Annotated in this window: 65 protein-coding genes (2 of these 65 cut by a window edge); 5 read left to right on the top strand and 60 right to left on the bottom strand. The window is 39.1% G+C overall.

Annotated elements, in window-relative coordinates; translation table 11 throughout:
- From argF to galE, 10 genes are all read right to left on the bottom strand, one after another.
- Positions 1-670: the 5' portion of an ornithine carbamoyltransferase gene (gene argF / locus I585_RS19300; RefSeq protein ID WP_010740343.1), read on the bottom strand. Its footprint begins 344 nt before the window's first position; only the first 670 of its 1,014 coding nucleotides appear in the window; its start codon is at positions 668-670; its stop codon lies beyond the left edge, outside the window.
- A gap of 150 nt (positions 671-820) precedes the next feature.
- Positions 821-2,167: a cation:dicarboxylate symporter family transporter gene (locus I585_RS19295; protein ID WP_010740344.1), complete on the bottom strand. Its 1,347-nt coding sequence runs from the start codon at positions 2,165-2,167 to the stop codon at positions 821-823.
- Positions 2,168-2,689: 522 nt separating this feature from the next.
- The gene (locus I585_RS19290; protein WP_010740345.1) at positions 2,690-3,133 is read right to left on the bottom strand and encodes a DUF3788 family protein; all 444 of its coding nucleotides are present in this window, start codon (positions 3,131-3,133) and stop codon (positions 2,690-2,692) included.
- A 34-nt stretch (positions 3,134-3,167) separates the two neighbouring features.
- Complete coding sequence (tsaD, locus tag I585_RS19285) at positions 3,168-4,190, bottom strand: tRNA (adenosine(37)-N6)-threonylcarbamoyltransferase complex transferase subunit TsaD (RefSeq protein ID WP_010740346.1); 1,023 nt, start codon at positions 4,188-4,190, stop codon at positions 3,168-3,170.
- Positions 4,183-4,608, bottom strand: a complete 426-nt coding sequence (gene rimI, locus I585_RS19280; RefSeq protein ID WP_034709427.1) for a ribosomal protein S18-alanine N-acetyltransferase — start codon at positions 4,606-4,608, stop codon at positions 4,183-4,185. The genes tsaD and rimI (I585_RS19280) overlap by 8 nt, the downstream gene beginning before the upstream one ends.
- 1 nt (position 4,609) lies before the next feature.
- Complete coding sequence (rimI, locus tag I585_RS19275) at positions 4,610-5,158, bottom strand: ribosomal protein S18-alanine N-acetyltransferase (RefSeq protein WP_010740348.1); 549 nt, start codon at positions 5,156-5,158, stop codon at positions 4,610-4,612.
- Positions 5,142-5,849, bottom strand: coding sequence for a tRNA (adenosine(37)-N6)-threonylcarbamoyltransferase complex dimerization subunit type 1 TsaB (tsaB, locus tag I585_RS19270; protein WP_010740349.1), 708 nt, complete (start codon positions 5,847-5,849; stop codon positions 5,142-5,144). Before tsaB ends, rimI (I585_RS19275) begins: the two co-directional genes overlap by 17 nt.
- Positions 5,850-5,983: 134 nt before the next feature.
- On the bottom strand, positions 5,984-6,967 hold the full coding sequence (locus tag I585_RS19265) for a LacI family DNA-binding transcriptional regulator (protein WP_010740350.1): 984 nt from the start codon (positions 6,965-6,967) through the stop codon (positions 5,984-5,986).
- A gap of 12 nt (positions 6,968-6,979) precedes the next feature.
- On the bottom strand, positions 6,980-8,461 hold the full coding sequence (galT, locus tag I585_RS19260) for a UDP-glucose--hexose-1-phosphate uridylyltransferase (RefSeq protein WP_010740351.1): 1,482 nt from the start codon (positions 8,459-8,461) through the stop codon (positions 6,980-6,982).
- Between the two features lie 11 nt (positions 8,462-8,472).
- Positions 8,473-9,462, bottom strand: coding sequence for a UDP-glucose 4-epimerase GalE (gene galE / locus I585_RS19255; RefSeq protein WP_010740352.1), 990 nt, complete (start codon positions 9,460-9,462; stop codon positions 8,473-8,475).
- A 222-nt stretch (positions 9,463-9,684) separates the two neighbouring features.
- On the opposite strand from galE, the gene I585_RS23020 reads away from it, so the two are divergent.
- Positions 9,685-9,852 carry a DUF3042 family protein gene (locus I585_RS23020; protein ID WP_010740353.1) on the top strand — a complete coding sequence of 56 codons (168 nt, stop codon included), beginning with the start codon at positions 9,685-9,687 and terminating at the stop codon, positions 9,850-9,852.
- 29 nt (positions 9,853-9,881) lie between these two features.
- On the opposite strand, the gene I585_RS19250 is transcribed toward I585_RS23020, so the two are convergent.
- The 12 genes from I585_RS19250 to I585_RS19195 all read right to left on the bottom strand — a co-directional run bounded on the left by I585_RS19250 (position 9,882) and on the right by I585_RS19195 (position 20,130).
- Positions 9,882-11,651, bottom strand: coding sequence for an FAD/NAD(P)-binding protein (locus I585_RS19250; RefSeq protein WP_010740354.1), 1,770 nt, complete (start codon positions 11,649-11,651; stop codon positions 9,882-9,884).
- 110 nt (positions 11,652-11,761) lie between these two features.
- On the bottom strand, positions 11,762-12,574 hold the full coding sequence (gene yidA, locus I585_RS19245; protein WP_010740355.1) for a sugar-phosphatase: 813 nt from the start codon (positions 12,572-12,574) through the stop codon (positions 11,762-11,764).
- A 163-nt stretch (positions 12,575-12,737) separates the two neighbouring features.
- Positions 12,738-13,139, bottom strand: a complete 402-nt coding sequence (locus tag I585_RS19240) for a rhodanese-like domain-containing protein (protein ID WP_010740356.1) — start codon at positions 13,137-13,139, stop codon at positions 12,738-12,740.
- Between the two features lie 26 nt (positions 13,140-13,165).
- The gene (locus tag I585_RS19235; protein ID WP_010740357.1) at positions 13,166-14,122 is read right to left on the bottom strand and encodes an ROK family glucokinase; all 957 of its coding nucleotides are present in this window, start codon (positions 14,120-14,122) and stop codon (positions 13,166-13,168) included.
- A 1-nt stretch (position 14,123) separates the two neighbouring features.
- Positions 14,124-14,330 carry a YqgQ family protein gene (locus I585_RS19230; protein ID WP_010740358.1) on the bottom strand — a complete coding sequence of 69 codons (207 nt, stop codon included), beginning with the start codon at positions 14,328-14,330 and terminating at the stop codon, positions 14,124-14,126.
- Positions 14,331-14,473: 143 nt separating this feature from the next.
- Positions 14,474-15,007, bottom strand: a complete 534-nt coding sequence (locus I585_RS23780) for a DUF1697 domain-containing protein (protein WP_010740359.1) — start codon at positions 15,005-15,007, stop codon at positions 14,474-14,476.
- Between the two features lie 47 nt (positions 15,008-15,054).
- On the bottom strand, positions 15,055-15,723 hold the full coding sequence (locus tag I585_RS19220; protein WP_010740360.1) for a rhomboid family intramembrane serine protease: 669 nt from the start codon (positions 15,721-15,723) through the stop codon (positions 15,055-15,057).
- A 35-nt stretch (positions 15,724-15,758) separates the two neighbouring features.
- Complete coding sequence (locus I585_RS19215; RefSeq protein WP_010740361.1) at positions 15,759-16,295, bottom strand: 5-formyltetrahydrofolate cyclo-ligase; 537 nt, start codon at positions 16,293-16,295, stop codon at positions 15,759-15,761.
- Between the two features lie 56 nt (positions 16,296-16,351).
- Entirely contained in the window at positions 16,352-17,347 is a 996-nt protein-coding gene (locus I585_RS19210) for a GDSL-type esterase/lipase family protein (protein ID WP_010740362.1), read from the bottom strand.
- A 30-nt stretch (positions 17,348-17,377) separates the two neighbouring features.
- Positions 17,378-18,358: a FecCD family ABC transporter permease gene (locus I585_RS19205; RefSeq protein ID WP_010740363.1), complete on the bottom strand. Its 981-nt coding sequence runs from the start codon at positions 18,356-18,358 to the stop codon at positions 17,378-17,380.
- Positions 18,355-19,338, bottom strand: a complete 984-nt coding sequence (locus I585_RS19200; RefSeq protein ID WP_010740364.1) for a FecCD family ABC transporter permease — start codon at positions 19,336-19,338, stop codon at positions 18,355-18,357. The genes I585_RS19205 and I585_RS19200 overlap by 4 nt, the downstream gene beginning before the upstream one ends.
- Positions 19,339-19,341: 3 nt before the next feature.
- The gene (locus tag I585_RS19195; protein WP_010740365.1) at positions 19,342-20,130 is read right to left on the bottom strand and encodes an ABC transporter ATP-binding protein; all 789 of its coding nucleotides are present in this window, start codon (positions 20,128-20,130) and stop codon (positions 19,342-19,344) included.
- Positions 20,131-20,289: 159 nt separating this feature from the next.
- On the opposite strand from I585_RS19195, the gene I585_RS19190 reads away from it, so the two are divergent.
- Positions 20,290-21,216, top strand: a complete 927-nt coding sequence (locus I585_RS19190; RefSeq protein WP_010740366.1) for an ABC transporter substrate-binding protein — start codon at positions 20,290-20,292, stop codon at positions 21,214-21,216.
- A gap of 58 nt (positions 21,217-21,274) precedes the next feature.
- On the opposite strand, the gene I585_RS19185 is transcribed toward I585_RS19190, so the two are convergent.
- The 8 genes from I585_RS19185 to I585_RS23280 all read right to left on the bottom strand — a co-directional run bounded on the left by I585_RS19185 (position 21,275) and on the right by I585_RS23280 (position 28,700).
- Entirely contained in the window at positions 21,275-22,006 is a 732-nt protein-coding gene (locus tag I585_RS19185) for a DUF6681 family protein (protein WP_010740367.1), read from the bottom strand.
- Positions 22,003-22,413, bottom strand: coding sequence for a hypothetical protein (locus I585_RS19180; RefSeq protein WP_010740368.1), 411 nt, complete (start codon positions 22,411-22,413; stop codon positions 22,003-22,005). The genes I585_RS19185 and I585_RS19180 overlap by 4 nt, the downstream gene beginning before the upstream one ends.
- A 189-nt stretch (positions 22,414-22,602) precedes the next feature.
- Complete coding sequence (gene rpmG / locus I585_RS19175; protein WP_010740369.1) at positions 22,603-22,752, bottom strand: 50S ribosomal protein L33; 150 nt, start codon at positions 22,750-22,752, stop codon at positions 22,603-22,605.
- Between the two features lie 124 nt (positions 22,753-22,876).
- Entirely contained in the window at positions 22,877-23,350 is a 474-nt protein-coding gene (locus tag I585_RS19170) for a glutathione peroxidase (protein WP_010740370.1), read from the bottom strand.
- Positions 23,351-23,521: 171 nt separating this feature from the next.
- Positions 23,522-25,645, bottom strand: a complete 2,124-nt coding sequence (locus I585_RS19165) for a penicillin-binding transpeptidase domain-containing protein (protein ID WP_010740371.1) — start codon at positions 25,643-25,645, stop codon at positions 23,522-23,524.
- A gap of 368 nt (positions 25,646-26,013) precedes the next feature.
- Positions 26,014-27,951 carry a threonine--tRNA ligase gene (thrS, locus tag I585_RS19160; RefSeq protein WP_010740372.1) on the bottom strand — a complete coding sequence of 646 codons (1,938 nt, stop codon included), beginning with the start codon at positions 27,949-27,951 and terminating at the stop codon, positions 26,014-26,016.
- 317 nt (positions 27,952-28,268) lie between these two features.
- Positions 28,269-28,445 (bottom strand): 2-hydroxymuconate tautomerase, encoded by a 177-nt coding sequence (locus tag I585_RS19155; RefSeq protein ID WP_010740373.1) that lies wholly within the window; start codon positions 28,443-28,445, stop codon positions 28,269-28,271.
- An 81-nt stretch (positions 28,446-28,526) separates the two neighbouring features.
- On the bottom strand, positions 28,527-28,700 hold the full coding sequence (locus tag I585_RS23280; RefSeq protein WP_010740374.1) for a KOW motif-containing protein: 174 nt from the start codon (positions 28,698-28,700) through the stop codon (positions 28,527-28,529).
- A gap of 144 nt (positions 28,701-28,844) precedes the next feature.
- Here I585_RS23280 and I585_RS19150 point away from each other — a divergent pair, with 144 nt between their 5' ends.
- The 3 genes from I585_RS19150 to helD all read left to right on the top strand — a co-directional run bounded on the left by I585_RS19150 (position 28,845) and on the right by helD (position 32,612).
- Positions 28,845-29,255, top strand: coding sequence for a VOC family protein (locus I585_RS19150; RefSeq protein ID WP_010740375.1), 411 nt, complete (start codon positions 28,845-28,847; stop codon positions 29,253-29,255).
- Between the two features lie 18 nt (positions 29,256-29,273).
- Positions 29,274-30,140: a VOC family protein gene (locus I585_RS19145; protein WP_010740376.1), complete on the top strand. Its 867-nt coding sequence runs from the start codon at positions 29,274-29,276 to the stop codon at positions 30,138-30,140.
- 189 nt (positions 30,141-30,329) lie between these two features.
- The gene (helD, locus tag I585_RS19140) at positions 30,330-32,612 is read left to right on the top strand and encodes an RNA polymerase recycling motor HelD (RefSeq protein ID WP_010740377.1); all 2,283 of its coding nucleotides are present in this window, start codon (positions 30,330-30,332) and stop codon (positions 32,610-32,612) included.
- Between the two features lie 140 nt (positions 32,613-32,752).
- Here helD and I585_RS19135 read toward each other — a convergent pair whose 3' ends face one another.
- The 30 genes from I585_RS19135 to ptsP form a co-directional block, all read right to left on the bottom strand.
- The gene (locus tag I585_RS19135) at positions 32,753-33,472 is read right to left on the bottom strand and encodes a YebC/PmpR family DNA-binding transcriptional regulator (RefSeq protein WP_010740378.1); all 720 of its coding nucleotides are present in this window, start codon (positions 33,470-33,472) and stop codon (positions 32,753-32,755) included.
- Between the two features lie 72 nt (positions 33,473-33,544).
- Positions 33,545-34,684 carry a nucleotidyltransferase gene (locus I585_RS19130; RefSeq protein WP_010740379.1) on the bottom strand — a complete coding sequence of 380 codons (1,140 nt, stop codon included), beginning with the start codon at positions 34,682-34,684 and terminating at the stop codon, positions 33,545-33,547.
- A 48-nt stretch (positions 34,685-34,732) separates the two neighbouring features.
- Positions 34,733-35,461 (bottom strand): class I SAM-dependent DNA methyltransferase, encoded by a 729-nt coding sequence (locus I585_RS19125; protein ID WP_010740380.1) that lies wholly within the window; start codon positions 35,459-35,461, stop codon positions 34,733-34,735.
- Positions 35,461-35,817, bottom strand: a complete 357-nt coding sequence (rsfS, locus tag I585_RS19120; protein ID WP_279626087.1) for a ribosome silencing factor — start codon at positions 35,815-35,817, stop codon at positions 35,461-35,463. The genes I585_RS19125 and rsfS overlap by 1 nt, the downstream gene beginning before the upstream one ends.
- Before the next feature lie 120 nt (positions 35,818-35,937).
- Positions 35,938-36,534 (bottom strand): bis(5'-nucleosyl)-tetraphosphatase (symmetrical) YqeK, encoded by a 597-nt coding sequence (gene yqeK, locus I585_RS19115; RefSeq protein ID WP_010740382.1) that lies wholly within the window; start codon positions 36,532-36,534, stop codon positions 35,938-35,940.
- Positions 36,524-37,120, bottom strand: coding sequence for a nicotinate-nucleotide adenylyltransferase (locus I585_RS19110; RefSeq protein WP_232089443.1), 597 nt, complete (start codon positions 37,118-37,120; stop codon positions 36,524-36,526). Before I585_RS19110 ends, yqeK begins: the two co-directional genes overlap by 11 nt.
- A gap of 74 nt (positions 37,121-37,194) precedes the next feature.
- Positions 37,195-37,506: a ribosome assembly RNA-binding protein YhbY gene (gene yhbY, locus I585_RS19105; RefSeq protein ID WP_010740384.1), complete on the bottom strand. Its 312-nt coding sequence runs from the start codon at positions 37,504-37,506 to the stop codon at positions 37,195-37,197.
- A gap of 35 nt (positions 37,507-37,541) precedes the next feature.
- Positions 37,542-38,651, bottom strand: coding sequence for a ribosome biogenesis GTPase YqeH (gene yqeH, locus I585_RS19100; RefSeq protein WP_010740385.1), 1,110 nt, complete (start codon positions 38,649-38,651; stop codon positions 37,542-37,544).
- Complete coding sequence (locus I585_RS19095; RefSeq protein ID WP_010740386.1) at positions 38,652-39,176, bottom strand: YqeG family HAD IIIA-type phosphatase; 525 nt, start codon at positions 39,174-39,176, stop codon at positions 38,652-38,654. It lies immediately after the preceding gene.
- A 127-nt stretch (positions 39,177-39,303) separates the two neighbouring features.
- Positions 39,304-40,038 carry an amino acid ABC transporter ATP-binding protein gene (locus I585_RS19090; RefSeq protein WP_010740387.1) on the bottom strand — a complete coding sequence of 245 codons (735 nt, stop codon included), beginning with the start codon at positions 40,036-40,038 and terminating at the stop codon, positions 39,304-39,306.
- 18 nt (positions 40,039-40,056) lie between these two features.
- Complete coding sequence (locus tag I585_RS19085; protein ID WP_010740388.1) at positions 40,057-40,746, bottom strand: amino acid ABC transporter permease; 690 nt, start codon at positions 40,744-40,746, stop codon at positions 40,057-40,059.
- 12 nt (positions 40,747-40,758) lie between these two features.
- Entirely contained in the window at positions 40,759-41,598 is an 840-nt protein-coding gene (locus I585_RS19080) for a transporter substrate-binding domain-containing protein (RefSeq protein WP_010740389.1), read from the bottom strand.
- A 153-nt stretch (positions 41,599-41,751) separates the two neighbouring features.
- Positions 41,752-42,558, bottom strand: coding sequence for a transporter substrate-binding domain-containing protein (locus I585_RS19075; protein ID WP_010740390.1), 807 nt, complete (start codon positions 42,556-42,558; stop codon positions 41,752-41,754).
- Positions 42,559-42,693: 135 nt separating this feature from the next.
- On the bottom strand, positions 42,694-43,479 hold the full coding sequence (locus I585_RS19070) for an acetyl-CoA carboxylase carboxyl transferase subunit alpha (protein WP_010740391.1): 786 nt from the start codon (positions 43,477-43,479) through the stop codon (positions 42,694-42,696).
- Positions 43,479-44,345: an acetyl-CoA carboxylase, carboxyltransferase subunit beta gene (gene accD, locus I585_RS19065; RefSeq protein WP_010740392.1), complete on the bottom strand. Its 867-nt coding sequence runs from the start codon at positions 44,343-44,345 to the stop codon at positions 43,479-43,481. The genes I585_RS19070 and accD overlap by 1 nt, the downstream gene beginning before the upstream one ends.
- 11 nt (positions 44,346-44,356) lie before the next feature.
- Positions 44,357-45,721, bottom strand: a complete 1,365-nt coding sequence (locus I585_RS19060; RefSeq protein WP_010740393.1) for an acetyl-CoA carboxylase biotin carboxylase subunit — start codon at positions 45,719-45,721, stop codon at positions 44,357-44,359.
- A 6-nt stretch (positions 45,722-45,727) separates the two neighbouring features.
- Positions 45,728-46,150 (bottom strand): 3-hydroxyacyl-ACP dehydratase FabZ, encoded by a 423-nt coding sequence (gene fabZ, locus I585_RS19055; protein WP_010740394.1) that lies wholly within the window; start codon positions 46,148-46,150, stop codon positions 45,728-45,730.
- Between the two features lie 15 nt (positions 46,151-46,165).
- A complete protein-coding gene (accB, locus tag I585_RS19050) occupies positions 46,166-46,642 on the bottom strand; it encodes an acetyl-CoA carboxylase biotin carboxyl carrier protein (protein WP_010740395.1) in 477 nt (158 codons plus the stop codon).
- 3 nt (positions 46,643-46,645) lie between these two features.
- Positions 46,646-47,872, bottom strand: coding sequence for a beta-ketoacyl-ACP synthase II (fabF, locus tag I585_RS19045; RefSeq protein WP_010740396.1), 1,227 nt, complete (start codon positions 47,870-47,872; stop codon positions 46,646-46,648).
- Positions 47,873-47,889: 17 nt separating this feature from the next.
- Positions 47,890-48,621: a 3-oxoacyl-[acyl-carrier-protein] reductase gene (fabG, locus tag I585_RS19040; protein WP_010740397.1), complete on the bottom strand. Its 732-nt coding sequence runs from the start codon at positions 48,619-48,621 to the stop codon at positions 47,890-47,892.
- On the bottom strand, positions 48,605-49,549 hold the full coding sequence (fabD, locus tag I585_RS19035; RefSeq protein WP_010740398.1) for an ACP S-malonyltransferase: 945 nt from the start codon (positions 49,547-49,549) through the stop codon (positions 48,605-48,607). The genes fabG and fabD overlap by 17 nt, the downstream gene beginning before the upstream one ends.
- 64 nt (positions 49,550-49,613) lie before the next feature.
- Positions 49,614-49,841 carry an acyl carrier protein gene (locus I585_RS19030; RefSeq protein WP_010740399.1) on the bottom strand — a complete coding sequence of 76 codons (228 nt, stop codon included), beginning with the start codon at positions 49,839-49,841 and terminating at the stop codon, positions 49,614-49,616.
- A gap of 51 nt (positions 49,842-49,892) precedes the next feature.
- Positions 49,893-50,855, bottom strand: coding sequence for a beta-ketoacyl-ACP synthase III (locus I585_RS19025; RefSeq protein WP_010740400.1), 963 nt, complete (start codon positions 50,853-50,855; stop codon positions 49,893-49,895).
- Positions 50,852-51,292 carry a fatty acid biosynthesis transcriptional regulator FabT gene (gene fabT / locus I585_RS19020; protein ID WP_010740401.1) on the bottom strand — a complete coding sequence of 147 codons (441 nt, stop codon included), beginning with the start codon at positions 51,290-51,292 and terminating at the stop codon, positions 50,852-50,854. Before fabT ends, I585_RS19025 begins: the two co-directional genes overlap by 4 nt.
- Positions 51,293-51,490: 198 nt before the next feature.
- Positions 51,491-52,654: an SAM-dependent methyltransferase gene (locus I585_RS19015; RefSeq protein WP_010740402.1), complete on the bottom strand. Its 1,164-nt coding sequence runs from the start codon at positions 52,652-52,654 to the stop codon at positions 51,491-51,493.
- Between the two features lie 161 nt (positions 52,655-52,815).
- Positions 52,816-53,046, bottom strand: coding sequence for a YkuJ family protein (locus tag I585_RS19010; RefSeq protein ID WP_010740403.1), 231 nt, complete (start codon positions 53,044-53,046; stop codon positions 52,816-52,818).
- A gap of 104 nt (positions 53,047-53,150) precedes the next feature.
- Entirely contained in the window at positions 53,151-54,032 is an 882-nt protein-coding gene (locus I585_RS19005; protein ID WP_257007094.1) for an NAD(P)-dependent oxidoreductase, read from the bottom strand.
- 48 nt (positions 54,033-54,080) lie between these two features.
- On the bottom strand, positions 54,081-55,319 hold the full coding sequence (locus tag I585_RS19000; protein ID WP_010740405.1) for a glycosyltransferase family 4 protein: 1,239 nt from the start codon (positions 55,317-55,319) through the stop codon (positions 54,081-54,083).
- A gap of 15 nt (positions 55,320-55,334) precedes the next feature.
- Positions 55,335-56,378: an LTA glycolipid anchor biosynthesis glycosyltransferase, IagA/BgsA family gene (locus I585_RS18995; RefSeq protein ID WP_010740406.1), complete on the bottom strand. Its 1,044-nt coding sequence runs from the start codon at positions 56,376-56,378 to the stop codon at positions 55,335-55,337.
- Positions 56,379-56,547: 169 nt separating this feature from the next.
- Positions 56,548-57,671, bottom strand: partial view of a phosphoenolpyruvate--protein phosphotransferase gene (gene ptsP / locus I585_RS18990; protein ID WP_010740407.1) — the 3' portion only. It continues 604 nt past the right edge of the window; only the last 1,124 of its 1,728 coding nucleotides appear in the window; its start codon lies off the right edge, out of view — the gene reads right to left on this strand; the stop codon is at positions 56,548-56,550.

Below are 57,671 nucleotides of genomic sequence, written 5' to 3'. Positions count from 1 at the left end.
GTACAACACCTTGGGCAATATCATCTGTGACCAAAACTTTTGCTTTTGAATCTTCGGCATATTTTTCAGCCATAGCAATCAAATCTTGTTCTGGGAATAGTTTTTCCGGAGTCACAATCGAAATATTTACACCTAAAATCGCGCTAGTAATCAATAGAGAATTAGCTACATTATTTCGTCCGTCACCCACATAAGCCAAAGTTAATCCTTCTAATTTTCCAAAGTGTTCCTTAATTGTTAAAAAGTCGGCAAGCATTTGTGTCGGATGCCATTCATCGGTCAAGCCATTCCAAACCGGCACACCTGAGTGTTCAGATAAAGCCTCAACAGCTTTTTGCGAAAAGCCACGATACTCAATACCATCAAACATGCTGCCTAAAACCTTCGCAGTATCTTCGACAGATTCTTTTTTTCCTAGTTGAATATCGTTTTTGCCTAAATACTCAGGATGAGCACCTAGATCATAGGCTGCCGTAGTGAAGGCCGCGCGCGTACGAGTCGATGTTTTTTCAAATAATAATGCAATATTCTTTCCAGCTAAATATTTATGCGAGATATTTTGTTGTTTCAGCATTTTCAGATGCGCTGCAAAATCAATTAGGTAAAGTAATTCATCTTTAGTAAAGTCGATTTCTTTTAAAAAGCTTTTCCCTTGAAAGATATTCGTCATAATAATTCCTCCGTTTTTGAATATTAATTCGCATATAACGTTAGTAATTCATTTTTATTCATAATAACTGAATAAAGAGAAATTTTCAACCTCATTCTATAATTGTTTAGATAAAAAACTTCCTCAAAAAGTTTTGAGGAAGTAATCAAGTTATTTCACTTGTGATAATTTAATCCTGTTTAGCTTGCATGTAACCGCACTGGCTACTACGCCGCCATTTAGATTAATTGCGGTACGCCCCATATCAATTAATGGTTCCACTGCAATAAAGACTCCTACCAATCCAACTGGCAATCCTAAAGCTGATAGAGAAATGATCGTAGCGACCGTACCGCCTCCGCCAGTCCCTGCAATACCGAAAGATGTCATTGCAATAATGAATCCAGCGTAAAGTAAAAATTGCGGAGATAGAGGATTTATATTTTGTGTCATAGCAACAATGGCGATAATGATTCCTGGATACACCCCCGCACAACCATTCATTCCCATGGATGTCGCAAAAGAAGCAGCCAAACTTGACACTCCTCGCGGAATATTCAATTCGTCCTGCATTTCAATATTCATCGGCATTGATCCGGCACTCGACGCAGTAATGAATGCAAAAGAAAGAACCGGAAAGGCCTTTGCTAAATATCGAACTGGTGGCAATCCACAAATTGCTAAAATCAACAATTGAATTAAAAACATGATCAACATTCCAATATAGGAAACCGCGAAGAATTTAGCTAACTTTAAAACTGCTGTTACATCATTATTAATAATGGTTGCGGTCATAATCGTTAATACAGCATAAGGTGCATAAGAAATAAATAGACGAACTACAGACATGATAATTTCATAAGCACTATCAAGAAAATCCTTAAATAATTGAGCCTCTTTGACTTTCTTATCCTTGATTTTTAAATAGGCAATTCCTAAAAAGAATGCAAAGATGACTACTCCTAAAGTAGCGCTCGGCCTTTGACCGGTCAGATCAAAGAATGGATTCGATGGGAAAATCGCAATAATTTTTTGCGGCATCGTCAATGTTTGTTCCCCGCCAGAAACATAACTTTGCTGAATCTCATTTGCTGAATGCAACGCTGTTTGCGAAATATTAAAAGAGTCTCCGTCGATATTTGAGAAGTAACCAGTTATAATACCGACAATTCCTGCGATACCAGCGGTTACGATTAGCGTGCCAATTATCGACATTCCAACTTTCAAGACATTTGTTTTGATTTCAATCTTAGTAAACGCTAATAAAACACAAACTAGAATTAAAGGAACAGCAATCATTTGTAATAATTTTACATAAACACTACCGATAATCCCGATCCAATCAGATAGAATGACACCGTCTGATTTTGACAGCACTTGACTGAAGATCAAACCTAAAATAATTCCGATAGCCAAAGCCGTTACGACACGTTTAGAGAAAGACCATTTTTTTTGTTTTAAATAGATCAAACCATACAAACAACCTAACACGATAAGAAAAGATACTGCTAATAACACCCAATCACTCCATTTCAAATTGTTTATTAAAGATCACCGATCTTTCAATCTGAGTCTCCAAAAGATAAAGCATTCGTCAATTAAGCGATTTCATTTTTGTTCCGCAAGTGATTGATTTCACATTGACAACGATGGCTTTTTGTAAAGAACATGAATTTACTCCCTTAGAAACTCTAAGTTCCATTTTTGATCAAAGTCAATTTCGATGTAAGCTCATATTCCTTCACCTCCGTTTTGCTATCTTTCACTTGCAAAAAATAGTATAAATTTATAACGATTGTTACTCAATTAAGATAAGAGATTTTTCACGAAAATGCACAACCTTTTTTCATATATCGATATTAAAAAAATTACCTCTTTTCATTTTTGAGCTTATAAAAAGACATAAATAATTTTTAACAATCCCTTTACTAAAGGAATATTTACTCTCTTTTTGCTTTAATCTCTGAAAATGAAAGTTTGTGATTTTACTTTTTCTGCACAGAAAAAAACGGCTAAGGTTTAGCCGTTTGGATAATTATTTCATTTTTTTCTTAATTTCCGAACACGTAGAGCTATCAGATATTGGAGGTCTTCAAAAGCCTGCTCAGAGTTAGCATCGACAATAAACCAATATCCACCCATGACAGGTTTGCTTTCATTAAATGTTTTTTGCACTTGTTCAGACATCAAAGGAATACTTTCCGATAGTTCTTCTTCAAAAAGATCCGACACAACGACCATCATCCTCACAGAACCCTCTCGAAAATAAATTGTGCCAAAATTTCCACCATATCTTTTAGCCTTTAAGTGCCAACCACCGAACTTTCCTTTTTCTTTTGAGTATTCAATAGAAAATTTAGGTTGGTACTCCTCAGACAAATAATCTAATAGTCTTTCAAAATATGTATCAGCGCCAAACTTCTTCATCTGTTCTAGTGTCGGCTGATTGTCTATTGAAAATTTTTCTTGCCAATTTGTATCCATCATATCGCCTCCTTCAACATAGTATAGCAAGGGGCTAGATATGTTGAAAAGCTAAACTTGGATTCGCATTCAAACTCATTCCAGCAAAGTGGTGTTTTTGCAATTCAACATGCGCGGCAGCACCAATCATCGCCGCATTGTCTCCACATAAGCGCAATGGTGGAACAATCAGTTTTACTTCAGGCACTTCTGATTCAATTGTACTAGACATTTTTTCCCGCAATCCTTGATTAGCTGCTACCCCACCAGCTACTATCAACTGTTTAACTGGATAAGTTTTACATGCCCTAATCGTCTTTGCAACTAAAACATCAATGACACTTGCTTGAAAACTTGCTGCTAAATTATTGTGATCTAATACCTCGCCACGTTGTTCCGCATTATGAGTCAAATTGATGAACGCACTTTTTAACCCACTAAAGCTGAAATCAAAATTATCCTCTTTCATCATCGCACGAGGAAAGTTATACGTATCTGATCCTTGATGGGCCAGCTCATCAATCTCTTTTCCACTAGGATAATTTAATCCTAATACACGACCGACTTTATCATATGCTTCACCAGCTGCATCATCGCGAGTCTCACCAATTATTTCAAACGAACCGTTTTCTTTCATATAGACTAATTCCGTATGACCACCGCTAACAAGTAATGCCATCAGTGGGAATTCTAAAGGTTCAACTAAACGAGCCGCATAAATATGACCTGCCATATGATTGATTGGCAGTAGCGGCAAACCATTTGCCCAAGCAAAAGCTTTCGCTGCACTCAGCCCGATCAACAACGCGCCAACCAGACCTGGTCCATAAGTTACTGCCACTGCTCGAAGATCCTTAGCAGTAACATTTGCTTCATTCAATGCTTCTTCGATGCAAATCGTAATTTGTTCAACATGATGCCGACTAGCCACCTCAGGTACAACGCCGCCAAAACGCTTATGACTTTTTATCTGTGAAGCAACAATATTAGATAAAATTTTTTCACCATTTTCGATTACCGCAACACTAGTTTCGTCACAGCTACTTTCAATTGCCAAAATAAGTTCTGTTTCATTCATCTGTTTTTCCTACTTTCAAAGACATCAGTACCGCATCTTCTTGAGGGGACTGATAATAATTTTTCCGCAGTCCAATTTCCTGAAAACCGAACTTTTCATAAAAAAGACGCGCCTCTTGGTTCGAAGCACGTACTTCTAAAAAGATACTCGCTATTTCCTGAAATTCTGCATGTTCAATCAGGCGTTTCATTAGCTCTCTACCGTGACCTCGACCCTTGATTTTGGTCGCAATATTAGTAATTTCTATTTCGTCGCAAACCTGATGGAATCCTAAAAAAGCTACAATTTCTGACTCTTGAGTGAAATAGTGACTATGAGACTGCTTCATATCGCTAGCAAATTGAGCCACAGTCCATGGAGACTCATGAGCGTACGCCATTTGAGTGATCTCCCAGAATTTCTTTGCTAAATCTTCCAACTTATTTCACTTCCAAACGTTTGATCATGTCCAAAGCATCTTCATTATTCTCAGTATAGTAGTTCTTGCGAATATTTCGAGCAGAGAATCCTAACCTTCGATATAAACGTTGGGCATCAGTATTGCTGAGCCTTACTTCCAGGGAGAGCGTTTCACAATCGTTCATTATAGCGAATTTTTCTACTTCGTCAATCAATAGATTGCCTATCCCGCGATTTTGGAAAGTAGTCCTCACCGCAATATTAGTAATATGCGTATCATTGCCAATCAGACGGCTGCCGATAAAACCAGCAATTTCTTCTTTTGGGGTTACGATGCAAATATACAAATGAGGGATAGGTGAATGAATTTCTGAAAGAAACGCACTTTTCGTCCAGGGAGTCTCACCAAAGTAAACATCACGTTCCAGTGCAATCAACTCCTTGATATCCTGATCAATGATTTTTCTCAATAGATATTCTTGATCACTTAAGTTTACATACTTCGCACTGAATGGGTATTGTTTCCCATACAGGATCGTCTTCACTAAACCGCTAAATTTTTTCAACATAGTTATCGTCCTCTGGTTGATGCGTCTCCAGCCATTTTTCTTCTGCCTCCACTCGTTTTAAATACTCTGGAACCAATCCATGAATATTTTCGATTGGCTTTGCGAGAAATCCTAACTTCCCTAAAATGATCCCGTTAGGTAAATTTAATTCATCTGCTTCTGACACCTCAGCATCTGATAATGCTGATTCTATTTGTTCTTTGAACTTACTTGTTTCGCCAATAAACAAGGCAGGTTCCTTAATCTGATCTAATAAATCAGGGAAGGCGATATGCTGATCCGCTGAGACATTTACCAACTGTTGGTTTTCCCAACGATAAATTCCGGCATACACATTGTTTCGACGTGCATCCATCAACGGAACAATTAATTTAGCTGTACGAGCATTTCCTGCAATGACGGCCAAACTAGAGACTGCGGTCAATTCGATTTTCAACGTCTCTGCCAATGTTTTCGCAGTGGTTACTGCGATTCGAATTCCTGTGTAAGATCCCGGCCCTTCCGCTACGACGATTCGATCCAAATCCGCTGGTTTCAGCCCACTTGCTTCCATCACAGATTCAATTGCTGGCATTAAGCTCAAACTGTGATTCATTTTTCGGTTCAATTGAAAATGAGCCAACACTTTTTCGTCCTCTAGGGCAGCCACGGCTAATGTTTGATTGGATGTATCCATCGCTAATAATTTCATAAAAGTTCATTTCCTCGCATTTAAGATAGCAATATTTTAACACAAACTATATTTGCTTTCCTACTAAGTGTTAAGAATTTCTGCTTTCCTTAATTGATAGCACAAAAAAGAGCAGCAAAGCACACTGCTCAAAATTATTTTGTCGATTCACGCTGAATCAGTTTCGTTCCCAGCATAATTTTTCTGGGTACTGGTGAAAACTCCTTGGCTAGGTCTAGAATCGTTGAAACTGCTAATTCTCCCATCCATTCGGTTTCGACTTTGATGGTTGATAATGCCGGTGATACATATTTTGCTACACTAACATCATTGAATCCAATAACAGAAATATCTTCTGGAACTCGCAGACCAGCAGCTTGAATCGCCTGCATAGCACCGACAGCAAGTGCGTCACTCGATGCAAACAATGCATTGGGTAATTCTTCTGTACTAGACAAAAATTCTGCCATTGCCGTTTTTCCTGTCTCCATGGAAAAAGCAGCTGTCAAAGTGAACTCTGGACGATATAGATTGAGTTGTTTCATCTTGTGCTTAAAAGCCATGAGTCTCGGGTCTTCGATAGGCTGTAAGTTATGCTTAGTTTTTTCTTCACCTGATAGAATCCCGATTTTTTGATACCCCTGTCGGATAAAGTGATCAATTACAAGGTTCACACTCTGATCAAAATCTACCACCAAAGAATTTAATCCCATATTCATTCCATCAAAATCAACGAGCAATAAATTCTCATCAGTTTGTTTCAACTGACGAATCTGCTCTGCATCAAACTTTCCCAAAGCGATTGTACCGTTGACTTGAATATCGGACAGTTCATTCAAAGCCTCTCGCCGAATCTGAATATTTAACTCCTCCGCCTTTTTTTCGATTCCTAAACGTATAGATAAATAATAGAGATCGGCTAATTCTTCAGCTTCGTCATACCATTGAACCAGTCGTATCACAGCTTTTCCTATTTTATTCGCACGTTTGTGTTTGGTATAATTCAAGTCCTCCGCCACTTCAAAAATGCGCTGCTTTGTTTCTTGGGCGACGGATAATTCTTGATCATAATTTAACACGCGAGAAACCGTGGCAGGAGAAACCCCTGCTAATTTTGCAATATCCCGAATAGTTGCCATCGCTGCCCCTTCCTACAAAGTTTTGATAAAACGCGTAAAGCCTTCTTGTCCTTCAACATCCCGCTTAAAAACCCCTGCGTCTTCCAACACACGAGCAAAAACAGCTCCTACTGCTTTTTGCACGACTTGAGTGACATTCTCACGAGTAAGCTGATTATTCGATTTTAAATGATCTGCCCACGCTATATGATAGTCAGCAACCTGATTTTCTTCATCCAACAAATAATTTTCAACCTCTTTTAATTCTGCCTCCAGACGTGGAGGCAAGACCGCTAACCCCATTACCTCAATCAAGCCGATATTTTCCTTTTTGATATGTTGCACATCCGGATGCGGATGGAAAATGCCATCAGGGAACTCTTTCGAGACATTATTATCACGTAAAACAAGGTCCATTTCAAAAAGATCTCCTTTTCGACGAGCAATTGGAGTGATTGTATGATGCAATGCACCATCTTCTGTCTGAGCAACGATTTGCAAGGATTCATCTGAATAAGCTTGCCACTTTTCAAATATCCTATTGGAAGCCTCGATTAATTCTTTTTGATTCTTCCCTTGCAATCGAATCACTGACATTGGCCATTTTACGATACCAGCTTTAATACTTGGATAATCCTTTAACTCAAAAGTTCGTTCCATTTCGGCTACAGCCATTGGAAATGTATGGCGGCCGCCTTGGTAGTGATCATGAGAAAGAATTGAACCGCCCACAATCGGTAAATCTGCATTTGATCCGACAAAATAATGCGGCAGAACTTCTGTAATTTTTAATAAACGTTGAAAAGTAGCTTTTGTAATCTTCATAGGACGATGTTCTTCCGACAGAATAATACAATGTTCATCATAATAAGCATAGGGAGAATACTGAAAGCCCCAGCTTTCTCCATCAAGATTCATTCGAATAATTCGATGATTGGTTCGTGCAGGATAGTTCAATCGACCTTTATACCCTTCATTTTCCATACACAGCATACATTCGGGATAATCTAATTTCACTGCCTGACGTTCTGCCGCGATTTGCTTTGGATCTTTCTCTGGCTTCGATAGATTGATCGTGATCTCCAGTTCACCGTACTCAGTTTCAGCAGGAAAAATAATATTCCGTGCGATCTCGCGTGTCTTGATATAATCATTGTCTTTGCTTAATTTAAAGAAATAATCCGTTGCTTGAACGGGATCTTTAGAGTAGTACTGAGCAAAATAAGCATTTACCACTGATGGTGGAGGTGTCATCAAATCCATCAATTGAGCTTCTAACATGTCTTTTTCTGCCTGTAAATCAGTAATTATTCCATTCTTTTCTGCTTGAACCAAAAGCCGATCCACCAGTTCCACAGCGTTCTGCGAAACAATGCGAACTTCAGCCTTTGATAAGGAATCCTCTCCGATCATAGCAATGACCCGATTTTCTAAATATAAGCGATCCATTTCCATCCAACCGCCCGATTGGATGGCTAACGTAATAAAGTCTCTGACTGTTTGACTGACTGACACGTTTTTTCCTCCTAATCTTCATATCCATGCGGGTGGCTGACATGCCAGTTCCACGCTGTTTCAATGATTGCTTTGATATCCGTGTATTCAGGATTCCAGCCTAACGTTTCTTTCACTTTATCACTTGAAGCGACTAAACGACTTGGATCACCCGCACGACGCGGTCCGATTTCAGCCGCAATCTCTTTACCCGTCACTTCACGTGCTGCATCTAACATTTCTTTCACCGAGTAACCATTATTAGAACCTAGATTAAAGAAATTGCTTGGATTGCCAGCTTTCAAGTATTCCAAGGCAAGAATATGCGCTGCGGCTAAATCCTCAACCTGAACATAATCTCGTATACATGTACCGTCTGGCGTATCATAATCATCACCGAAAATAGTCAAATGATCTCTTTGTCCCAAAGCTACTTGCAAAATGATTGGCACTAAATGTGTTTCAGGATCATGATCCTCACCGATACTTGCATCAGATTTTGCGCCAGCAACATTAAAATAGCGTAAAGCCACGTAACGCATACCATAGGCGTTGTCGCACCATTTCATCATTTTTTCCATCATTAATTTGCTTTCGCCATAGGGATTAGTTGGATTAGTCGCCACTTCTTCCGTAATTGGGGAAACACCTGGTTCACCATAAGTCGCCGCTGTCGAAGAGAAGACAATATTTTTCACGTCGAACTGTTCCATGACTTCTAGCAAGCATTCCATACCAACGACATTATTGTTGAAATACTTTAACGGTTTTTCTACCGATTCGCCGACTAACGAACTCGCTGCAAAATGAACAACGCCATCAATTGATTCTTTTGTAAAGACCTCTGTCATAAATGCTTTATCGCGACAATCACCTTCATAAAACTTTGCTTTAGAATGAACGGCCTCGCGGTGACCCGTTAATAAATTATCCACTACGATTACATCATAATTTTGTGAAACCAGCTTATCGACCGTATGAGAACCAATGTATCCTGCTCCACCTAGAACTAAAATTGCCATTTGATCTACTCCTGTCATTTTCATTTTTTTATTTAGTAAACAAATTATAATTTGTTTACTAAATAATTGCAAGGTCATTTTCCATTCGTTTAACTTTTCATTTTTTAGTTTTTGCTTCATAATAGAGATATATTAATAATTAAAGCCACTCTAGTTATAAAGCAAATGTATTTTTCAGTGAAAAAATACATTCCTTACATCTGAGAAAGGAGTGATGGAACAATGCGTAAATTTGCTTCCGGATTCTTTACTGGTACTTTAGCTGCCGCAGCGGTAGTTGCCGGCGTAGTAATGGGCGTGAAAAAGAAAGTTATTGACCCAATTGAAGAAAAAGAATCAAAAATCGATGAAAATCGTAAAAAAGCTCGCAGAAAAAGAATCTCTAGATAAAAAAGAAAGCCAACTGGCTTTCTTTTTTTCTATCTATAAATATTTTGAACGATTTGATTCGCTAAATAAAATACCCGGTCATTACTTTTGGGACGTGGCGAAGCAGCATTTAACCAATCTAGCCCTTCTAAGGGAATGCCATAACAATAAATATTTGACAGCACATCCCCGTTTTTATCTATTAATTGATGAGTCTTTCGAACAACTTTGACAGCTCCCGTTGGATGTTCCTTACCTTCAAAAGTCACACTGTGAGAGGTTAGATAGCCTTTTTCTCGCATATTGATCAGTACCTTATTTTTCGTACGTTTCAGACTAGTTGCTGGCAAGCGTGCTTCTATCAGATTTTCTCCTTTGAATATACGAGAAGTATTCTTTTTGCTGTACGCCAAAAAACTGTCTTCTGATCTTTCAACTACCATCTCTGGCGCCAAAAATTCAACGATTCCCGCTTTCGTTAAAGCTAACAATTGTTTTTGTCGAATCACAGGTGCTCCGATCGTCAAAAAACTATAATTCCGATTAAACGTACCGAAGAAATCTTCATAATACTCTTTCGGTGTAAAGTTGCCCTGATCCAACATATAATTAAAAGGTGCTTGCAGTTCTTTATATGTGTCAATCGCCGCAGCTATTGCTCCTTCTTGATTGCCCAGCTCTGCCTCAGCAATATCCTTCTTCAAGTACGTTTGAATAAAATCAGGAAAATCTTGTGAGCTGACTTCTTTTGCGGGATCAAAAAGTTTTGTCCAGTCCAAACGATCCTCGCTAGGAACTCGAAACGTATTTAAGACTTCCTCCCGATCACGTTCACGATAGAGCCGTAAAAATTCATCTAAATCAATCTCTGACTCTGCTAGTTTCTTTTGGTAATACACCAACTCAGCTTCTTTTCTTAATAAGTCAAACAGCTCTTCTGCATTTCCCTGAAACTCTCCCATGAACCCTTCTGTCAATATTTGCGGTTGAGCTTCTTCTCCAGGTTCTTTTTGATTGTTTGGACGTGCGTGGTAAGGCAGTCCTCTGCCTGAGCCTACAACTAAACGCTGCTCTTTTCCAGAAGGCTCATAAACCAGACAATTTTTTTCTTCACTGAACCTACCACCCCATTTGGCAACAAATAGTGCGATATAGTCAAAAAAACTCAGCCCTAGTCCACGAAGAATCACTGTTTCTCCTTCCTTCAAATGATCTAGACTTGTATCCGATGGATTTCCTGGTCCTTGATAAAAGAGATCATGTTTCTCAGCAAACAGCTGATTTTTGGTTTCCTCTTTGCTTAAAAGGTTCGTGGAATGACCTGTCGCTAAAATCACATCGGTCACTAAAAAAGATTGTGATGATTGAACTAGAATAGTCTCTTCTACCAGAGTTAAATCACTTACTCTCTCTTTGATTAAATTGACCGTGATATTTTTTGGTAGCCTTCTGGTTATTTCCTCATAAAACCAGTGTTGATAAACTCCATAATAGCGCCGCTGACAGTAATCATTTTTACCCAGCTTCAACTCTGATAAAAATTCTTTTCCATGTTTGAAAGAGGTTAAGTATTTTTTTGCCTCTGTCTGATTCCACTCGGCTAAATTCGGGCCTTCATCCTCAGAAAATAAGGTCACATGCTGCATTACTGTATTCATGATAACCTGATCATTTTGATTTTCACGCCAAATATTTCCGCCTGGCCCATCAGGATCAAAGAGCAATAATTCAATTTTTTCATTTTTAGATGCCTGTTTGATTAGGCGATCCAATGCAATCAAACCATATGGACCAGCCCCGATAATCGCAATTTTTTTCATACACATTCCTCATTTTTATAGATTCATCTCTTTTAGAGTAGAGAATATTTCGAGAATAAGCAATAAAAAAAAGCTTCTGATGAATTTATTCATCAGAAGCTTGCCTACCCTTATTTTATGACCCAACGATCAAAAGCTTCCTTTACACCGTCTTCCAAGTTGGTTGCGACAGTATAGTCAGCAGCAGCCTTAACTGCTTCACTAGCGTTTCCCATTGCGATACCAGTACCGGCAAAATCAATCATAGATAAATCATTTTCCGCATCGCCAATCGCCATAACCTCAGATTGTTGAATTCCTAAATGTTCACTCAATTCTTTTAAAGCCAGTCCTTTACTGGAGTTCGAATTTAGTACTTCAAGGAAAAATGGTGTACTGCGGACAATTGTATATTTTTCAAAATACTCTGCTGGAATTTTTTTAAACGCCTCACTGAGAATTTCAGGATCATCGATCATCATCATCTTAACAGCTAATACATCCTCCGCGATTTCCTCAGGTGTCCGATAAAATAGCGGCATATTAACTAAATAGGATTCTAAAATTGTATATGGGCTGATATCGCGATTTGCTGTATACATCGCCTTTTTATCCGCAATATGCAAATGAACATCTAGCAATCGTGCCAAATGATCGATCTCCAGATAATTTTCTCGCGTTAAGCTGTGTTCTGCTACGATATCCCAAGTCTTAGTGTTCAATACTAAAGCTCCATTGTACGTGATAATATAATCATCATTATTGTTTAAACCTAATACGTCCAATTGTGCTTTTGTTCCTGACAACGGGCGTCCAGTGGAAAGAACTACATAAATCCCTGCCTTGCGAGCCGCTTTAATACAATCAACCACTGGTTGATTGATTTCGTGATGATCATTCAACAATGTTCCATCCAAATCGATGGCAACTAATTTTATACTCATAGATTCCTCCTGTAAAAGTTTTCAAATTTCATGATAAGCGTAATCCATTTCTTCGTCAATCCAATCAACAACTATCGATTTCAGTAAACAAGCCATTTATCCTTTAATTTAAAATGGTCATGACCATAGAAAAACAGCTAGACAACTATCTAGCTGTTTAAAACTAATCGATTTTTTTCTGCTTCACTTTACCGGTCCATTCCTGCATTCCGCCTTTAAGGATAAACAAGTCTTTATAACCCTTTTTGCGCAGCAGATTTGCTGCACGAGCACTAACTGCTTTATTATGATCATAAATATAAACTGGTTGGTCTTTGCGTAAAGAGCTGTAAGATTCTTTTAACATACTAAATGGAAAACTACGTGCTCCTAAAATATGTTTTGCATTGAACTCATCCCGTTCACGAACATCAATAATTTGTGCCTTCCGCATTCCTGCCTGAAATTCTTCTTGGGTAATAATTTTTGCAGCTCGTCTCATCATGATTCGAACTACTAACTCATACAAACCAAATAAAACAATTACTGAGATTAATACAATATTAATTTTCCACCAAATTGACATAACTTGATTCCTCACTTACCTTTAATCTATTTTGCCAATGAAGCTGCGCCGATCACACCTGCTTCATTTCCTAACTCCGCTAATTTGATTTTTGTGCTTTCACGTACCTGTGGGAAAGTAAATTCTTTGAAATATTTTTCTATCCGGCTGCGTAAAAATTCCCCCGCTGCTGAGACACCGCCGCCGATGACAATCGTTGATGGATTCAAGGTATTTCCAAGATTTCCGCAAGCCAAACCTAAATAGAAGGTTACTTTATCAACGACCATTAGAGCCAAATCATCGCCTTCATCTTCCGCCAATTCAAAAACATCTTTACTAGTAATATCTTCACCATTATCCAAACAAGCTTTTAGTTTTGATCCGCCAGCATATTCCTCTGCAAGTTGGCGGGCAACTCTTACTACACCCGTCGCACTAGCCACTGTTTCTAGACAGCCGCGTTTTCCGCAAGTACATTCAAACCCATTTGGATCAACCGTCACATGTCCGACTTCACCGGCACAACCAGCGATGCCGTGAAGCAATTGGCCATTCATCACAATACCACCGCCAACACCAGTACCTAGAGTCATAAAAATCACGTCTGGTTCGTTTTCTCCAGCACCCTTCCAACGTTCGCCTAAGGCTGCTACATTCGCATCGTTGTCGATCGTAAATTTAATATTCGTGCCTTTTTCGATCTCGCTCTTGACTTGTTGCAAAGTTGTCCAGTTCAGATTGTATGCACCGATAACCGTTCCCGCTTCAATATCGACACTCCCTGGAGTTCCCATGCCAATTCCAATAAATTGTTCAGGTTTCATCCCATATAATGACAAATGATGATTAATTGATTCAATAATATCCGGAACAATATGCGAACCATCATCTAAAATATTTGTTTCTATACTCCACTTTTGCTGAACTTCACCAGCCTCTGTTAAAATGGCAAATTTGACAGTCGTACCACCTAAGTCAATTCCTAATAATTTTTTATCCACTCTAGTCACCTTCTCGACTTTCTTCAATGTGATGTTCTCGTTTTAAAATGCCCCAACCCTGCAAATAAGTATCGCGATCAATTACACGACTCTCATATAAATTTTTCAATTCGATCTGCATCAATTCGATATCATAAATCCGTTTTCCAACGTAAACATAAATACCAAATCGTTTCAGCAGCTGTTGTACATCATATAAACTTTCCATCAAACCACATCCTCAGTATTATACAGAAAAAAAAAACTTTTTTATAGCCCAATTTTTATTTCCTAGTTTATTTTTTAAAAACTAGTCATTTAATCCACTCTACATTTTATAGCATTCACTCGACACTCGCAAATTGAATAAGACTATTCTTTTAATAATGCCGCTAGCTTTATTACCGTTTTCCAGTTGCGCGCAGTCAATTCATCAGTTAGTTTATTCAGTTTAGGCGTTAGCTTGGAAAATCTAATGCTTCTGTCTGTAAGATAATAAATATCCTTCGACTTCACAATTGCTCGCTCACCAATTTCTGAAAGCTCCTGAGGTACCATTTCGCTTGACGAAAAATAAACATATAAATGTTCGACATTAGTCTCTTCCATCTCTGCTTCAAGAATCTCCTCGGCTGTAAACGGCAAATTTTCAATCAAAGAAAATAGTTCATCTTTCGTTCGATAGATAATCGGCACAGAAAAACCAAAACGTTCTGTAAAAGCAGCTGTAACAGTCTCTGAAAATTCACTTATCGCTTGATCACTAGAAAAGAGGAGGTTCCCGCTTTGAATGTAGCTGCGAACATCGGAAAATCCTAATTCTAAAAAAAGTTCTTTTAGCTCTTTCATTTTAACAATATTTCTTCCGCCGACATTAATCCCACGAAATAACGCTAAATATCGCATATCTTCACTCCTATACTCGTAAAAAAAGCGGACAGCTCTGTCCGCGATTATTGATACATACTAAATTTTCTTAACCCGAAGAAGACAAAGAGAACAATGGCAAAAATGAAAAACAGAACAGTAGTAACCCTTGCTCGAGTAGAAAACCGATCTTGTGAATGAGGTACTGCTACTGCCCAACCGGATAATGCCCCACCAATAATGCCTCCTAGATGTCCCCAGATATCAATCGTTGAATCGAATAATCCAAAGACTAGATTCATTAAAATGAACAAAGCAAATTGACGTGTCAACGCTTGGATCGCTCCATTGTCACGATAATGCAATCCAACTACTAAAAAGGCTCCGAATAACCCGAAGATCGCTGTACTCGCCCCGCCAGACAGTGTTGTCGGTGAGTTGAAGGCGAAACTCGCAAAATTTCCCATCACGCCGCTTAACAAATAGATTACTGCAAAACGCCAATGCCCAAAAATTGCTTCACATTGTTGCCCCATATAATAAAGAACGACACCATTTAAGGCAAAATGCATCAATCCAAAATGGATAAACATGGGTGTTATGAACCGCCAATACTGGTGTTGCCAAATAACTGATGGCGAGAACATGCCTAGTTGATTCTCAATCGATAATCCTGACAGTAAATATTGCATCAAAAAAACAATCGTATTAATTGCAAAAAGAACATACATTACATAAGGTTTATCTTTTCTCATATATCTACCTCTCTCATTCTTCGGTTACTCTTTTACTAATAAAAAAATAATTGCTGTATCGGTTGATCAAATTCTTCTATCTGCCAATCTTCCATTAGCTGCTCAGCGAAAACAAAACTGCAGGTTTTCCCTTTATAATTAGCTAAATAGCGGTCATAATATCCTCCACCAAAACCAATACGATAACCTGATCGATTAAATACTAACCCAGGAACAATCAATAAATCTAGTTCATCAGGGCTTGCGACTTTCTCAATCTCAGGCTCTTCAACGCCAAATTTTGTCGTATAATATGCCGTATCTGAGTCAACCCAGTGAAAAACCATCTTACCTTTAGGCAATGATTTAGGAACGGCTATTTTTTTCCCCGTTTTAAAAGCCCGCTGAATCAACGAAGAAGTTGGAAACTCAAATTGAGTCGCCATTGTTACGCCAATGCTGGTCGCTTCTTTCCAAATTTCACTTTCAAAAAATTTTTCAAGGATACAATCAACTTGGTCCTGTCTATTCTCGTTATCCGCAATTTTTTGCAACCGGGTAATCGCCAACTGCCGAAGTTTTTCTTTCTCCATTCATTCACCTTCTTATCTAGAAATACTAACAAAATCGAAACAAAATAAAAAGGGGATTACTCCCCTTTAACAAAATCACTAGAAATTCGACGAGCAATCGCCATTCCGCCTGCCGCATTAAAATGTAAATGGTCCTCACTATCGAATGATGGATTCAATCGTCCCGCTTCTTCTTCAACGATCGCGGAAAAGTCCCATAATTCATCATAGTTCTCAGTTAACCAATGATTTATTTCTTTTCGCAAAGCTTCTTTTACTTGATTCATCCCTGGATACCCTAAGCAAGGAGTCAAAGTGCATAGTTGATAAGTAATATCGTGTCTCTTGCAAAGTTCAATCAACTTTTGGATCATCTTTTGAAAGCTCTCTAAAGTTAGTCCGCCATTAATCAAATCGTTGACACCAAGAAACAAAATGACTTTGCTGACATTGCTGTGACTAGTCAAACAAAATTCTAATCGCTTCAAACTATCAAAGCCATAAAAAAAGTTCCGTGATTCATTTGTTGAGACATCGCTACTAGCCTTTAACAAACAGCTGCCATTGATTCCTTGATTGACCAAGTAGATCTTTTGTTTACGTAATGTTCTTTGTAATGGCGCAGTCCAAGTTGCCCCTTCAGTTAAGGAATCTCCTAAAGCGATCACACACTCTCCAGCGACTTCTGCTTCGATCGCAATTAATCCAGAGCAAAAATCAAGCGTTCTAGCTTCAGGAAAAAAATCGGCATCATTGTATGAAAAACCACTTTCGATCGATGATACTTGAAAAGAAATGTGCCATTTTTTTGCCGTAGGATCAATCGAAATAGACGGTGTTTTAAAAATCTCGCTAGAAACAATTGAAAAATCAGAAATAGTTTGCTGATTTTCATTTGTTTTAATGGTCAAATTTTGAATTTGCTGCGTTTGATTGCCATATTCATTAGCAAAAACCAAACGGATTTTTTCAACGGAATCAATTCGCCGCATCGTCAATTGAACTGTTCCTTTACTTGAACTATAGCGAGCGATTCCACGTTGCGCATGACTCCAGATAGTTGTCCAGCTCATTAGATTTCTCCTCACATAAACAATTAATTTTTAGCTTCTTTTCAGCAATCGTAAAATAAAATAAGGGGCTCCAATCAATGAAACAATGATTCCGGCTGCCATTTCACCACTAGGCAAAATGACTCTGGCCAAAATGTCACTAAATAATAATAGAAGCCCGCCGATCAAAGCGGTCATTACTAATGTTTGATTATTTTTTTTGCCTGTTAATTGGCGGGCGATATGCGGAGCAATTAGCCCGATAAAACTGATGCTCCCAGCAATTGCGACACTTGCCGCTGCAAGGCAAACGGCACAAACTAAAAAGAACAGCTGCGTTCGTTTTAGCTTAACACCTAATCCAACGGCTACCTCATCGCCTAGCTCCAACACTTCCAATGAACGCCCTCTCAATAAAACCAATGGCAATAAGCAAATAATCCAAGGAAGCAGCAACAGGACATGCTGACGAGTGGTTCCCCAAATCGTGCCTGCAAGCCATGAAGTCACGAACTGATAATTGTCTTTAGAGACACGCATCGTCCCAATGAGGGTTAATGCCGAAATCCCAGCGTTCACTGCAACTCCGGCTAATAATAAACGATTAGGTGTAATTCGTTTCGATTGGCGGCCAAAATAATAGACCAATCCAGTGGCAATAAAACTGCCTGCACAAGCGATTAGTGGCAAAAACCAGCTGCTTTCCCCGGTGGCAAAAAAACCCAAATAAATCAAAACAGTTAATCCTGCGCCGGCATTGATTCCCAAAATCCCAGGATCAGCCAAATCATTGTGAGTAATCGTTTGAAACAAATAGCCCGATACCGCCAACCCCATACCCGCTAATATTGAAACAAGCAGCCGTGGGAAACGAAAGTCAAAAACGATCAATTGTTGACTAGTACTAGCAGTTCGTTGAAAAACATGCAGTAGATCATTTAACCCTAAAGGAATCGTTCCAACTGTCAGACTAAGGAAAATACCAAAAATCAGTAGAAGAAGCAAAGTAAGCCAACCTATTCTTTTTCTCATAAGCTTCCCTTTCTAATTTGTAAAAGTAAAAATGGTACCCCAATGATCGTCACAATTACCCCGGTCGGTGTTTCCAAAGGAGGAGCTATCAAACGTGACGCAATATCCGCCAAAACAAAAAACAGAGCACCAAACAGACCTGAGGCCGGAATCACGTAACGATAATCGTGACCAATAAAAAAACGAACTACATGAGGAACAATCAATCCGATAAAACTAATGGTTCCAACTAAAGCTACCGAACTTCCGGCTAATAGTAGAACAAAAAGCATACTTAACTGACGAATTCGATTCGGTTTTTTCCCCAACGAGATCGCCGTTTCATCTCCCATGCTCAGTAACGTAACCTGTGGACTAATCAAGCAGGCTCCTAGAACTCCAATTAGAATCAACGGAAAAATCGTTTGCAATTGATTCCACGAAAGATTCGCCGTGCCTCCGACAAACCAAAAAGTCATGTCTTGGTTTAAATCAAATAACAGGCTGATGCTCTGACTAATTGCTGCAAAAAAAGAGCTCAATGCCGCGCCAAGCAGAACAATTCGCACTGGTGACAGCCCGAATGAAACTCTACTTGAAACCAAATAAATCAAAAGAATCGAAACCGAAGCTCCAAGAAATGAACCTATGACACCGGCAGTCGGCGAAGGATTTGAACTGATAGCAAAAACCAAAGCCAAGCCAAGGCCTGCTCCTGAATTTATTCCCAGCAAACCGGAATCAGCAATCGGATTAGAAGTGATCCCTTGTATTAAAGCCCCGGATATCGCAAAGCCTGCACCAACTAAAACCGCACCTATCATTCGCGGCAGACGTAAATAACGAACCAATTGTTCGCCCTGGTTATTCGGATCAAAATTTAGCAGCGCCTGCGAAACATCGGTCCATTTACTGGTAACCGCTCCATAACGCAAAGATAAGAACATTGCCGCGATGAGCAATATGAAAACGACTGGAAAGAAATATTTTCGTTTAGTCATCTTCTAGTGCTCCTTTACTAAATCATAAGCGATAACTAATGGTTTATCACTATTAGGCAGAGTGGCAAATGTCGCTTGGATATCAAAAAGATTTAACAATTTATCCGCAGTAAAAATTTCTTTGGGCGTGCCCTGAAAAATTAATTCACCCTTTTTCATCCCGAGTAAATAATCGGAAAAACGCGAAGCATGATTCAGATCATGAATCGTCATTAAAATCGTTTTTCCTTGCCGATTGATTTCTTGCAACAATTCTAAGATCTCTAATTGATGAGCGGGATCTAAAAAAGTTATTGGTTCATCCAAAATCAAAATATCCGTATCTTGCGCTAACGCCATAGCGATCCAAACACGCTGCTGCTGGCCGCCTGACAAAGTGGTCAATGTCCGTTCTTTTAACTTTTGCAAATTGGTAGCTTCCAAGGCCCAATTGATTAATTGATGATCTTGCTCTTTTAATCCAGAAAAACCCTTTTGATAAGGAAATCGGCCATAGGCAACAATTTCTTCGACAGTCAGTCCATTGATTTGACTGCTGGTCTGTGACAACGAAGCAATTTTTTGCGCGACCGTTTTAGTATCTAAACGTTGAACGTTTTCACCGTCGATAAAAACCTCACCTTTAGCAGGATCCAGAATCCGCGCCAAAGCTTTTAAAAAAGTCGATTTTCCACTGCCGTTAGGACCGATCAAACTAGTAATTTGTCCATTGGGAATTTCTACTGTAATGTCATTTACAACAATTTTTTTATTATAGCCAATCGAAAGATCAGTTGTTTTTAATTTTGTCATAGACCTTCCTCACTTCTCTGATAATCGTTCTCAATTATGACCTTCTTTTTCATCATCGTCAACTATCTATTAAAGAAAACTCACTGTTGACACCCCTTGTGCTTTCGGTAATAATATCAATTGAGAACATTTCTCAATTAACCTTGAAGGAGTTTTTTTATGTTCAAAAAAATAGTTTTAGGAACCGTTTCTCTGTTGGCGCTATTTAGCTTAGCTGCTTGTGGGCAAGGCAGTGAAAGTAAAGATACAAAAAATGATATACGGACGTTGACTGATGCACAAGATCATAAAGTCGAAATTCCCAATAAGCCCAAAAGGATCATTGCTTCATACCTTGAAGACTATCTAGTCGCTTTAGATGAAAAACCGGTCGCTCAATGGACGGTTGGTGAAGGAAAAATTCAGAATTACTTACAAGACAAACTGAAGGACATTCCAACTATCAATTACGACCTGCCTTACGAAGATGTCTTGAAATTTGAGCCCGACCTATTATTAATCGGTTCGAATGGTTCACTTGAAGGTGGAAAATATAAAGAGTATGCCAAAATTGCACCAACTTATGTTGTAAAAAATGGTGACAATGTTACTTGGCGTGATCAACTAGAGGATATCGGAAAAGTTTTAGCTAAAGAAGATAAGGCCAAAGAAGTTGAAAAAGACTATGATCAATTAGTCAAAAAAACGAAAACAGACCTGAAAGATAAAATTGAAGGAAAATCCGCGGTCGTTTTATGGGTAACAAATAATGCAGCATTCATGGTGGCAGATAATCGTTCTAGTGGTCAATTGCTTTACCAAGAACTAGGTTTTGAAGTACCTAAATTAACTAAAGATATTAGTAAAAAAGCAACGGCAGACTTTTCACAAGTCTCACTAGAAAGTTTGTCTCAATTGGATGCGGACTATATCTTCCTAGTTAATAGTGATTCCGGAGCCGAAATGTTTAAAGATCCATTATGGAGCAATATTCCAGCAGTTAAAAACAATCAATTATTTGAGTTCGATGGTGAATCTAGCTGGTTATATAACGGTCCAATTGCCTATACCAAAATGGTAGAAAGCATTCAGACCGTCTTAAAATAAAAAATGCCGTTCTGATCGAGACAGCTTCCATTCAAAGAAGCTCTCGATCAGACGGCATTTATTTTTTACTGCGACGAGTTCGCGTTGCAGCTTCTTCCGTCTTAGCCAAAAATTTTAAACGATAAGGTTCATGATAACGAACCCCATCCTTAACAAAGTCTCCTCCGACAATGAACAAACCGACTGGTCTTAATGGTTCCACTTGATGAATCGTTCCAATTGTTTCCAAGTCACGATAATTTCTACCAATCTGCAGCAGATATGTCTCTGGTGCAGTTTCTTTGACATAATAATAAGGGTACAACGTATTTTCCTCAATCAAGAAACCTTCTTCTCGCGTTAAATCGCGAGTTGTAATTTCTTGCCCATCAATTAACGCTTGAATATTTTCTACTAATTTTAGTTGATAGTCTTCGTTGAAATTAACTGGGACTTCTTTAGCCTGCTCAAAAACTTTTTTTGCTTTTATAGATTTTTCATTTTGAATGTTGAAAGCATCATCCGGAAGATACTTAACAAAAAGCTGAGTAACATCTCCCTTTAGATTTTTATCCAAAAAGTAATAGAAAAAGTTCAGAACAAAGAAATAGACCAATCCGATGAAGACCAAACTATAAAGCACTAATTGAAGATAATTTTGATTAAGCCACAGTCCATAAATAATCCGCAAAATATAGATTGTCGGTATGGCACTCAGCAAAGTGTATCCGCGATTCGAATACTTAGGACTAATGTCCAAAAAACCTAGAAACTTATTTATTCCATTAATAATATCTAATAATAGGGTCATTGATCATCACTCGTTTCTGGATTAACTTGTTCATTAGCTGGTTGTTGTTGTGTCGGCGTGGTCTGAGACTCTTCCGATGATGTCTGTGGACTCACGGAGGTACTGCTAGACGGTGCCTGTGTGCTTTGAACTGCATTATTATTAGCCGCCGTAGAATCTTCTTCTATTGTATTTCTTGCATTGGCGTCTTGATTGGATGCTGATTCCTCTGTCGTACTTGTTTCACTGATAACGCTATTTGAATGACGAGAAGAATCGGTCGTTTGTGCGCTCGTAGATTCTGTCGTAGGTGTTGTTGCTTTAACTTGACGATAACTGGAATTATTTAAGATCCCTGAAGTCGTTGCGATCAAAATTGACAATGTCAAAAGAGCAATTGGTTTCAAAATCGGTGGAACTTTACGCATGTGATCCTTCCTTTCTAAAAAGTTTTCTTTAATACTTAGTTTTATCACTGGAAGGTTAGCTTTTGTTTAGGAATCTATGAAGATTTTATGTAGATTTCCAAAAAAACATCGCACATTTTTTTGATTATTAATATAGAGAAGAACAAAAAAAGTCAGCAATCATTTTAGATTGCTGACTTATAAGTGCCATTATTTTACTTCTTTGTGCAAAGTAACTTTACGTTCGCGTGGACAATATTTCATTTTTTCCAAACGATCAGGGTTGTTACGTTTATTTTTGTTTGTTAGGTAGTTACGTTCTTTACAAGAAGTACACTCTAAAGTGATATTTACGCGCATGATTTTCCCTCCCTAGTTAAAATCAGTTTTCCAAGATAATTCTCAGACTTTGATATCATATCATGTTTTTATTTCCTTGACTAGTCTTTTTGCGAATTTTGTTAAGTAAATCTACTTGACGTTTTTAAAGCTGTGCTTCAATATCCGCTGCAATGTCTTCAGGTTTTGTTTGGGATGCGTAGCGTTTTATCACGTTTCCTTCGCGATCGACTAAAAATTTCGTAAAATTCCACTTGATCGCTTTGTTAAGTAAACCACCTTGCGCACTCTTCAAATAGCTGTATAGCGGATCTTCATTTTCACCGTTAACATCTATCTTACCAAAGGTTTGAAACGTTGTGTGATATTTTAACTGGCAAAATTCAGCGACCTCTGCATTCGAGCCTGGTGCTTGATTTCCAAACTGATTACATGGAAAATCAAGAATTTCAAATCCTTGGTCTTTATACTGATCATACAAATGCTGTAGACCCTCATATTGTGGTGTAAAGCCGCAACCAGTCGCTGTGTTGACGATCAAAAGAACTTTCCCCTGATAATCCGCTAAGGACTTTTCAGTTCCATCGGTTTCTTTTACTTCAAAATTGTATACTGTCATATCTTCCACTCCTTAATCATAGTAATGCTAAAAAATGAGCGCGGCTTTCATACCGCATAGTATATTCTGTACAATCCTTTTTTATCCTAGCTGCTTCTTACTTAGAGTATAAGCTGCTAAGTGGGAAACAGAACTCCTCAAAAAAAGCCAAGGAGCAATGCTCCTCAGCCTTTATTGTACGCCATACGTGTCAGCAAATGCATCTATTATGTCTTTTGCTATGGCCTTATTAGTATCATCGTGTTCTTCATCTAAGTTCGGAAGCATAACACTGATCGCCACTTGCGGTTTATCATAGGGTGCATAGGCTACAATATTGCTGTTGATCGTGTTAACATTCGGATTGCTTTCTGGTACTGTTTCAGCCGTACCAGTTTTAGCAGCCGGATTTAGTTTGGCTGAAGCCAAATCACGTGCCGTTGTGTACGCATCGCTCCCGTGAACTGCTTGATAGAACCCTTCTTTGATAATACCCATTTGATCTGCGGTAATATTGACTTGACCCAGTTTTTTACCAGTAATTTCCTGTTGGATCGTTCCTAAGCCGCCGCTATCATTATTGTTGTAGATTCCTTTGACTACATGAGGAGAAATTCTTGTTCCCCCATTCGCTACTGTTGCTGCATATTGAGCAAGCTGCATAGGTGTATAAGTATCGTATTGACCAAAGGAGAGATCCAGTAAATTCCCTCCGCCTGGTGCGTTATCCGTTCCAAATTGATCATTGATATATCCTGAAAATTCATTTGGCAGATCAATCCCGGTTTTCACACCCATCCCATACGCCGCAAAAGCATTTCGTAATTTATCATACATTTCTTTTGAAGATGCACTATCCGGCAATGACATATTCTGCTGGTATTGAACCCCTAACATACGTAAGACGATCTGCATCATGTAGGCATTTGAAGACCATTCCAGTGCTTTAACAGTATTCAATGGAATCTGATTCCCTAATACTTTATTATAGATAGAGCCTTTAAGTGCTGTTCCAGATAGTTTTATCGGTTGATCGATCAACGTATCATTTCCGCTGATGGCTCCTGTCTGATATCCCGCAGTCACCGTTCCGCCTTTGACAACAGAGCCCGGAACAAATGCACTGGTAATCGTTCCTAACGAATTTTCTTCTAGCGTTTTACTATTCGGATCATGCGTAAAACCGGTCATGGCATATACTTCACCCGTATTCGGGTTCATCGCAACGGCATAAGCACCTGGTGAATACTTGGCAACACCGCTGTCAACTAATCCCTGATAGTGTTTCCGTAAAATATCTTCAACCTTTTTCTGGAAATCCGAGTTAATAGTCAGGACGATATTTGATCCCTTCTCGCCTTTTTTAACTTCTTTTTGTTTCTCGATGTTTCCATTTTGATTTAAGGTAACTTTATATTCTCCTTTTTTACCTTGAAGCTGATCTTCATACTGTTTCTCTAAATAACTCTTACCGACACGGTCATTACGTGCGTATCCTTTTTTCAACAAGGCATCTGCTTCTTCGGCAGGTAATCCTTCTTTTTCAGTGGTGATTGTCCCCAAAATACTCTTTAATGAACCATCGAGTGCATCATTATATGAGCGATCCCAATCAATTCCTGTAGATACACCTGGTAATTCTGAGGCCCGTTCAGCAACAACAGCTAATTCTTCATCAGACACGCCCTCGTTTTTAACAAAGACCGTGCTTAGCGCTGAAGCGGCATTCATCCGTTTAAAGATTGTGGCAACCTTTAACTGATCTTCGTTAAGCTGAATTTCGCTGTCTTTGACTTTATCGACCAATTTTTGATATTCATTCGTATTGTCGAGATTTTTTTCTTTAAAGGATAACCGATCTTCGGCTTCTTTCAGATGATCCTTATCAGCTAACCAATAATCCTTTTTATCGCGATCACTCAAATTCTCATCCGCTGGTACATCAATCAATTTGTTGAGCTCATTGGCTAATTTAAGAATGTCTGAAGCTTCCATACTATTACCGCGGGTAAAGGTGATTGCGGCATTAGAAACATTTTTGACTAAAGCAGTGCCTTTTGCATCATAAATCACACCACGAGGTGCATTTTCCTTTACAGTGATCGTCGTCGAAGCCTTCATTTCCGCTTTCATCTTGTCGCCTTCAACAATTTGCAAATACCCCAATCGAGTGACTAGGATGACGAAAAGAGCAAAGATGACAAAAAACAAAAAGTTTAGCCGAAATGGAATGTGGCTTCTATTTTGATTGCGGCCGGATTCATCCGCGAGTTTCAGTTTTTCAAAGAATTTCTTTAATGGATTCGTTAATTTCATTCATCTGTTCCTTCCACTTTGACAGTTACTTGTCTTATTGTAGCCGAAAAAGTGTTTTTTCAAAAGGATTAATCGTAGTTCCTTTAACATAGTTTAAAAACTTTAAAGTCTTTTTATAGATCAAAAGCCAAAGTGTTTCACAGTTAAACAATATTTTTTTGGACCATTTGATTTTTTTGCGTAAAATATGGATTCGTATCTAACGAAAAGATTCTATTCCGTGAAACATTCTATTTTACATTTCATTGTGGAAAACTTTAGAAATTTGAAAACAAGGTATTACGCATTTTCTTTAAAAAGTTTTCCACAAATGAATTGGGCGTCTGATTGACAAAAAAATCCGGTGAGCGAACCTCACCGGATTTTTCTTAGTTACGACTTAAGTTTTCGATATCATCCTTGATAGCATCGACAAACATATTCAAATCTTGAGCTTCTTGTTCTTCGCTACCATAACGGCGAACATTGACTGAAGCACTTTCGACTTCCTTATCTCCAATTACTAATAGGTAAGGAATTTTTTGAGTTTGTGCTTGGCGGATTTTGTAACCAAGTTTTTCATTACGATCATCTACCTCAACACGGACCCCTTCACGAACCAAACGATCTTTCACTTCATACGCATAATCGCCATGATGTTCTGGTGATACTGGTAAGATCGCTACTTGCTCTGGCGCTAACCAAGTTGGAAATGCACCTTTATATTGTTCAATCAAGTAAGCAGTAAATCGTTCCATTGTTGAAACAACACTGCGGTGAACAACGACTGGGCGATGATCTTTACCATCTTCGCCGACATAAGTCAGATCAAAACGTTCTGGTAATAAGAAATCAAATTGAATAGTAGATAACGTTTCTTCTGTTCCAATGGCAGTCAATACTTGAACGTCTAATTTTGGACCATAGAAAGCAGCTTCACCATCAGCCTCAAAGTAATCAAAACCTGATTCATCCATAACTTCTTTTAGGAGACCTTGAGAAGTTTCCCACATTTCGTCGTCATCGAAGTATTTCTCAGTATTTTCTGGATCACGGTAACTTAAACGGAAACGATAATCTTCGAAACCAAAGTCCTTATAAACTTCCAAAATCAAGTCTAAAGTACGACGGAATTCTTCTTTGATTTGATCTGGACGAACAAAGATATGCGCGTCATTCATTGTCATTTCACGAACCCGTTGCAATCCTGATAAAGCACCAGATTTTTCATAACGATGATCCATTCCAAGTTCAGCTAAGCGAATTGGCAGTTCACGGTATGAATGAATATGATTTTTATAAATCATCATGTGGTGTGGGCAGTTCATCGGACGTAAAACTAATGATTCTTCGCCATCACCCATGTCCATGATTGGGAACATGTCTTCTTTATAATGATCCCAGTGTCCAGAAGTTTTATATAAGCTAGTGTCAGCTAATACTGGAGTATATACATGTTCATAGCCCATTGAAATTTCTTTATCAACAATATAACGTTCGATTACACGACGGATTGTTGCACCTTTTGGCAACCAGAAAGGAAGTCCTGAACCAACTTCTGGCGATACCATGAATAAATCTAATTCTTTACCTAATTTACGATGGTCACGTTCTTTCGCTTCTTCACGCATTTTCAAGAAATGATCTAAATCTGCTTGATTGAAGAAAGCTGTTCCGTAAACTCGCTGCATCATTTTGTTATCAGAGTTTCCACGCCAATAGGCTCCAGCTACTGATAATAATTTAACAATTTTGATTTTGCCAGTTGATGGAACGTGAGGCCCACGACATAGATCAGTGAACTCACCTTGAGTATAAGCAGTGATCACTTCATCTTCTGGAAGGTCAGAAATCAATTCGACTTTATAAGGATCGTAGCTGAAGAAATCCAATGCTTCTTGACGACTCATGACTTTGCGTTCAATCGGCAAGTTTTCTTTGATGATCTTTTTCATTTCTTTTTCGATTGCTGGAAAATCTTCTTCACTGATTTGGTTTTCACCATTATCTGTATCATAGTAGAATCCTGACTCGATCGCTGGTCCTACACCAAAATGCATATTTGGAAATAAGCGGCGGATGGCTTGTGCCATCAAGTGTGCACTTGAATGACGAACAAGCGGCAAAGCTTCTTCATCTTGTTCAGTTACAATTCTTAATTCCGCATCTTCTTCGATTGCACGATCTAAATCTTCTAGCTCGCCGTTTACCACGACAGCCAGTGCTTTTTTGGCTAATGAACTAGAGATACTTTTTGCGATTTCTAAGCCTGTAACACCATTATCAAACTCTTTTGTTGATCCATCTGGAAATGAAATTTTTACCATCCTGTAGTTCCCCCTTATTAGTTTTGATTGATAAAAAAAGTCCTAGTACCGCATACGGTACTAGGACGAATAAACGTGGTTCCACCTAATCTTTGAGCAGAATTTCTGCCCCTCACAAGCGATAACGGCGCTGTCCGCCTCCGCATTTACGCAGAAGTCTCTGAAAGTGGTCATCACTTGCGCTTGTTTGGAAAAGTCTCAGCCTTGCTTTTCCTCTCTGGTAAACAGCCTTCAAGTTCAGGTGTCTTTCTTCATCAATCAATTACAAGGCTATTATAAACACTTATTGATTTGAAATGCAAGTATAATATAATTTATTATTTCCACTTGCCGCCTTGTGCATATTTCCCTTTTTGCATCTCATTGATGATAACATGAATATTCTCTTTTGGTGCTCCAACAGTACTTGAAACTGCCTTAGTTACCTCTTCTACCATTTTTGTTAATTGCTCTTCTGTTCTTCCTTCGACTAACTCAATGTGTACGAACGGCATTGTCAATCGCTCCTTTAATTCTATATTTTTGTCGCTTCATTTTATCATAATTCACAATAAAATGAAGGTAAAACTAATCTACTATTTTTCTGACCATAAAATAATTTCATCTGGCGAAAAATAGAGTTGCTGCTGACCATTGAAGCGGACTAAATATTTTTCTCGTTTCTTATCAAAAGAAACAATTATCCCATAAATCCCTTTGAAAGGTCCCGTATGTACGGTTACGCTCTCGCCCAGTTTAAATTTCTCCATTCATTGTCCCTCCGTTCCCAAAACTTACCCTAAGCATAATTAGTTCCTCTAAATACGTCAAAGATAATCACTTCTGCGAGTCAAAATGTTATTGATAGCCCTTTCTTCATGGTAAAGTAAGAGCATCAGAACGGAGGAAAACTAATGGATATTTATTTACATTTTAGCGATCAAGCGACAGAAGCAATTGCCTTTTACGAAACTGTATTCAAGACTGAGCCTGCCCAAATTATGACCTTTGGACAGATGCCTCACGACGAAGAACATCCTGTTGACGAAAATATTAAAAATTTAGTGATGAACTCTAACCTGAAAATTAATGACACGAATGTTATGATTTCTGATAGTCCGGAAGGCATGGCACCGCCAATAGTTGTTGGGAATAATGTCGCGCTGGTTTTTAATGCGAAAACTGCAGATGAAGCTTCAAATATTTTTCAGCAATTAGCGACGAACGGAACTATACTGCTTCCACTTGAAAAGACTTTTTGGGCAGACTTATACGGTATGGTCAAAGATCAATATGGCGTAAACTGGCACATCAATCTTTATTAATGAGAGGATGAACGAATCATGGAACAGCAATTTGGCTGTTGTCTCTGGTTTAATGGTCACTTGGCCGAAGCGGCTGACTTTTATTTAGAAATTTTCGAAGATAGTAAAAAAGAAAATGAAACCTACTTTATTACGGATGAGCATGGAAAAATTGGGGATTTGCTAACAATCACTTTGGAATTGGCTGGTTGTGAATTTCTTTTACTAAATGGAGGGGACACTTTCACACCTACACCTGCGATTTCTTATGTCGTAAATTGTGAGAATGAAGAGCAACTTAACCGTGTTTGGGAGCAATTGAATGCAGGTGGTGAAACATTGATGCCGTTAACAGACTATCCGGAATTAGGAAAATTTGGTTGGACAAACGATCGTTTTGGTTTTTCTTGGCAAGTTCGCTTAGGTGAAAGCTTACAAACGATTGTTCCCTGCATCATGTTTGCAAATGAAAACTACGGCATGGCTCAAGCTGCAATGGACGAATGGATCAACGCTTTCGGAGGAAAGCAGAATTTTGTAATTAAGGGGAAAGACGATCGCTTACGTGCGGCAGGTTTCCAACTTCGCGGTCACGATCTGATCATAATGGATAGTCCAGAAAAACACGATTTTGATTTTACAATGGGAAATTCCTTCTACTTCTACCTCAAGGATCAAGCAGATATTGATCAGGTTTGGGAGGCTATCACCGCTGACGGAAAAGAGTGGCCTTGCGGCTGGATGGAGGATCGTTATGGTGTTTACTGGCAAACGGTTAATAAGGAACTGCTCCAGATGACCACCGATCCTGATACAAAAAAGGCTCAACGTGCAACTCAGGAAATGTATAAAATGAAAAAAATTGATCTTGCTCAGATTCAACGAGCCCATGATGGCCTGATATAAACTATTTATGGAACAGAGTTGACTCTGTTCCTTTTTTGACGCGTGTATGTACTACTTTATACTAGCGTCAATTCGAGCAGCCTGGTAAGTAAATTCCCCTTAAATTCAGCTTTTTGCTTCTCCCCTTCTTTGTATGCTATACTATTATGCTGTTATAAACAGTTGATGGAAAACAAAGGGGGATGCTCAATGAACGCGAGAGAATACGAACAAGAGCACGTCCAACAGACAAGCGCATTGATCCAACAGGAAATTGCTTTTTTGGACAGTCAAAAAAAAGAAACCAAATCAAAATTTGATACCGATATGCGAGAAAACGCCGGACAAAGAGTTCAAGGTGGTTCTTTCGAAGCTTTAGCGGAGACGATGGCAGATACACGACAACATGAGGCTGATTTGCTTTTACGCTATCAAACATTTGCCTCGCAGGAAAAGCGCCAAAAAGCTTTGCGGCTTATGAAAGAAAATCCTTATTTTGCGAGGATTGATTTTAAAGAAGATCAAGAAGCAGAAACGCTTTATCTAGGAATCGCATCATTACGAGACACGCATGAAGAAACGGTCGTAATTGACTGGCGGGCACCAATTGCCAATCTCTATTACGAAGGCACCTTAGGACAAACACAATATGAAGCCCATGACGCCATTATTCCTATCGAATTATTACTAAAACGTCAATTTAAGATTCGAGAAGGACAAATGCTGTCAATGGTAGATACATCCGAGGCTATCAATGATGATTTTCTATTGGAAATTTTAGACGAAGCTTCTTCAAATCATATGAAGAACATCGTAGCAACAATCCAACGTTCACAAAATGAGATCATCCGTGATACAAAAAGTAAAGTTTTAGTAGTGGAAGGAATTGCCGGCAGCGGAAAAACTTCCGCGTTGCTGCAGCGTGTTGCCTACCTGCTGTATCACAATCGGAAATGGTTAGACAACGAGCAAGTTCTGCTATTTTCTCCTAACCACATTTTTTCAGATTACATCTCAACTGTTTTACCTTCGCTAGGTGAAAGCGGGATACCCACGGAAACGTTCAAAACTTTTTTAAGTGCCCTATTGCCTTCTTATCAGATTCACACCGAAGACAGCCACGAAGAAGTCTTTCTTTCTGGACAAGACGACCGGGTATTGCGAGCAAAAAGCAGTTATGCAATCGTACAAGAATTGTATAAATATGTCGACCGAATCGCCGATTTAGGTCCGTTGTTCCGTGATCTCAAATTGAAACAGGATGTATTAATTTCGAAGAAACAAATTCGGAATTGGTATCAAGAGGCCAACCCTGAACTGCCAATGTATCAACGAATGCAGTTATTGCAAACAAAACTTTTAAAGAAATTAGGCGGATTAGAAAAGGACGAAATGAAAAAAGATTGGGTTAAAAAGGCAGCCGATGAGTTAGTCGATGCTCTGTTTATCAACAATCCTGATATGGAAGATTCAGAAAAAGCCGAACGTCGTTTGCGTCGTCAAATGGCACAAAAGGTCGTTCGTAAAAAATTACGCCCTATTCGCAGACAAATCAATCGATTTGGTTTCGTTAATTACGCTAAACAATACCTGCATTTTTTACAAAATGTACCGAATCAATTGTTGTCACACTACCAGCTAACCGATCAAAATTGGAAACTGATGCTTGAAGAATTATTGAATGATTTTAAGCGGAAGGATATCAGCCTAGAAGATGGTACTTTGATGTTTCTTTTAATGAAATCTATTCATCCGCTAGATGTTAAACAAAAAGCTCGTTTCATTTTTATCGATGAGATGCAAGACTTCTCACCAGCACAAGTAGCATTGTTGCGTCATTTATATCCCAAAGCAACCTATACGCTTTGCGGCGACTTAAACCAGAAGGTCTTCGGCAATGAGAGTATGGTTCATTCTTTGGAACAAATTTTTCCTGATCAGGCATTAACTCATTTCGAGTTGACGACCAGCTATCGTTCAACAGAAGAGATCACTAACTTTGCCAACCAATTCCTGACTCAAGAAAATCGTGTTGAGCTGACTGCCCGAGTTGGTGACCTGCCAAAAGTTTATTATACAAATGAATCGAGCCAAATGATTGAAGGGCTCATTCACCAGATCGAAGAAACTGCCGAGATGGCTAAATACTGGCGGACAGCTATTATCGCTAAAACCGTCGAAGAATGTCAGGCACTTTATGATCAATTGACACCTAGTCAAAGGGACCAAGTGCAATTATTGACAGATGAGGAAGACTTCATGAAAAAGAGTCTGATCATCATTCCAACCTATTTAGCCAAAGGATTAGAATTTGACCGTGTTTTCGCTTGGAACATTTCACCTGAAAATTATCACAGTGAACAAGACAAATTAATTCTTTATACCGTGTGCACCCGCGCGATGCATGAACTAAACCTATTAGTTATTGGTAATCGAAGTCCTTTATTGGAAACTATTCCTGAAAGTCTCTATGTTCAGACAACGTTAGATTAAAAAAAGTCGAAATCCTTAGTGGGATTTCGACTTTTTGATTAACTATTAGATATAATACTTATTTAGAAAGAAATCGGTCTTCATAGCGATAATTATCCATTAAAGATACTTCAAAAATGATTCTTTCTGACCTTACTAAATTATTCGTCTATTTCAACATTGTGATAAACTTGTTGAACATCTTCCAGTTCATCCAAAACATCAATCATTTTTTCGAACTTTTCTAAGTCTTCTCCGGTTAATTCCACTTCATTTTGCGGAATCATCTGCATTTCAGCAACAGAAAATTCTGTAATACCTTTTTCTTTCAAGGCTTCTTGAATCGCATTGAAGTCTTCGGGTTCGCCATAAACGATGATTTGACCGTCTTCATCAACTACATCTCGTACGTCAATATCTTTATCCATTAAGTATTCTAAAATGTCATCAACATCTTCGCCGGCAAAACCAAATAGTGCCGTATTATCGAACATATAAGCAACCGCACCAGAAACACCCATGTTTCCGCCGTTTTTACCAAAAGCAGCTCGAACATCTGAAGCTGTCCGGTTTACGTTATTCGTCAAAGCATCCACGATCACCATTGAACCATTTGGACCAAATCCTTCATAACGCAGCTCTTGGAAAGTTTCATCGCCAGAACCTTTAGCCTTTTCAATTGCTCGATCAATAATATGCTTTGGAACATTATACGTCTTTGCACGTTCAATAACAAAACGCAGCTTTTGGTTGGCATGCGGATCAGGATCACCTGATTTTGCTGCCGCATAAATCTCAATTCCAAATTTAGCGTATATTTTACTATTATTTGCATCTTTCGCAGTCTTCTTAGCTACGATATTCGCCCATTTACGTCCCATGTTTTCACTTCTCTTTCGTTAATTTCATACTTTCTCATTATAACGACTCGCTTGTACTTTGCAAAGTATTTTTTATATGCGAATTGGAAAACGTCCAATTGTCTGCTCTCGAGGATGAGCCAATTGATAGACCTGATCCGCACGATAGGTTAAGAAATGCTTTTCTTTCTCCTTTTGCCCGATTTTTGCGGCGACAGGTAAAGTAAACAGCTTTTTCTTTTTATTCAAGTAGGCTTGCCCCTTTTCTGTGAACCCCAGAATATGAAGCATCGAATTTGCTTGTTCAGCCTTTATTTCTGCTTCCTTTACCTGTAGTAGAACATACGTCAACAGACGTTGCAATCGCGGTTGCGTATAGCGTTTAGTACTGATAAGTTGCATGAACTCTGTAAAATTGTCGGCCTCTTTTTCCACCAAGCGGTGCTCCAGGCCTTCTTTCATTTGATAAATCCCCCGAAGACTAGTCAAAGAATTAGCCCGTAATTGATAATTCAAATACGGCCAAAATGCGGCCCAAGAAATCTGCGTATCTTTTAATTCTTTTAATGTCGTTTGGGGAACAAAAGCGGAAACATCCTCATCAGCAAAAACCGCTTGACGAACTCCAGTCGCACTGGCAAATCGATCAACAATCAGCGATTCATCATGATAACCCTGATCTTTTCTGAGTAACGGAAAAATTTCCATTGGATCTTCGTATAGGGCATTTTCTTTCGCATAACTTAACCCTAAAATATGATTGGGAGGAAAATTTTGTGCATTTGGGTACAATTGTGAAACAACTTCAGCCATTTTTTCTGGGTAACTCCAACCAATTGGCAATTCATGAAAAAGTTTATCAATCGCTTCCTTTTCCTTAACAAAAAAACTGCCATAATCAGCATAATCAAATGAGTTCTCGCTCTCAGTGCCAAAGCACAGCGCATCACATTTCAAGGCTTGTAATAGTGCGATGCTTCCTTTGGCAAAATAATCCGCAGATTGCACTGCCCAAGCAAATGGCAATTCTACGACAAGGTCCACACCATTTTCCAAAGCCGCCTTAGCTCGTGCCCACTTATCAATAATTGCTGGTTCTCCTCGTTGTAGAAAATTACCGCTCATAACTGCCACAACTACATCTGCATTGCTCAACTCACGTGCCTTTTGCGCATGATAACGGTGACCGTTATGAAATGGATTATATTCCACGACAATGCCGCAACTTCGCATTCAATCGCTCCTTTCTATCAGCATTAAAAAAACCGAGATCGCTCTCGGTTATTTCTTACAAACAAAAAACCAACGTTTACTTGTTTCATGAGGCACTTCATCAACGAAGTCTGCAAAAACCTCAACTTTGAAACCAGACTGCATCAGCAATTGTTTATAGGTTTCCAACGAATACGTTCGTTCTTTATGAAGTTCATCAAACCGCTCAAAAATTTCGCCCTCTTTTTTGACAAAAAAAGTTAAAAAGTGTTCAATACTATGTACTGATTCACCGGGATAACTATCCCAAAGAAAAGCGAAATCTTCCGTTTGATCGTGAAAACTATAGTCTGGAAAAACTTTGTCTATTTGATAAGTCGAATGAACATCAAAAATGAATGTCCCTGACTCTTCTAATAACTGGTAAACACCTTCAAAAACTTGTTGAACCTGTGCAGCATTCTGCATATAACATAGTGAGTCAGAAAAACAAGTTACGGCTTGATACGTGCCGATATCTGTAAGATCCAGCATATCTCCGGCAAGCCAATTAATCGAGACCTCTTCTTCAAACGCACGATCATTAGCTAACGTCAGCATTTCTTCCGATAAATCTAACCCTGTTACCTCAAAACCTGCTTTAGCAAACTCTACAGCCAATGCTCCAGTCCCACAAGCTAGTTCCAAAATTTGATTTGTCTTCTTTGGCAGATGATTTAATGTAAAATCCATCCACTGCTGATATAAAGTATCATCCATTACTTCGTCGTAGACAAAGGCAAATGTTTCATAAGCCATTAGTCTATCCAAGCCTCAATGTTCTCAAGTGGTGCATCCGACCATAATTTTTCTAAATTATAAAATTCGCGTTCAGAAGTACTAAAAACATGAACGATCAAATCGCCTAAGTCGATCAAGACCCATTTTCCGCCGTCTTTACCTTCCACACGTTTAACTTTGACTTGCGCTTCTTCTTCTTTATCCATGATCTCGTCAACAATCGCATTGATTTGACGATCAGAATTTGCTGAACAAATCATGAAATAATCCGCCAATAATGAGACTTGCGAAACATTCAATGCCACGATATCAACCGCTCTTTTCGAATCGGCTGCCTTGACGGCTATTTCTAACATTTTTTTACTATCTATGATAATTCTCCTCCTTATTCATATGAACGTATAACATTTTTCTAAAAATCTTTTGATGTCTAGATTATAGCTTAAAAAGATTGATTCAATCAAAAACTTCAACAAATAGAGACAGTGCTTTTTTTACTTCATGCCAGCAACCCAACGATTATACGTCTCAATCGTTTTTGGATAAACTGGTTTTTCAGCCTCAATCAAATGGGTCAACGTATGCTTCGTTTCAAAAGCAACAGCCTGATTTAAATCGCTAAAAGCAATTACACGCGCATCTTCAACACCAGGGAAATCTCTGCCCGGTTCAATATAATCTGCTACGTAAATGATTTTATCCAACAACGACATCTCAGCCGCACCTGTGGTATGCAATCGAATAGCATTTAAAATTGCTTCATCGGTGATACCCAGCTCGCGAGCAACAAAATCAGCTCCGACTAATCCGTGCCAAATGGCATTGCCAAATTTTATCAGCTCTTTTTTATCTTCGTAGTCACCTTGCTCAATCGCCAATTGAAATTCTTCATCAGAACGTTCCTTTGCATAATCATGGGTCAAGGCAGCAATACTTGCTTTTTCAGGTGACTCACCAAAACGCTCAGCCAAGGCAACCGCTGTTTCTTCAACACCGAGCACATGCGTGAAACGCCGCTCACTCATTCGCATTTGAACAGCTTGCATCAACGCTTCGCGATTCATCGCTGAATAATTGTCACTATAATTCATTAAGATACAATCCTTCTTCCGTGATATACTCTCGCACCCGATCTGGTACAAGATAGCGAATTGAACAACCTTGTTTGACTTGTTGCCGAATGTAAGAAGACGATAACTGAATTTCAGGGACGTCTACCCAAATAATCGGATAAGAGCTTTCTGTAGCATAACCTGCGCGTTTTACTCCAACAAAGTTAACGAGACGAACTAGCTCATCAATTCTATGCCATTTGGGTAGATAGGCCACCTCATCGCCACCAATAATAAAGTAATATTCCGTATCAGGATTTTCTGCAGTCATTTCCAACATTGTATCGACTGTAAAACTTTTTCCTTTACGAGTGAGCTCTCTTGTATCGACTGACAAAAAAGAATTGTCCTCAATCGCCCGCTGAACCATCGCCAATCGGTGTTTACTGTCAATGGTTTTTTTCTCATCTACATGAGGTGGTAAATAACTCGGCAACAGATGCACTTCATCAAATCCCATTTTTTGGCCGACCTGTTCCGCAATCATTAAGTGTGCGTGGTGAATCGGATTAAAATTCCCACCTAACAGTCCAACCTGCTTTTTAGGCATCGTAGTATCTGTCATCGGTTTGACTTTCGGAATTGTTAAGACATCTTGGTACAAAAGTTATTCCTCCTCATTTTTTGATTGAAAGAAGCTTATATGCTTTGAACTTCTTTCGATATTTTTTGATACTTTTCTTTGCTGGAAGCCTTGTATAAAACCAAAACCCGGCCAATGATTTGAACGATCTCACAATTGACCTTCGCCTCTAACACATGAGCGACATCTTCAGCAATCTCATCAGTATTTTGCAATAAATTTACTTTGATTAATTCTCTTTTTTCCAATGCTTCAGCAATCTGAATGATTACCGCATCATTGATCCCATTCTTCCCGATTTGGAAAATCGGTTGTAAATGATGCGCCTGACTGCGCAAGAAACGTTTTTGCTTTCCTCTTAATTCCATTAATGCTCCCCTTATTCTTATATGGATCTCTCTTTTTAGATTAGTGCTTTACGAGTCAAAACATCGACCCCTTTTGGTGCCCAACCGGCAACAACAGCCGGTTTTGTCACAGTAACCCAGCCCAACCCAGCGAAAACAATATCCGTTTTTTCTTTGATTGAAAACTCAAAGCGTGCCAAGTCTGGGAAATCTGCCACTTCATCTGGTCGCGGCGGTTGTAGCAAACCACCCACATGTTTTTGATAAAACTCATCGGCCTTCTCAAGCTTTGTACGATGAGGATCAATATCATTCGAAACATAAGTCACAAATGGCGCCCGATCCCCTTGAATAAAATCAAAACGAGCCAGTCCGCCCAAAAACAATGTTTGTCCAGCATTCAGCTGATAAGTCTTGGGTTTGATCTCTTTATGCGGTGCAATGATTTTTAAATCTTTCTTTCCAAGGTAATGAGCCATTTGATGGCGATGAATAATTCCTGGTGTATCAAAAAGAAACTGACCATCATCCAACGGAATTTCGATTTTATCTAAGGTCGTACCTGGAAACTGTGAAGTTGTGATTAAATCCTGCACACCAGCAGTTTGTTTGATAATTTGATTAATCAGTGTTGACTTACCGACATTAGTTACACCAACGACAAAAACATCGCGGCCTTTGCGGTATTCTTCGATTTTTTCTAATAGTTCAGCCATTTCGTTCGACTTTCTCGCACTAGTCAATAAAATATCGACTGGACGTAAGCCTTCTTCATGGGCACGTTCTCGCATCCATTGGGTTAGTTTGCCTCTTTTTAGTGATTTTGGCAATAGATCAACTTTGTTACCCACTAATAGAACTGGATTGTCGCCAACAAAACGATGCAGCCCAGGGATCAAAGAACCATTAAAGTCGAAAATATCGACCACATTCACAATTAGAGCATCAGCTTTTCCTAACTCATTCAATAAGCGTAAGAAATCATCGTCTGTTAATGAAACATCTTGAATCTCATTATAGTGACGTAGGCGGAAGCAGCGTTGACAATAAACTTCGCCATTTGCTAAGCCCTTTTCTAAAGCTGATTGCGGAGTATAACCCAATTCATTTGGATGTTCGGTTTGAATCTTTGCGCCACAACCAATACAAAATAATTCTTCTTCCATTTATAATTCACTCTTCCATTTCATCTCAGGATCTTTTTGCAACAAAATATGCATGACACGACGTTCAAAGAAACGATTGATCCGCGTATTCCAACCATCGGTATCAAGGATTGGACGCACAAGAATACTTCTAATACCAGCCGCACTTGCGCCGCGAATATCAGTCATTACTTGGTCGCCAATCATGACGATTTCATCTTTTGAAACACCTAATTGCTGCTGCGCGTTTTTGATTCCTACTGAGAAAGGTTTCATCGCCCGCGAGACAAAGTCTAATTGAAAACTCTCTAGCGCTTTAGCTACTCGACTGGCCTTATTATTTGAAACGACGACTACAGGGATTCCTGCCTTATCCATCATTTTTAACCAATCTATCAGCTCTTTCGTGCCATTTGGATTGTTCCAAGCGATTAAAGTATTATCTAAATCCGTAAGGACCGCTTTGAATCCATGAGCCTTCAATTGTTCCGGGGTTATTTGATAAATGGCTTCGACCATCCACGTTGGTTTGAATTTATCTAGCATGGCAACTCCTATAACTTTTTTTATACTTCTACAAAACCTGATTATAACGCAATTTTTCTGAAAACTCTACATTTGACTACAAAGGTTTAAAAAAAGACTAGGCTTTCTCTGCCTAGTCTCATTACTTTTATAATACTTTTGATAAAAAATCAATGGTTCGAGAATTTTGTGTATGGTCGAATACCTCTTCAGGTGTTCCTTCTTCAACGATTACTCCACCATCCATGAAAATTACACGATCTCCAACCTCTTTTGCAAATCCCATCTCGTGCGTCACAATCATCATGGTCATACCCTCTTTAGCTAGTTGCTGCATAACTTGCAGCACGTCTCCGACCATTTCAGGATCAAGTGCTGATGTTGGTTCATCAAACAGCATAACATCAGGCTGCATCGCTAATGCACGAGCTATCGCGATACGTTGCTGTTGTCCTCCTGATAAAGAATGTGGATATGCATCGGCTTTTTCAGATAAACCCACTTTTTCTAATAGCTCTTTTGCAATTTTTTCCGCTTCAGGTTTTGACATCCCTTTTACCTTAATTGGCGATAAAGTGATGTTATCCAAAACGGTCATATTAGGGAATAAATTAAATTGTTGAAAAACCATTCCCATTTTTTCTCTTGTTTTAAAAATGTCGTTCTTTTTATCTGTAATATCTGTACCTTCAAACTTGATTATGCCGGAGGTCGGTACCTCTAAAAGATTCACACAGCGTAAAAAGGTACTTTTTCCTGAGCCCGAAGGTCCAATAATTACAACTACTTCCCCAGGAGTAATTTCAGCAGATATATCCTTCAGGACTTCGTTATCACCAAATTTTTTATTTAAGTGTTCAATTTGAATCAATGCTTCTGTCATTATTTCCCACCTCTATTCTTATCTTTGATAGCCTTTTCCGAGTTTTTTCTCCCATAAGTTAAGCAGACGCGAGGTGACGAAGGTCATCACAAAATAAAGCGCTGCTGCCACAAAATAGGGCTCCAAAGGAATATAAGAATTTGAAATAACGATTTGGGCAGACCCCATCAATTCATTGATCCCGATCGCAGTCAATAATGATGAGTCTTTGATCAGTGTGATAAATTCATTCCCTAATGGCGGTAAAATATTTCTTAATGCTTGAGGCAAAATGACATATCGCATCGTTTGCGCCGGACGCAAACCTAGCGAATGCGCTGCTTCTGTTTGACCGTAGTTCACTGCCGTAATACCGCCACGAATAATTTCGGCAACATAGGCGCCTGAGTTCAATGATAAAACAATCATCCCTGGAATCAAACGTCCAAGATCGACGGTTAACACCCCAACCTCCAAATCTTTAGAAGGAAAGAAGCCTTGTAAAACTAAGAAACCAATCATAATTTGTAACAACATCGGAGTACCGCGAAGTACTTCGATGTAAATATTAGCCAACCAATTTAACGGTTTGTGTTTAGAAAGTTTTAAAAGAGCCATTACTAACCCGATTAACGTTCCTAACACGACTGTAACGAGTGAAATAATTACCGTGATACCAGCACCTGAGGCAAAGTAAGATAAGTATTTATCTAAAAATGAAAAGTTCAATGCTCTGACCCTCTATTCTGCTGATTTTTCTGCTAACTCATGATTTTGTTTGACGTATTCATCAATCTTGCCTTCATCGTTTAATTTCTTGATGATTTTGTTCAATTCTGTTTGTAGTTTGTCACTGCCCTTTGGCAAAGCGATTGCGAAAGCTTCATCCTTTGATGGTTTCAAATCAATGTTTGCAATCATCAGGTCAGGATTTTGTTGGACATATGATTCAGCAATTGTCTTTTCAACAACCATTGCATCTAATGATCCGCTATTTACTTCGACTACCATGTTTGGTACTTTTTCGATAGAAACAAGTTTGGCATCTTTGATTTGTGACTTAACAATGTCTTCTTGAATCGAACCTTTTTGGGCTCCGACTTGTTTGTCTTTTAAAGCTGCTAGATCCGTCAGCTTATCTTGATTCTTTTTATTGATAATCAATACTTGTGGCGGATTGTAATAATTGTCTGTAAAGTTGAATTGTTCTTTACGTTCCTTAGTTGCTGAAATCGCCGAAATCGCGATATCTGATTTGCCTTCTTTTAATGATGCTAAAACTGTATTGAAGCTCATATCAGATACTTCTGCTTTAACACCCAATTCTTTTGCAACCTCATTCACTAAATCAATATCGGCTCCGACTATTTTGTCTTTGCCGTCCACCATTGTATGGAATTCAAACGGCGCATAGTCAGCTGACGTTGCAACCTTTAAAACGCCCGCTTTTTTGATTGCTGCTAACTGATCTTCTGATTTTGCATTTGATGATGAATCGGCGGTTTTATCGTTACCTCCGCCACATGCTGCTAAAGTAAATAATGCTACTAATGTCATAACTAAGCCGGTAATCTTTTTCATCCTGTTTCCTCCTAAATGTTGAATCTTTTTTTCAATGAATTTATTATAGCATGAAATTTTCATAAAACAAGCAAACTGATGTATAAATATTAAATATTTTTTGAATATAGGTTTGTATAATGCATATATTCAGTCTTGCTATGAATAAATATCTTATTCTCCACCTTGCTGTGCCAGTTCATTGTTTTCCTTGACCATTTTTTCAATGTCTCCTGCTTCTTTCATTTCCTTGATCTGCTTATCTAGTTCCTTGACTAACTTTTCATTTCCTTTTGGAACTGCGATACATAATGAATCTTCCTTCATACTTTTTAATGGAATGTTAGCAATCATCAGCTCCGGATTTTTATTTACATAGGCATCTGCTACTGTTTTCTCAACGACTAACCCGTCTAACGATCCATTTTTTACTTCTACAAAAATATTCGGTAATTTTTCAATCGATACTAATTTCGCATCCTTCATTTGTTCCTTTACAATGTTTTCTTGAATCGTCCCTTTTTGTGCGCCAACCTGTTTATCGGCAAAAGTATCAATCGCAGTAAATTTGTCCGCTTGCTGTTTATTGATAACAATTACCTGTGGCGATGTATAGTAATCCGTAGTAAAATCAAAACTCTTCTCCCGCTCACTCGTAACAGAAATGGCAGAAACTGCAACATCTGCTTTGCCTTCTTTTGCTGCTGCCAATACTGCATTAAAACTCATATCTATCCAGTCGACCTTCACACCCATTTTCTTCGCAATGGCTTCCATCATTTCAATATCGGCCCCAACAACCTTATCTTTTCCATCAATCGTTGTATGAAATCCAAATGGGGCGTAATCCGGCGAAGTTGCCACTTTGATGACCCCATCCTTTTTAATCGTGTCTAATTTATCTGTTTCCTCTTTACTTCCACATGCGGCTAATACCAATAAAGTTAGAGCCGCCAAAACAACCTTCAATCCTTTTTTCATACATAACCCTCCAAAAACGTTTTTATCAGTATAGCATATTATTTCATTAAAACGATTGCTCTGTGTATATTTATTTATTTTTTTGATTACGAACGTATAAAAAAACGACAGCCTCGGCTGTCGTTTTTCATCGAATTAAAACTTACGAAAACGTTGATACCTTTTTTCGATTAGTTCTTCCGTTGAGTATTTTGATAATTCGGTGATTTTCTCAATCAAAGATTTTTTCATCATACGAATGATTTTATCTTCACTGAGCTTGTTGCCTTTTAAGGTTTCGGGAATCACGCGATCGATTACATCAAGTTCTAATAACTCAGCTGCGGTAATTTTCATTAACTCCGCCGCTTCATCGGCCCGTTTGCCATCTTTCCAAAGAATTGAGGCAAAACCCTCTGGTGATAGAATCGCATAAATACTGTATTCCATCATCCAAACTTCATCAGCCAAAGCCAACGCTAACGCTCCGCCGCTGCCGCCTTCACCAGTAACAATAGAAATGATCGGAACTTTCAGATCAGACATCTCTAAAAGGTTGCGGGCAATCGCCTCGCCTTCCCCACGCTCTTCCGCTTCAACACCACAAAAAGCGCCTGGCGTATTCACGAAACAAATTATCGGACGTTTAAACTTTTCTGCTTGCTTCATAAGTCGCAATGCTTTTCGATAGCCTTCAGGATTTGGTTGTCCAAAATTACGATCCATGTTTTCCTTAAGGTTTGCGCCCTTCTGTATCCCAATAACAGTGACTGGTTTGCCGGCTAATTCTGCGATACCACCTACGATTGCAGGATCATCACCAAATAGACGATCTCCATGAAATTCTTGGAATTCAGTAAAAATCTTTTCGAAATAATCCAGACTGGTCAACCGATCCTGATGTCTAGCTAGTTTTACGATTTCTCCAGCAGTTAGACTCATTATTCACACCAGCCTTTCTGTTGATGAAAAGCCAACAATTTTGTCAAACGATCACGCAAAGCCATTCTTGGAACAATTTGATCAATAAATCCATGTTGTAAAAGGAATTCCGCTTTTTGAAAATCATCTGGTAATTGTTGACGAATGGTTTGCTCGATCACTCTTCGACCAGCAAAACCAACTAGGGTTTGCGGCTCAGCTAAAATGATATCACCTTCCATCGCAAAGCTGGCAGTTACACCGCCAGTTGTAGGATCCGTTAAAACAGTGATATAAAGCAAACCGGCATTACTATGACGTTTGACCGCCGCTGAAATTTTTGCCATCTGCATCAGTGAGAAAATTCCCTCCTGCATCCGAGCACCGCCTGAGGCCGTAAATAGAACAACTGGTAATTTATCAGCCGTAGCCTTTTCAAAAAGTCGAGTGATTTTTTCTCCAACGACCGTACCCATACTTCCCATAATGAAATTGGCATCCATTACGCCAATGGCAAAAGCTTGATCATTAATCGTTGCCCTTCCTGTTAGTACAGCTTCATCTAAACCGGTCTTTTCTTTGTTAGTATCGATTTTTGCCAAATAGTCAGGAAAATCGATTGGATTTTTCTGTTCTAATTGGTTATCCCAATCTGTAAAACTTTTTTCATCGATTGTTAACGCTAATCGTTCCCACGCACTAATACGGAAACTATAACCACAATGAGGACAAACCTTTTCGGCTCCGATTTCTTTTTTGTACAACGTCCGTTTGCAATTTGGGCATTTCGCCCACATATCATCAGGTACAGTTGGCTTCTTTGTCGGTAAACTATCGCGGTTAGGATTGATGCGAATGTAGTTTTTTTTCTTATTAAAAAGTCCCACCTAAATTCCTCCTACTCGCTCTGCTGCCACTCAGGTAAAAATGTTGTTTGTAAGAAACTTGTATCGTAATCTCCAAATAAAACGCTTGGATGACTAATCAAATCCATCTGGAACTCAACGTTTGTAATAACGCCATCAGAGACGAACTCACCTAACGCTCGCTGCATCTTCATCAAGGCATCAAAACGGTCTTCGCCATGAACAATAATCTTTGCAATCATTGAATCATAATACGGCGGGATTGTCACGCCGCTATACATAGCACTGTCAACTCGTAAGCCTAAACCGCCGCTAGGTAATAGCAGCGTCTTGATTTTACCTGGTGAAGGCGCAAAACTAAAGGCGGGATTTTCGGCATTAATTCGGCACTCAATCGAATGCCCTTTAAATTTAACGTCAGATTGCTTCAGGCCTAAAGGTTCACCCTCGGCAATTTTGATTTGTTTTTTAACAATATCGATGCCTGTAACCATCTCAGTGATTGGATGCTCCACTTGAATACGGGTATTCATTTCCATAAAATAGAAACTTCCATCCTCGTCACGTAAAAATTCAATCGTTCCGGCACTTTCATAATTCACAGCTTTTCCGGCTTTAACGGCAATATCGCCCAACATTTTACGGGTTTCTTCACCGATCACGACAGAAGGTGCTTCTTCTAAAACCTTTTGATTGTTCCGTTGCAGCGAACAATCACGTTCACCTAAATGAATCACATTACCATGCTGATCTCCAAGAATCTGAACTTCGATGTGGCGCGCTGGATAAATAATTTTTTCCATATACATCGCGTCATCACCAAAAGCAGCCTTAGCTTCTGATTTTGCAGATAGGAAATGCTTTTCAAGTTCACTCTTAGCGGGAACTTTACGAATTCCTTTTCCACCACCGCCAGCTGCCGCTTTCAACATTACTGGATAACCGATTTTATCAGCTAAAGCTTCTGCTTCTTCCAGTGTATCAATAGCGCCGTCACTCCCTGGAATTACGGGAACACCAGCTTCCTGCATTAATTGACGCGCGTGAATTTTATTTCCCATCGCATCGATAGTCTTTTCGCTGGGACCGATAAACTTAATATTGCATTCAGCACACATTGTCGCAAATAAGCTATTTTCTGATAAGAAGCCAAAGCCAGGGTGAATGGCTTCGGCGTTGGTCACAATTGCAGCGCTTAGAATTTCTTGCATATTCAAATAAGATTCGCTCGATCGAGCCGGCCCGATACAGATGGCTTCATCAGCCATCTCTGTATGCAAGGCTTCTTTATCAGCTTCAGAATAGACCGCGACTGTTTGAATCCCTAATTCACGACAAGCACGAATGATCCGTACGGCGATTTCGCCACGGTTAGCGATCAAAATTTTCGAAAACATAGACATCTATCCAATCATAAAAGTTAGTTCTGCTTCAGCGACTTTTTTACCATCAACATAAGCGATGCCTTTTCCGCAACCCGCTGAAGAACGAACTTTTGTTAATTCTACTTCTAAAACTAAAGTATCACCTGGTACAACTTTCTTACGGAATTTTGCCTTGTCGATACCGCCAAAATAAGCCGTTTTCCCTTTAAATTCTTCCATTGATAATAAGGCAACTGCACCTGCTTGAGCCATGGCTTCAACGATTAATACGCCAGGCATAACCGGTTCGTGAGGAAAATGTCCTTGGAAAAATGGTTCGTTAACAGAAACATTTTTCTTGGCTTTAATACTTTTTCCTGGTTCTAGTTCTTCCACGCGATCAATCAATAGCATTGGATAGCGATGCGGGATAATTTCTTTGATCTCTTCAATCGTTAACATTTATAAATCCTCCTATTAGCCGATACGGAACAATGGCTGTCCGTATTCCACAACATCTTCGTTTTCCACCAAGATTTCGGTGATTGTTCCGTCAAATTCACTGGTGATTTCGTTTAATAGCTTCATTGCTTCTATGATACATACAGTCTCGCCTTGCTTCACAGAATCACCTACAGATTTGTAGGCCGCTTGTTCTGGGGTTGGCTGTAAATATACAATACCCACAATTGGCGAAGTGATCACTTGACCCTCAGTGCTACTTGAGACAATTGGAGCTGCTTCTGTTTCCGAAGTCGCTGTTTGAGCCGCGGATGTTGTCGGTGCAACTGGTGCAGATTCTATTGCTTGTTCCGCTTGTACAGGTGCTGCTGTTTGACGGCTCGTCTGATTTTTATTCATATATAATTCGAAACTGCCTTCTCGTAAATCAAATTCGGTTAAGTTCGAATCATTAAATTGATGCAGCAGTTCTTTGACTTCGTTGATTTCCATTGGTTAATCCTCCCAGCGTTTTAAGCAGATCACAGCGTTGTGTCCACCAAAGCCTAGAGAATTACTTACCGCATAATTCACTGTCGTTTCTTTTGCTTCATTCACTACAACATTTGCTTTGATTTCTGGATCGACTTCTTTAATATTTGCGGTTGGCGGAATAAATTGATGTTGCAAAGCCATTAATGATGCAACGGCTTCTACACCACCAGCCCCACCTAATAAATGTCCGGTTAAGGATTTCGTACTGCTGACATACGCATTCTCGGTCAATGCAGACTCGATTGCTTTACTTTCGGCCTTGTCATTCGCTTGAGTACTTGTTCCGTGAGCATTCACATAATTCACGTCAGCTGGTTCAATTCCAGCTTCTTTGATTGCTTCTTTAATTGCTCTCGCAGCGCCTTCGCCATCTGGTGATGGTGCCGTCATATGGTAAGCATCACAAGTCGCACCATAGCCAACAACTTCACCAAGAATATTCGCACCACGTTTTTGGGCATGTTCCAATGATTCCAAGACCAAGACTCCTGCACCCTCACCCATGACAAAACCATTGCGGTCCGTGTCAAATGGAATCGAAGCACGAGCTGGATCTTCTGAAGTACTTAAGGCTGTTAGTGCAGCGAAGCCAGAGATTCCGATCTTGTTGATACATGATTCTGCACCGCCTGCAATGATAACATCAGAATAACCATGTTTGATATTGCGGAAAGCTTCACCGATTGAATGGGTTCCGCTGGCACATGCGGTTACGGTACTCGTACAAATACCCTTTGCGCCAATGCGCAAGGCAACGTTTCCTGCTGCCATGTTTACGATTGCTAATGGGACGAACATTGGAGATACTCGAGCAGGACCCTTTGCGTCCATTTTTAGAACTTGATCTTGAATTGTTCCTAAGCCGCCAACACCTGATCCGATCATTACACCGAAACGTTCCATATCTTCTTCTTCAGTATTGATACCGCTCATTTTTAGTGCTTCAAATGCAGAATAAATCGCGTACAGAGAATACGTCTCCATTCGTTTTGTATCTTTTTTGACAAAATATTTTTCCAAAGGGAAATCTTTGACTTCTGCAGCAATAGTAATACCTGTTTCGCTAGCATCAAATCGAGTGATTGGGCCAAATCCATGATTTCCTTCTTTTAAATTCTTTAAAAATGTTTCTTTATCATTACCAATTGGTGAGGCAACACCAAAGCCTGTAATTACGACACGATTCATTTTATTCCGTCCTTTCTTTACATGACCATTCCGCCATCAACGTTCAATACTTGACCGGTGATGTAACTATTTTGGGCTAAGAACAATGCGGCGTTCGCCACATCCTCCACGCTGCCAAAACATTTTAGCGGAATTTGCCCTTCCATCTGTTCTTTAATAGTTTCATTCAGTTCATCTGTCATATCTGTTTTGATAAAGCCAGGAGCGATCGCATTGCAGGTAATCCCGCGCGGCGCGACTTCTCTTGCTACTGCTTTAGTAAATCCAATCACTCCAGCTTTACTCGCTGCGTAGTTGCTTTGACCGACATTCCCGATTAGGCCTACCACGCTGGAAAGATTGATAATGACACCCGCACGTTTTTTCATCATTTTTTTTAAAACTTGCTGGGTCATATTAAATGTTCCTTTCAAGTTGATATCCAAAACAGCATCAAAATCTTCAGGCTTCATACGTAGAAGTAATTGATCTTTGGTGATACCAGCGTTGTTGATCAAAATATCAATCGAACCTAAAGAATTTTCGCATTCTTTGATCATTTTTCCTGCATCATCAAACGAACTGATATCTCCGCAAATAGTTGTACATTTTACTCCAAAGGCTTCGATTTCAGCTATTTTATCCGCTGAGATTTCTTTTCGACCATTTAGGACGATATTGGCGCCGGCCTCAGCAAAAGCTTTAGCCATTCCCCAACCAATCCCGCGACTGCTGCCTGTAATAAAAACCGTTTTATTCGTTAGTTCCATTCGAACCTCCTAAAAAGCTGATTGTATCTGCCAACGTTTTTGCATCTTCAACTCGATTGGTCGTAAGTGCGCGATCAATTTTTTTAATAAAACCGGTCAACGTTTTTCCAGGACCAATCTCGATCAATTGAGCAACACCTTGTTCCTTAAGTGTTAAAATGCTATCACTAAAGCGAACCGGCGACATTACTTGCTTAGTCAATAGAGCAACAATTTCATCTTGCGGCATGATTTCAGCAGTCGTATTTGAAATAACTGGCACTTGCATCTCGCCAAATGAGATTGTCTGTAACACTTCATTCAACCGTTTGCTTGCGGGTTCCAATAATGCTGTATGGAAAGGACCACTGACTTTCAAAGGTATCATGCGTTTTGTTCCGGCAGCTTGCAATAATTCTTCCGCTTTTTCAACTGCGGCAACTTCACCGCCAATTACGATTTGTTGCGGAGTATTATAGTTAGCTGGCGATACAATCCCTAATACTGAAGCTTGCCTGCAGCAATCCTCAATAATCTCTGCTGAGGTATTCATTACGGCCACCATTTTTCCGCTGCCAGTAGGTGCCGCTTCACTCATAAACTGGCCTCGCTTGTGGACAAGCTGTACCGCATCACTAAAAGTTAACGCACCTGAAGCCACTAACGCTGTATACTCACCTAAACTCAATCCCGCTACGGCGTCAGCCTGAAATCCATTGGCTGTCAGCACACGTAAAAAAGCCGTACTGACCGTTAAAATTGCTGGTTGAGTGTATTTTGTTTCGTTAAGCAAGTCATTTTCTTCGAAGCACAAGTCTTCCATAGAAAAACCAAGTAAATCGCTAGCTTCCTCAAACGTTTCTTTGACAATTTTCTCTTGCTGGTACAACTCTTTGCCCATTCCGACATATTGAGCGCCCTGCCCGCTGAACAAGAATGCTGTTTTCATGATCGTCTCCTAATAGCAGGAAAGGCCAGGCCTTACGCCTAGCCTTTTCCCGGAATTTTATTAATTAAGCGTTTTGTTGTTTTTCAACATATTCAACTAAATCTTTAACTGTTGTGATGCCGTCTTCTGTTTCGATTTTCACATCAAATTCGTCTTCGATTTCGTTGATGATTTGGAATAAGTCCAAGCTATCCGCTTCAAGATCTTCTTGGATGTTTGTTTCCATTTTTACTGCTTCTTTCTCTACACCTAGTTCTTCTACGATAATGTCTTGAATTTTTTCGAATGTCATAAGTTGTTTCCTCCGATAATTTTAAGTTTTAGTTTTATATTTTTAACATGCTTATAGCTGAATCAGCAGGTTGCCCCACGCTAATCCACCGCCATAGCCTGTCAATACCACTTTTTGATTGCTATTTAAAGATAAAATATTTGCCTCAACAAGCTCATCCAATAAGATTGGAATACTCGCCGCTGAAGTATTCCCATAATTCATCAGATTCATAGGAAATTTTTCAATTGGCTCATTCATTTTACGAGCCATTTTTTCAATGATTCTTTTATTAGCTTGATGCAGTAAATAATAGTCTACTGATTCGTCACCAATAAATTCTTTCAAACTTTTAGTGACATCATTTAGGGCAAAGTTCCAAATACCACGACCATCCATTGCCAAAGCCGTACTAGTTTCTGATCCTTCATAGAAAACGTTGCAGTTATTTCGGAAGCCAGAGGTCAATGAACTCGCTCGTTCACCATCCGCACGCAGCATCTGCTTTATAATAGAAGGTTCTTCGCTTGCTTCTAATAAAACACCCGCCGCTCCATCTCCGAAAAGCACGGCTGAAGAACGATCCTGCCAATCTAACAGCTTAGAGGTTTTCTCTCCGCCAATGACAATTCCACGCTTCATTCCACTACGCATAAAATTCTCTGCTGTCGCTAACGCGTAGACAAAACCAGCGCAAGCCGCTGCCACATCAAAAGCCATCGCTTGTTTAGCTCCAAGCTGTCCTTGAACCTGACAAGCTACTGAAGGGGATGTGTAATCAGGTGACATCGTGGCTACAATTACAAAATCCAAACTCAAAGGATCAATTGCCGCTTTATCAACCAGTTTTTTTGCAACCTGCAAACACATATCCGAAGTATTTTCTGCCTCGGCTATGTGACGCTGTTTAATTCCTGTCCGCGATTGGATCCATTCATCTGAAGTATCCATCCATTCGGCTAAGTCATCATTTGTCACAATCTTTTCAGGTAAATAGCGTGCTGTCGCAATTATTTTTCCGAAGCTCATATTCATTTGATCTCCTCTAAGTAATTAAACAGATTCACTAGTGCCTTCAAGAACACTTCTTGTTCATTCGCATCCAAGTCCTTAATGGCACTTTTAACCATTTCATGATGAAAATGTTGATGAACTCGAAAGACTAATCGTCCCTTCTTTGTCAAACCTAATTTGACAACTCGGCGATCATCTTCGCTGCGAATCCGTTCTACATAGCCCTTTTTCACTAAACGATTGATGGACGTTGTCAGAGTTCCGACTGTTACCAATAATTCTCTAGCAACTTCTGTTGTCGTCTTCTTTTTGTACATCCCGATTGCATCAATGGTGTGCATCTCTGTAATCGTCAAATCGCTAAATTGTGATTTTTTTAGTTCGTTTTCTTCAATCGACAAAACGTCGTTGAAAATTGAAACTAAATAGGTATTTAATTCTTCCCAGTTTCTTTCCATGTCCTCACCTAATTAGTTTGATTATCAAATCATTTGATGATCAAACTATATCTTATTTTTTTTCTGAATGCAACAATATTTTTTCAATTAACCAAAAATTAATGATTAATCCTGAACCTGTTCTATCTACTCTAGCATAAAATTACTTTGGTTATCAAAGGATTTTTTTCGTAAAAAAATAAGCGGGAAACCCGCTTATTAAACATTCCGATGCATCGGAATCGTATTATTATTTGGATGAACCAATAAATATTGAATAACATCGATGTTGCTTGCTTGGAATGAGGCCGCACATGCCTGCAAATATAAGTCCCACATTCGATAGAACGCTTCATCTTTTTGGTCAATCACTTTATCTGCTACCTGATGGAAGTTCTTCGTCCAGTGTTCTAGCGTTAGTTGGTAATCACGACGCAAACTTTCAAGATCAATCACTTGCAACTCATTTTCCGTGATATGTCCAACTAATTCAGTAACTCCAGGAATATAGCCGCCTGGGAAAATGTATTGATTGATCCACGCATTTTTGGCACCACCTTGTTGACGGCTAATACCATGAATCAATGCTGTTCCATTTTGTGCTAAATGCTTTTCAACAACCTTAAAGTACTCTTGTAAATTTTCGGCGCCTACATGCTCGAACATACCGACACTTGTGATATGATCAAACGTTCCGTCTAAGTCGCGATAGTCCATCAACTCAACTGAAACAGTATCTTCTAAATGCTCTTTTGCAATAATCGCTTGAATGTGTTGATATTGTTCTTCACTCAAAGTGATCCCTTTGGCTTTTACATTATATTCCTTCGCAGCAGTCAAAATCAGTGTGCCCCAACCGCAACCGATATCCAGTAGGGTTTCACCAGGCTGAATAAATAATTTATCTAGGATATGGTGAACTTTATTAATTTGCGCTTGTTCCAAAGTATCCTCAGGTGTTTCAAAAAAAGCACAAGAATAAGTCAATGTACGGTCCAACCACATTTCATAAAAATCATTACCTAAATCATAATGACTATGGATGTCATGAGCCGATTGTTTTTTTGTATGCTTTTCTTTCGGCATCCATTTTTTAAAATTCGTATTGTGGAAAAAACCATTCGCTTGATTGTAAACGTCATAAATTAAAGCTTGCAAATTTCCGTCAATCTCGATTTTCTTTTCCATATATGCTTCGCCAAGTGCTAAAGAAGCATTATTAAGTAATTCCTTCACTGGAATTTTTTCGTTGAAAATAATTTTGAAGACGACGTCGCCTTCAGAGTCTCCGTATTCCTTAACAGAACCGTCCCAAAAAGTAACTTGCGTCTTTTTAGAAAATGATGGTTTAAATAATTGATGATATACTTCTTTGTCTAACATGTTGTAGCCTCCCTCATAACATCTTCTGACTAAATCTTGATTATTTCAAAAGATTTGCCCTGAGTTGGCCGTAAAAATAGGAATTCCTCATAAAATTATAATCAAAAATTATATGTAACCCCTTAACAAAAAAGGGCACAAAAAAAACGGGTCGCCCCGTTTTATTGAATCAAATCATAAATTTCCATCGCAACAATGTCGATGTTATCAAATTGATAAGATTGTTTGCTGTCGCTTTCTGTCAGCTCAAATGTTTCTGTCGTATTATCATAAGTTACAGTACATTTTTCTACGCCCTCTTTTTCAAAACGACGCAATTGTACTTCATTATCAGTCGATTCAGTCATTGCTTCTAAGCGTTTAATAATGGCAACTAATTGTGAATGTTTCATCTAGGTGCCCCCCTTCTTCTCAATTCTGTCTTATTGTATCAAATCCGACCGTATCTTGCATTGATTTTCATCAATAAAATTATGATTTTTTTACTAAAACTAACTTAAGATTCTGACCACCATAATTTAATCAGGGCTTGCGTCCCATCATTTTCGAATCCTTGATCGGCTAATCGTTCATAAAGCTCTGTTGCCAATTTAGTTGCGGGCAAATCAAGTTGCATTTTTTCTGCCTCATCTAACGCTATCTTAAGGTCCTTAATGAAGTGTTTGACGAAGAACCCTGGAGAATAATCTGCTTTTAAAATTCGCGGTGTATAATTTGTCATTGACCAGTTTTGGGCTGCACCGCCCCCTAATGTTTCTAAAACCTTCGGCACATCAAGGTTTGCTGCTTTTGCGTACACCAACATTTCCGTCATCCCTGTCATTGTTCCCGCGATCATAATTTGATTTGCCATTTTAGTATGTTGACCAGAACCTGCCGCTCCTTGCAAGGAATAGCTTTTCCCCATTATTTCAAATAATGGAACGACTTGATCATAAGTAGCTTGATCTCCACCTACCATAATAGTCAGTGTTGCATTCTGCGCGCCAAGATCACCGCCGGAGACCGGAGCATCCATTGCTGCCGCACCATTTTCTTTCGCTGTTTGATAGATTTTTTCTGCCAGCGTCGGAGTGGATGTCGTCAGATCGATTAGAGTTTTCCCCGCGACATCTATTGAAAAAATACCATCCGTGCCATAATAAATCTCTTCGACATCACTAGGATATCCTACCATTGAAAAGATAATCTCACTGGCATTTGTTACTTTCGCTGGTGTTTCTTGCCAGGTTGCGCCTTTTTCAACTAACTCATCTGTTTTACTCTTCGTACGGTTATATACCGCTACTTCATGTCCAGCAGTTAAAAAATGCTTAACGATCGACTTTCCCATCACGCCTGTTCCGATAAATCCTATCTTCATTCTACTAACCTCCAAAATAAAAATAATCCACCTCCAGTATACATGAAGAGATGGATTTCGGCTTTATTTATCATCGCTATTCCTAAGTGAATTAATTCGCACCCGCATTTTTTGAACCGTTCGAGCAGGTGATCTCGTTTCTGTGTGGTTTTCATCATAGTAAACCAACATCTCTTGATAAAAATTCAGTATTTCACTGCCAAATCGTTCCGCAGAAATCTCGATCAGCTTATTTTGCTGAACTTCTGAACTTATCGGGATCTGTTGTTGCACATAACGAACAAATGCATCGCTAAAATCAGTATCACTTTCAAACGTAATTCCTAAAGAGTCATCGCTTAATAATTGTTCTAGGTAATCATTGCCTTCAACAATGCATTGTGTTCCTGAAGCAATCGCTTCGGCATAGGTCAACCCTTGTGTTTCTGAGGTCGAAGCACTGACAAAATAGTCAGCCGCATGATAATAGTAGGCAACTTCTTCATGCGGAACCTCACCAGTGAATTGAACATACTCCTCTATGCCTAAATCTTGTGTCAGTTTTTCTAAATCTTCTCGATAAGGTCCTTTTCCAACAATCACTAATCTAGCAGCAGGATAGCTCATAAGTATCTCTGGAAATTGCTGTACGATAATATGGATATTCTTTTCATAAGAAATACGGCTCAGTGATAAAATCATTAACTCATCTTTTTGAATTCCTAATTTCGTTCTCAAAAGATTCGTATCTTCCTCAGTAATATCTGAACGGACAAAATGCGAAACATCAATTCCTGTTGGAATGATCCGCATTGGAACGTCTACTTCATAACGTTTTAATGTGTCTACTACCCTTTTACTTGGACAAACTACTCCAGTTGAGTGATTGACAAACATTTTTATGAAATGTTTTACATGTGTCGGTCTGACCACTTTTCCATTAGCAATATAATGAAGGTAATCCTCATACATCGTATGATACGTGTGAACCACAGGAATACGCAAACGATTTGCGACCATTTTGCCTAAAAATCCCGCGCCAAACTCTGTATGGGTATGGATAATCTCTAATTCTAATTCCTTTGCGATTTGATAAGCAAACCAAATTCCCCGCACAACGATTCGGCGATCCGTGAACGATACAAATGGAACACTAGGCATTCGTACGATATCTTTTTCAAACTCATCAGCCTCTGGATCTGTCGTCGTAAATATATAGACCTCATGACCTTGCTTTTCGAGTTCATTTTTTAATGTTCGAATTGATGTTGCTACCCCACTTACTTGAGGGAAATAGGTATCTGTGAAAAAACCGATCCGCACGTCTGCTCCTCCAAACTATTTTGTGACTTTTGCATAAACCTGATGATCATACGGCAGATCTAAGACTGCTTGATAAACAGATTTCAATTCTTCACCAATCTGTGTAATACTTTTTTCTTGCGCCGTTTTAAATCCAGCCATGGAAAGATTCGGCAGCTGATGATTAGCTAATTTTCGAATCAATTGTTCGAATTCTTGATTGTTTTCTCCCATATAGCAGTTCACACGGTCATTCATCCAACCGCCATATACCGGAATATTCCTCAATAAAACCTGTTGTTGACTAGCTAAGGCCTCTAATACGACGATTCCTTCGGTTTCCTCATAAGAAGGAAAGAAGAACAAATCTGCCCCAGAATAAGCTCCCTCAATCAAATCACCATTTATATAGCCTGGGAAAAGGACATTGTCTGGATGAGCTTTTTTTACAGCTCTTCTGATATTAGCTGGAATCGAAATCATCGGTACATCGCCAAACCAAATAAACGTATATTCAGGCATTTTTTTTGCGATCTCAATAAAATCGAGAATTCCTTTACGTTCAAAAAACAGGCCTACACAAATGACTACTTTTTGTGTTTCAGATAAATTAAAATACTTGCGAAAAGCCGCTTCCTTATTTTCGTCAGGATAATATTTTTTTAAATCAATTCCATTAGAAATCGCCGCAATCGGTTGTGACAATCCATATCCTTGCAGCAATTTTTTTGAATAAGGTGTTGGTGTAATCAAATGATCCGCTTGCTGATACAAGGAAACCAGCCATTTCTTAAATAATGGCGCAAGCTGATTTGACCCAATAAACGAGTTGCGAAAATCTTCTTCAGTAGAATGCGCATGAAAAACAACCTTTTTTCCAAGCCTCTTCGCTTTTCTGACTAATCTTAAACTTTTCGGCCCATAAGTATTAATATGTAATATATCATAATCTGTGTCCTTGGGATCAAGCGTGTAATCAATTCCCATTGATGCCAGAGCTCTTTTTTGATGACTCAAAGCACGACCAATACCCGACTTACCAATAACATTCTGACCTTCAAAATAAAGTAATACTTTCATATGCAGCCTCCTTTAAAACAAATCAATTATATCATAAGCCTCAGAGCTTTTTCTCAACCTATAGTCTGATTTTATACCGAATTGATTATTTTTTAACCAATTAAGTATAACACCATTTAACAAAAAAAGACCATTGTCTAAAAATAGACAATGGTCTTGATGTTAGGTTTTATTTAACGTATTGCTTAACTAGCTCTTCGACTTCTTCCATCGTGTCGCATTCCTTCAACGCTTTATCAGCCAACTCGGCCATGTCAGTCGTTGTTAGACGTTTCATTAAGCTACGAGTTCTAAGAATAGATGTTGCGCTCATAGAGAACTCATCTAATCCCATACCCATTAACAATGGAACCGCAGTTTGATCGCCGGCCATTTCGCCGCACATGCCAGCCCATTTGCCTTCAGCGTGCGCTGCATCAATCACATTTTTAATCAAACGCAAGATTGATGGGTTATATGGTTGGTAAAGGTATGAAACACGTTCGTTCATACGGTCAGCTGCCATTGTGTATTGGATCAAATCGTTTGTTCCGATACTAAAGAAGTCAACTTCTTTGGCGAATTTGTCCGCTAAAACAGCTGCTGCAGGAATTTCGATCATGATTCCGACTTGAATCGTGTCAGAAACTTTCACGCCTTCGTTAACAAGCTTTTCTTTCTCTTCGTTGAACAAAGTCTTCGCTGCGCGGAACTCTTTTAAGGTTGCAACCATCGGGAACATGATGCGTAGATTTCCGTATACAGAAGCACGTAATAACGCACGTAATTGTGTACGGAACATATCGTCACCTAGTTCAGATAAGCTGATACGCAATGCACGGTATCCCAAGAATGGGTTCATTTCATGAGGTAAAGTTAAGTAAGGTAATTCTTTATCTCCGCCGATATCCATTGTACGAACAACGACAGGTTTGTCGCCCATGCCTTCTAAAACGGCTTTATAAGCTTCAAATTGATCGTCTTCTGTTGGGAAATCTGAAGAGTCCATGTATAAGAATTCCGTACGATATAAACCAATCGCTTCAGCTCCATTGTTATGAACGCCTTCAAGATCCTTAGGTGTTCCAATATTTGCTGCTAATTCAAAATGCTTGCCATCAGCTGTCACTGTTTCAGCATTTTTCAATTTTTCCCATTCTGCTTTTTGCGCCGCATATGCTTCGCCGGCTTTTTTGAAATCAGCCGCTTGTTCGTCAGTTGGGTTTACGATTGTTTCACCAGTCATCCCGTTAACTGCAAGAAAATCGCCTTCTTTAGCTTTAGAAGTGATTTCTTTTGTACCAACGATTGCTG

Origin of the sequence: Enterococcus malodoratus ATCC 43197, from assembly GCF_000407185.1 — a bacterium.
Lineage (GTDB): Bacteria > Bacillota > Bacilli > Lactobacillales > Enterococcaceae > Enterococcus_A > Enterococcus_A malodoratus.
The sequence above is the reverse complement of the archived record's forward strand: the minus strand, read 5'-3'. Positions and strand labels throughout refer to the sequence as shown.

What these genes read in the sequence shown, in the direction of transcription:
- rpmG (WP_010740369.1), bottom strand. Translation starts at nt 22,752, where the DNA reads ATGCGCGTAAATATCACTTTAGAGTGTACTTCTTGTAAAGAACGTAAC.
- I585_RS19215 (WP_010740361.1), bottom strand. Translation starts at nt 16,295, where the DNA reads ATGGAGAAAGAAAAACTTCGGCAGTTGGCGATTACCCGGTTGCAAAAA.
- fabT (WP_010740401.1), bottom strand. Translation starts at nt 51,292, where the DNA reads ATGGAAAGAAACTGGGAAGAATTAAATACCTATTTAGTTTCAATTTTC.
- I585_RS19150 (WP_010740375.1), top strand. Translation starts at nt 28,845, where the DNA reads ATGGATATTTATTTACATTTTAGCGATCAAGCGACAGAAGCAATTGCC.
- I585_RS19075 (WP_010740390.1), bottom strand. Translation starts at nt 42,558, where the DNA reads ATGAAAAAAGGATTGAAGGTTGTTTTGGCGGCTCTAACTTTATTGGTA.
- accB (WP_010740395.1), bottom strand. Translation starts at nt 46,642, where the DNA reads ATGGAAATCAACGAAGTCAAAGAACTGCTGCATCAATTTAATGATTCG.
- yhbY (WP_010740384.1), bottom strand. Translation starts at nt 37,506, where the DNA reads ATGGAATTAAGAGGAAAGCAAAAACGTTTCTTGCGCAGTCAGGCGCAT.
- I585_RS19060 (WP_010740393.1), bottom strand. Translation starts at nt 45,721, where the DNA reads ATGTTTTCGAAAATTTTGATCGCTAACCGTGGCGAAATCGCCGTACGG.
- I585_RS19110 (WP_232089443.1), bottom strand. Translation starts at nt 37,120, where the DNA reads ATGACAGATACTACGATGCCTAAAAAGCAGGTTGGACTGTTAGGTGGG.
- yidA (WP_010740355.1), bottom strand. Translation starts at nt 12,574, where the DNA reads ATGAGTATAAAATTAGTTGCCATCGATTTGGATGGAACATTGTTGAAT.
- I585_RS19080 (WP_010740389.1), bottom strand. Translation starts at nt 41,598, where the DNA reads ATGAAAAAGATTACCGGCTTAGTTATGACATTAGTAGCATTATTTACT.
- I585_RS19265 (WP_010740350.1), bottom strand. Translation starts at nt 6,967, where the DNA reads ATGGCAACTATTCGGGATATTGCAAAATTAGCAGGGGTTTCTCCTGCC.
- I585_RS23020 (WP_010740353.1), top strand. Translation starts at nt 9,685, where the DNA reads ATGCGTAAATTTGCTTCCGGATTCTTTACTGGTACTTTAGCTGCCGCA.
- I585_RS19230 (WP_010740358.1), bottom strand. Translation starts at nt 14,330, where the DNA reads ATGGAAAGTTTATATGATGTACAACAGCTGCTGAAACGATTTGGTATT.
- I585_RS19025 (WP_010740400.1), bottom strand. Translation starts at nt 50,855, where the DNA reads ATGAATATGAGCTTCGGAAAAATAATTGCGACAGCACGCTATTTACCT.
- I585_RS19205 (WP_010740363.1), bottom strand. Translation starts at nt 18,358, where the DNA reads ATGAGAAAAAGAATAGGTTGGCTTACTTTGCTTCTTCTACTGATTTTT.
- fabG (WP_010740397.1), bottom strand. Translation starts at nt 48,621, where the DNA reads ATGGAACTAACGAATAAAACGGTTTTTATTACAGGCAGCAGTCGCGGG.
- I585_RS19195 (WP_010740365.1), bottom strand. Translation starts at nt 20,130, where the DNA reads ATGACAAAATTAAAAACAACTGATCTTTCGATTGGCTATAATAAAAAA.
- I585_RS19130 (WP_010740379.1), bottom strand. Translation starts at nt 34,684, where the DNA reads ATGCGAAGTTGCGGCATTGTCGTGGAATATAATCCATTTCATAACGGT.
- helD (WP_010740377.1), top strand. Translation starts at nt 30,330, where the DNA reads ATGAACGCGAGAGAATACGAACAAGAGCACGTCCAACAGACAAGCGCA.
- I585_RS19190 (WP_010740366.1), top strand. Translation starts at nt 20,290, where the DNA reads ATGTTCAAAAAAATAGTTTTAGGAACCGTTTCTCTGTTGGCGCTATTT.
- I585_RS19090 (WP_010740387.1), bottom strand. Translation starts at nt 40,038, where the DNA reads ATGACAGAAGCATTGATTCAAATTGAACACTTAAATAAAAAATTTGGT.
- I585_RS18995 (WP_010740406.1), bottom strand. Translation starts at nt 56,378, where the DNA reads ATGAAAGTATTACTTTATTTTGAAGGTCAGAATGTTATTGGTAAGTCG.
- I585_RS19185 (WP_010740367.1), bottom strand. Translation starts at nt 22,006, where the DNA reads ATGACCCTATTATTAGATATTATTAATGGAATAAATAAGTTTCTAGGT.
- yqeH (WP_010740385.1), bottom strand. Translation starts at nt 38,651, where the DNA reads ATGGAAGAAGAATTATTTTGTATTGGTTGTGGCGCAAAGATTCAAACC.
- I585_RS19210 (WP_010740362.1), bottom strand. Translation starts at nt 17,347, where the DNA reads ATGAGCTGGACAACTATCTGGAGTCATGCGCAACGTGGAATCGCTCGC.
- I585_RS19220 (WP_010740360.1), bottom strand. Translation starts at nt 15,723, where the DNA reads ATGAGAAAAGATAAACCTTATGTAATGTATGTTCTTTTTGCAATTAAT.
- tsaD (WP_010740346.1), bottom strand. Translation starts at nt 4,190, where the DNA reads ATGAATGAAACAGAACTTATTTTGGCAATTGAAAGTAGCTGTGACGAA.
- fabZ (WP_010740394.1), bottom strand. Translation starts at nt 46,150, where the DNA reads ATGTTAACGATTGAAGAGATCAAAGAAATTATCCCGCATCGCTATCCA.
- I585_RS19125 (WP_010740380.1), bottom strand. Translation starts at nt 35,461, where the DNA reads ATGGCTTATGAAACATTTGCCTTTGTCTACGACGAAGTAATGGATGAT.
- I585_RS23780 (WP_010740359.1), bottom strand. Translation starts at nt 15,007, where the DNA reads ATGCGATATTTAGCGTTATTTCGTGGGATTAATGTCGGCGGAAGAAAT.
- I585_RS19155 (WP_010740373.1), bottom strand. Translation starts at nt 28,445, where the DNA reads ATGCCGTTCGTACACATTGAGTTAGTCGAAGGAAGAACAGAAGAGCAA.
- rimI (WP_010740348.1), bottom strand. Translation starts at nt 5,158, where the DNA reads ATGTTGAAAAAATTTAGCGGTTTAGTGAAGACGATCCTGTATGGGAAA.
- I585_RS19250 (WP_010740354.1), bottom strand. Translation starts at nt 11,651, where the DNA reads ATGAAAAAAATTGCGATTATCGGGGCTGGTCCATATGGTTTGATTGCA.
- I585_RS19170 (WP_010740370.1), bottom strand. Translation starts at nt 23,350, where the DNA reads ATGACAGTATACAATTTTGAAGTAAAAGAAACCGATGGAACTGAAAAG.
- I585_RS23280 (WP_010740374.1), bottom strand. Translation starts at nt 28,700, where the DNA reads ATGGAGAAATTTAAACTGGGCGAGAGCGTAACCGTACATACGGGACCT.
- I585_RS19180 (WP_010740368.1), bottom strand. Translation starts at nt 22,413, where the DNA reads ATGCGTAAAGTTCCACCGATTTTGAAACCAATTGCTCTTTTGACATTG.
- I585_RS19135 (WP_010740378.1), bottom strand. Translation starts at nt 33,472, where the DNA reads ATGGGACGTAAATGGGCGAATATCGTAGCTAAGAAGACTGCGAAAGAT.
- I585_RS19145 (WP_010740376.1), top strand. Translation starts at nt 29,274, where the DNA reads ATGGAACAGCAATTTGGCTGTTGTCTCTGGTTTAATGGTCACTTGGCC.
- I585_RS19030 (WP_010740399.1), bottom strand. Translation starts at nt 49,841, where the DNA reads ATGACATTCGAAAAAATTCAAGACATTATCGTAGAAGAACTAGGTGTA.
- I585_RS19240 (WP_010740356.1), bottom strand. Translation starts at nt 13,139, where the DNA reads ATGTCAATTTGGTGGAAAATTAATATTGTATTAATCTCAGTAATTGTT.
- I585_RS19200 (WP_010740364.1), bottom strand. Translation starts at nt 19,338, where the DNA reads ATGACTAAACGAAAATATTTCTTTCCAGTCGTTTTCATATTGCTCATC.
- I585_RS19165 (WP_010740371.1), bottom strand. Translation starts at nt 25,645, where the DNA reads ATGAAATTAACGAATCCATTAAAGAAATTCTTTGAAAAACTGAAACTC.
- fabF (WP_010740396.1), bottom strand. Translation starts at nt 47,872, where the DNA reads ATGAATCGTGTCGTAATTACAGGCTTTGGTGTTGCCTCACCAATTGGT.
- I585_RS19010 (WP_010740403.1), bottom strand. Translation starts at nt 53,046, where the DNA reads ATGAAACATTCACAATTAGTTGCCATTATTAAACGCTTAGAAGCAATG.
- I585_RS19070 (WP_010740391.1), bottom strand. Translation starts at nt 43,479, where the DNA reads ATGAGTCTAACTGCTGGAGAAATCGTAAAACTAGCTAGACATCAGGAT.
- galE (WP_010740352.1), bottom strand. Translation starts at nt 9,462, where the DNA reads ATGGCAATTTTAGTTCTAGGTGGAGCAGGATACATTGGTTCTCATACG.
- thrS (WP_010740372.1), bottom strand. Translation starts at nt 27,951, where the DNA reads ATGGTAAAAATTTCATTTCCAGATGGATCAACAAAAGAGTTTGATAAT.
- tsaB (WP_010740349.1), bottom strand. Translation starts at nt 5,849, where the DNA reads ATGAAATTATTAGCGATGGATACATCCAATCAAACATTAGCCGTGGCT.
- fabD (WP_010740398.1), bottom strand. Translation starts at nt 49,549, where the DNA reads ATGAAAACAGCATTCTTGTTCAGCGGGCAGGGCGCTCAATATGTCGGA.
- yqeK (WP_010740382.1), bottom strand. Translation starts at nt 36,534, where the DNA reads ATGAATTATAGTGACAATTATTCAGCGATGAATCGCGAAGCGTTGATG.
- I585_RS19015 (WP_010740402.1), bottom strand. Translation starts at nt 52,654, where the DNA reads ATGTTAGACAAAGAAGTATATCATCAATTATTTAAACCATCATTTTCT.
- I585_RS19290 (WP_010740345.1), bottom strand. Translation starts at nt 3,133, where the DNA reads ATGGATACAAATTGGCAAGAAAAATTTTCAATAGACAATCAGCCGACA.
- I585_RS19095 (WP_010740386.1), bottom strand. Translation starts at nt 39,176, where the DNA reads ATGCTAGATAAATTCAAACCAACGTGGATGGTCGAAGCCATTTATCAA.